Source organism: Paenibacillus sp. NPDC056933 (assembly GCF_042674385.1).
GTDB lineage: Bacteria > Bacillota > Bacilli > Paenibacillales > Paenibacillaceae > Paenibacillus.
In genome coordinates this window covers 730,720-788,390 of the sequence record NZ_JBHUQN010000002.1, presented here as the reverse complement: position 1 = coordinate 788,390, position 57,671 = coordinate 730,720, and the positions used below count along the sequence as shown (strand labels likewise).

Below are 57,671 nucleotides of genomic sequence, written 5' to 3'. Positions count from 1 at the left end.
ACCGGGTACTGGACGTCCCTCACCCACCATTTACTTGTACTTTTCCTAATAGTGGTTCGATCTTCGGGTGCTCACAAGCCTCCTCAAAAGCCGGATCGCTTATCCCTTTTCGATGTAGAAATTCTAGGGATACAAGAAGCGGCGCTGGATATCCTTGAAACCGAATAGGAATTTACAAAGTATATATAAAGGAGGATATAATTAGTTGGTTATAAATTTGAATGAACGGAGAAGTAACATTTAAACAGATGTAGATGGGGCCACAGCATTTTGCAAAGTAGAATTGGGCCACGAGGGTTTAGCATGGGATGCGATTAAGCGTAGATGAAATTAAATTAACTATGCGGATTCCTTCGTGCAGATGAGGTGTGTGCTTGGTTACATCCATAGAGGGGAGGACGAATATGCCATTTATTGGGGGAATCATTTTAATCTTGATCCTAGCATTTATTCTATGGGCATTAATGATCCCGCTATTCAATAAAATAGGTAGTAGAATTCTGAAGAAATACAATAAATTCAAACAAGAGGAGAATGGTGATGAAAAATTCAAAGACGTTTAGAGTAGGGGCGATTACGGTTGCCTTGGTTATTATCGTGGGAGTATTACTGGTGACCTTCTTTGTCACTCGAATTCCTAATGGATATGTTGGGGTCGTATATTCACCCAATGGAGGGGTAAAAGATAGTACATTGAGTCAAGGGTGGAAACTGGTTGGAGCGTTTGATAAAGTAACCAAATATCCGATCCGAATTCAAACGGTTGAATACAAGGATATTCAGATTGCGACTTCTGACGGGAAAAACATCACAATTGATTTTGCTTATAACTACCAAGTGGAGCCAAGTAAAGTATCTTCTATTTTCAATACATTTGGGCCAATTAGCATTCAAGAAATTGAGGATACATATCTCAAAACACGTTTCCGTGACGCAGCTCGTAAAGGTATTTCCAAGTTTACAGTTATTGATGTGTATGGTGAAAAGTCATCCGATGCAGGAGTGGACGTGCAACAACGTTTTTCTGATGACGTTAAAGAGTTAGGCTTTATTGTATCCAACGTTACCGTGGGTGTTCCTCAACCTGATGCCAAGACTCAGGAAGCAATCGATAAGCGTGTTGAAGCTTCTCAAGAACTGGAACGTAAAACGACTGAACTTGAGATCGCGAAGAAAGAAGCAGAACGCAAGCACGTGGAAGCGCAAGGTAATGCAGACAAACTATTGATCGAAGCAGAAGGTCAAGCTAAAGCCAACAAAGAGCTTCAACAATCCTTATCGAGTCAACTCGTTGAATATGAAACCATCAAGAAATGGGATGGAGCCCTTCCATATGTAAGTGGGTCCAACACGCCAATGATTCAATTGCCGACTACCAAAACAGAGCAAAATAGCGGCACGGGGAGCGTAACTCCCTAATTAGCGCTTGAAAATGCACTTCATACTTTCTCATGCAATTGAATTTATTGAATCTAATGAACAAGCCAGTCCAATTGTGGGCTGACTTGTTCATTTTTGAGTCTTTTTAAAGATACCGCAGGAGAAACCGTGAGCTCCACCATTGGATTCACTTAGCCAATCCTGTACAATGGATAACGACAATAACAACGGTAGATTAAGGATGGATTAGCACGATGAGAATTATCATATCACCCGCTAAAAAGATGAAGATCGATACCGATCTTATGGCTATCGCGGAGATGCCGCAATTTATAAATGAGTCAGAACAGCTATTGAGTTTGCTTCAAAAGTTATCCTATGACGAGCTCAAAGCGATGTGGAAGTGTAACGATGCAATCGCCGAACAGAACGTGGAGCGGATTCGGAATATGAATATAAAAGCAAATCTTACGCCAGCCATCTATGCCTATGAGGGCATTCAGTATCAATATATGGCTCCGGGTGTTTTTCAAGATGAGGAACTGGCGTATCTTCAGCAGCATTTACGTATTTTATCCGGCTTTTATGGCATGTTAAGGCCTTTGGATGGGGTTACCCCTTATCGGTTGGAGATGCAGGGCAAGCTGCAAGGTCCAGGTTTTAAGTCACTCTATCAATTCTGGGGCAGCAAGCTGGCAGATCAGCTTCAAGCGGACAGCAACTGTATTCTGAATCTGGCTTCCAAAGAGTATAGCAAAAATATCACTCCTTTTCTGAGTGAGGAAACCCGGTTCATTACTTGTGTATTCGGACAAATGGTCAATGGGAAGCTTGTTGAAAAGGCAACCTGGGCTAAAATGGCCAGAGGTGAGATGGTACGTTATATGGCAGAGCATAAGATTACAGATGTGAAGGACGTAAGAAACTTTGATCGGTTGAATTTCGCTTTTTCAGAAGAACGATCCGACGAGAGAACGTTTGTTTTCATACAAGCAGAGGGAAAGTAGCCAGGTGTCCGCTGATCATGTACTAGAAAGATACCTATTTGATTCACTTAAAGTCGCCAACTGGCGGCTTTTTTATTTTTCATATAATAACTCTAAGTCCTAATCTAGTTAGGAAAGATTAACTCAATTGAAAAAGCATTTGAACTGCATCGAACCTTTATTCTGTTTCGTGTTAGGACAATTACAGGTTATATTTTAAATTGTTATCTGAAATATAAAAGGAAAAAAGTCCCTTAATTTAGGGACTAATTTACTATGTCCTAAAATAAGGAAAATGACGATAATGATTTATTAGGCTCCATTTATACATCTGTTGAGGGAGGAAATGGAGAAAAAACATAAAGGAGGAATATAAATTCCATGAGTTTAAGAAAAGGTTTTATTGTTTTTCTGATGGCTTTGTTGTTGATTGGAACCATCTATCCGACTAGCGGTTATGCGCTTTCGAATCAATCGGATGCCATAATAACAACTGAAAGTAGCACGGAGAAAGTTGATGTTCCTATGGAGGAATCAGCTTTAACAGACAACGAATATCTGGAAGATATTGATTCGGATTTCTATGAAGAACCGGAAGGTGTAGACGAATTTATCGAAGAACCGGAAGATGAACCGACGGTTACTGATGATACATACGGTGAGAACTCTTTCTCTGCTCAAGCAATGGCCATGGCAGACGGAACTTTGACCATGAGTCCTGGAGATTCCTATATGTTCACGAATAACGGAAGTGCGACAAGATCGTTAAGTACGAATGCGGCGACCTCAAGAAGTAGTGCGTACGATTACGTTATTTATAGACCAGATGGCAGCATCATGGGCGAGAACATGGACTCTACTAGTGGTTTATCAGTAGGTTCAGGTTATACAGCAGTGATCACCTCGACGGGTCAGAATCCGTTTACAGTGACAATTCGTTCAGAATTTTCCTACAGTGTATCAGCTAACCCTGCCATGCTTAGGGTTACGTTATCCAAAGGAGAGAGCTATCGATACTTTAATGAAGGGACACAGTCAAGAGTTTTAAGTGCCGATACTTCCACGGCTCAGGACAGGAAAATAGACTACGCTTCTTACAAAGAAGATGGTAGTCTAGTAGCTTCCAATTTTGAAACGACGGGGAAACCTTCACTTGCAGGAGGGAACGAAATTATTATTACTGGAGCGGGCTCGCAGCCTGTTAGTGTTGGTTTTCCCTATGAAGTTTATACCGGTGAATGGAGCGATGAGCCAGCCTATACGCGTACAACGCTATATCAGGGGGATAGCTACCAGTTCACTAATATCAGTTCCAAATCCGATGCACTCCAAACGGATGGAACGACCAAAGATAAGCATGATTACGTTGTTTATCTTCCGGATGGAACGGAAAGTTCTACAGGGACGAATACGACCACTAAACCTACTGTAGCAGCAGGAAGAACCGCTGTTGTAACTTTGGTTACAGCAACGCCTGTAACATATGGTGTGCCCTATCGGACATTTGATGTCCAAAAAGCCGGTGGTGATGCGATTACTCGAATCACTGTATATCCTGGAGAATCTATGATTTTCAGTAATAATGGTTCGTTGGCCAATCCGATAAAAAACAATGCAAGCAGTACCAATGGAGCCGTTTTTGACTATGTTCTTTATACAGCAGAAAACGTCGTTCATTCGGATGGATTCAACAAAAATACTAATCCGATCATTCGCTCACAGGGTTACGCAGTCGTAACCGTAGTTGGGCAAGTCCCAATTGAGTTTAGTTATACGGATGATTTCTCGGTTGAAGAAAGTATGGAGCCGGCATACCATCGCGTAACACTCAAACAGGGAGAAAGCGTGACATTTTGGAATAACAGTACCGCTCGGGAATATCTCGACAGTGATGCGTCCACCAGTCAAGGGCGGATATTTGATTACGTCACCTATTATCCGGATGGCACAGAACGGAGTACAAGAAAAGCAACAGCAGTTGAACCAGTTGTTTACTATGGAAATAAAGCAGTAATCACAGGCGTATCTGCGGAGCCTGTAACCATAGGTGCGATTTACACCATTTTTGATGTAGAGGATCGACCAAATGAAGCACTAACTAAGATTACGGTATCACCGGGGCAATCGGTAAAATTCCATAATGGAGGCTCACTCAGCAACCCAATACGGAGTAACGCCAAAAAATTAGGTGCACTGTTTGATATTGTGGTGTATAAGGCAGACGGCAGAGCACATAGTGACAAATTCAATAGCAATGTAAGTCTCGCTACCATTCCTTCTGGTGGTGAAGCCGTCGTTACCGTAGGGGGAAGTACACCTGTAACATTTGAATACACGGATGATTTCTCTGTAGTGGATAGCCAGGAACCAGCTTATCTGCGCGTAACGTTGAACAAAGGCGAGAGCTATGCCTTTACCAACATAAGCTCAGATGCGAAAAGGGTCCGAAATGATGCTTCCAGCAGTGAGGGGCGGGTGTATGATTACACGATTTACAACGTAGATGGAACAGTGTCAAGCAGTAGAACAGCAACAGCGATTGAGGCGTATGTCTTGGGTGGTAAAAAAGTTGTTGTTACCAACATCTCAGATCAACCCATAACGTATGGTGGGATTTACCGCGTTTTCCGTGGACAAGATGATCAAGTCCCTTCACCAGAATCGGAAATCACTGTTAACCAAGGGCAGAGCGCAGTATTTACAAATCCGGGTTCGGAACCTGCTCAAATTGAACGAATCGCAGGAGTAGCATCCGTTGTGGATTATACAGTCTACGATAAATCTAATAAAGCATTGTATTTCGTGGAAGGTATGAGTCATGCAACATGGGATATTCCAGCAGGTGCAACGCTTGTTGTTACCGTAGTATCTACGGAACCTGTAACGATTCAATATCATTCTCCTGTGACAGCCAGCTCAAGTCAGGAGCCTGCACTTATCAAGCGGAATTTGACGCCAAATAACACGCTCTTGTTCTCGAATACCTCACCTTATGAGGCTATACTCGTTGGTTCTCCTTCTGAAGGAGGAACCTATGATTACGTTATTCGGAATCAGAATCAAGTGGTTATTAAGGAAGGAAAGAACGCTACAGGAGGACAATTTGTACCTGGAAAGTCTGACATTCAGGTACATAACGTGTCAGCTCAAACGCTGAAATTTGTAGGTGCTTATCGGCACTTTACGGTCAAGGAAGTGGAAGTGGAGTTTCTGACTTTGTATGAAAACACAGAGACGGCGCTTCCGACAGTTCAGCAAGGGAATGTGTACTACCGTTTTAGTCCGTATAGCTCTGACAAGTATCGGATTGCCATAAAGGAATCAGGTGATTTTTCCATTGAACCTCGGATCGAATTGTATTCAGATAAGGAATTGAGCATTCCGGTAGCTGCTTCAATAGAGCAAGAACAGGTATATGGTGAGCTATATACCGTTCTTGAATGGGAGCTTGAAGGTGGACAGAATTATTATCTCAAGCTAAGTGAAAAAGAAGGAAAACCGATTCAGGGAGCCATAAAAGCAGCATGGATGAACATTCGTAATGACAATAGCTATGAGTACGGCTATGGCAATCAATTGCTTAAAGTCGTTCTATTTACAGGAGATCAAATTGTGTTTGAGTATGATCGCAACGGTAATTTAACGAAACGAACGAAAAAGATTTTCCCATTTAATTAATGATTGTCTAAATTGAGGTTGAGGTGATGGAGTGTTTAAGAAAATAACGATTATTTGGTTATGCGTCATATTGGTTCTTAGTGGGTTCGGTTCTTTTGGATATGGAGGACAAACAGCAGCGGCGGCAGAAGGTAGGGATTCCCTCCCTTCCGCTACTTACATTACTGTCCATAGTTTAAAAGAGCAATTTGGTATCAAGGAAGATTGGATTGAGAAAAAACTAGATCAAGGTTACTCGCTGTACCAATTGTATAAAGCTTTACAGACAGATCGCACAGGCGGCGAGGCTGCTGAAAAATGGCTAGAAGCACAAGAAATAAGCGAACCGATTCAAATGGAGGGGCTACGCCCTTCCGGTTCATCACAGCAAAACAACTTTTCGATTAATGCTCTTGGAGAGGATACTCCAGGTACGGGAACGACCGTGGATGAAACTGGACTTAACCATGTCGATATCCGAGATGACCCATCGCTTTATATGACGTCTTATGGAGCGGAATCCATCTCTACTGCTACAGGGGAAATGATGATTCAGAGTACTGACCTTTCTCTACCTGGACTCATTCCGTTTGATCTGACACGCGTCTATGACAGCGCTAGAGCCACTGGGCAACTTGGCGTTGAATATGACAAAACGACACAAACGTATTCCAATATGGTTACGCCACGCAAGGAAGAACTCTCTGCTGGATTGGGGCAAGGCTGGCGTTGGGACATTCCTTTCATGGAAAAGCGTGACGATCATCAGTATATTCTGATTCCAGGCGTGGGCAATTACCGCTTAAACGCGAACCTGGAACTGGAAGGTTACATATGGAATGACTTAACCGTTAAGCGAGATGCGACCGTGACTGTTAATGGCGTATCTAGCAGTTATCGTCTATCCATCCGAAACGGCTACGATTATCTATTTAATGAAGCCGGAGAACTGTTGCAAATTACAGATGGCTACCAGAATAACGTGAATTTTCACTATACAACATTAAATGGAAACCAAGCCATTGCAAGAATTGAAAACAGCGAAGGTCAGGCGCTGACATTTGCTTATGACAACCTGAAGGTTACTGTACAGCTTGCCGGAACGGATCGGAAAGCAACATACACGCAACGCGAGGACGAAGGCATTCGTATTTTGCGAGAATACACGGATGCTCTCGATCGGACAACGACGTATACGTATTATTATCCGGAATCCAAATTCAACTTTTTACCTGAGTTGCAAAGCAACCAAAATGCTCAAGGTGTGATGCATACAGCGTTGCTATCGCGTATTACAAGCCCTTCATCAGCTATAACGGATTATGCATATATTCCGGAGTTAAAACAGATTGGCGAAGCTTCCTCCCATTTCGTATTCAAAGTAAGAGAGCGCAAGAGCCAGTTTAGTACAACGGAAGGCGAAGGCGTTCTGGACAAGATTAACTTTGAATATTCTGGAGAAGACCTGGAAGCATACGGTCAACCCGCATCATGGACAACAAAAGTGAAAGCAGAGAACACTGTAGATACTTGGACGTTCTCCAAAACGTTTAGCGCTGCAGCGCATCCAGATTTGGTTCGCGCAGATAAGCACACGTTAACTGGAGATGACGTGACTTATTCCACGGAGTTGCAGTACGATAACCAGACGAAGCGAAACCTTCCGACTCAAATGACGGAGTGGGTAAGCGAGAATGGCCGTTCGGGCGAGAAGCTAACCACGACCATGACCTACGATGCCAACGGCATGGTGACGTCCGAAAAACAAAGTACAGGACAGGAATCTACCTATGCGTACGAAACTGGCAAAGCTCCGTATAACTGGATTAAGCCAGTGCGGTCTACCACGAAAATTAACAGCTCGTTAGAGCGATATACCGAGACGACATACAACAATCAAGGTGACGCATTACGTACTACCACCAAAAATGGATACGGTGGTCAGTTGCTCACTGAATCGGAAGTGAAGCTGGATGATAAAGGAAGAGTCATCAGCACTACGGATAAAGGCGGCTATTTAGCTAAAGACAGCGTAGCTACGTTGAGTTATCAGGCTAATGCAGGGCATTTGGTGAAATCCAAGTCCATGACCGTGAATGATGCTGCCGGTAAAGCAGAAGCCCTCGTGGAATCGTATGAATATACGAATGCTGGTGAATTGGAAAAGACAACCGATGCATCCGGGGAACAGGAATCGTATCAGTATGATAAGGAAGGGCGACTTCTGCAAATCGTGCATGCTGATGGTACGAAATCAACTACGGCGTACGATGATGTTAAGAACATCATTACAAATACATCACCAGATGGCATTGTCACGACCGAGCGGTATAATCCGCTAGGCCTTTTGGTAGAAGAGCAGACGGCTGAGGCTACGTACAAATACGCCTATGACCGCGAAGGTAATGTAACGGCTGTTGAGGATGCCGAAGGCAATGTGACGAGAGCTGTAGTCGACGCGTTTGGACAAACGATAGAGACAAAGTATCCAGACGGGACCATTGGAACAACCAATATTGATGCTGTGGGTCAAACAGTGACCTATAAGGACGCTGCTGACAATCAAACACGGGAGAAGAAGGATTTACTTGGTCGAGTGACGGCGGTGGAAGAATATCGGAATGGTGCATATGTTCCGTTACAACAAACCGAGTATGATATCGATGGTAACGTAATTGCATCTATCGATGGTAACGGTCAACAAACGACCTATACGTATGATGCGCTTGGACAAATCGCGACGGTAACCACACCGAAGCAAGAGACAAGTCGGTACTTCTATAGCTATCAGGGCCAAGTGACACAGATCGTATCACCGAATACGCAAACAGTCACAAAACAGTATGATGAATTGGGAAGACTCATTAAACAGACGCATCCGAGTCCAGCCGGGTATGCGACAACGTTATATTACGATAAGAAAAGTAATCTGATTAAAAAACAGGATCGACTTGGGAAAGTAACAGAGTATACGTATAACAGTGACAACATGCTCACAGGTATGAAAGCACCGGATACGAATGTATCCTATACGTACGACGAGATTGGCCGCAGAACATCGATGACCGATGATCATGGAAAGACCACGTACAGTTATCAAGCAGCAGATGGGATGTTGAACGGACTGGCGTTCCCGGATGGGACACGACTTGATTTTGAAAACAATACCCAGCAACGTCTAGGGTATACCTTAACGGATGCCAAAGGACAATCCTTGCGCATTCACGGCGAAGTAGATGCCATGAATCGGGTAACCTCCATGGATATTACCTCGGGTTCAGGAGGGGCCTCTGCACTCGCAGCATCGGGAACGACGCCTGTGGATCGTATGACATTCAGTTATGCGTCCAATAGCTTGCTGGAGAAATTGTCGTTTGGCAAGGGCCTCAGCACAAGCTACCAGTTCAGCGGCTATGACCTGTCGGGAATCACGATCTCTCAAGGGACATCTGCGGTGCAACAGTTCGCCTATGAATATGATGGTAATAAAAACATCACGTCCCGTACACAGAATGGGGAAACTGATCAATACACATACGATGAATTGAGCCGGATTCAGACCGAAACGGGTACGCAAAAAGAAACGTATACTTATGACCCGAATGGTAACCGGTACAGTACCGGAAGTGGTAAGGTATACGGCCTAAAGGATGCACAGTATACGTATGACAGCCAGAATCGTCTGATTAAAGCAACGGGTGAAGGCAAAACGGTAACCTACAGCTATAATGGAGATGGACTGTTGTATGAACGTACGGAAGGTGACCAAACGATTCGTTATTACTACGATGAAGAAGCCAAACTTATGGCTGAGGGCACTGTAACGTCTGGAAAAGCAGAGCTGACATATGCCTATATCTATGATCTGTATGGGCAATTATGGGCTCGCCAGGACAAGCAAACAGGTAAACTGGAATACTACCAGTTGAATGGTCATGGCGATGTCGTTGGCCTCGTGGACGATGCAGGCAAAGTGCTGAACAGTTACACTTATGATATCTGGGGTGGACCGTTAACAACAGAGGAAACCGTACCTAATATGCTTCGCTATGCCGGAGAATATTGGGATGATACGGTAGGACTGCAATATTTGCGAGCGCGTTGGTATGATCCAGGCATGGCACGTTTCATTGGTGAGGATACGTACGAAGGGGAACTAAATGATCCGCTCAGTTTGAATTTGTACTCCTATGTAAGTAATAATCCTCTAAAATATGTAGATCCGAGTGGGCATGCGCCAATCGTAGGTGATAGTCCATATAATACTGTTCCGCCAAATACTGCTAATGGATATACAGTATATGTAACAAAAAAACAGTTAACTCAACTGGGATTTCAAAATATAACAAATAACATGGTGAAAGACTTAAATGTTACGTTAGGGACTTTTGATATAACAACTAAAGAGAGGATTAGTCATTTCCTATCACAGGTTATGCAAGAATCCGAATTGGGAAGATGGACTACTGAACTGGGTGGCAAAAAATATTTTTCTAAATATGAGCCTGGAACCAAATTAGGTAAACAACTTGGTAATACTAAAAAGGGAGATGGTTATAAATTTAGAGGCGCAGGATATATACAAATGACAGGTAGATATAACTACCAACGTTTTGCGGACGCTATGGGGGACCAAAAAATAATGAAAATAGGTGCTGAATACGTTGCTGAAAATTATGCATGGCGAGCAGCAGGATTTTGGTGGGATGATAACAAGTTGAATAAACTAGTAGATTCAGGTGCTTCAGTTACCCAAGTGACTAAGCGAGTTAACGGTGGAACGAATCATCTTGCTAATAGAAAAAAATATTATACACTTGTTAAGAAAACTCTACGCTAGTGAGAGACTTATTACTTGAACTGGAGATGAAACGACATGAAACATTGGCTATTGGTTATAATATCAGTTTTACTATTAATCTCCTGTAATACGAAAGCTGAGGTGCACTCGGAACAAGCAAAAGGTAGTAATGAAATGAGTATAAAAAAAAGTTACAAAATTGAAAGTAGTAATTACTCTAAGAATAATATTAACATTATATATCCAAAGGTAGTTAATATTACAAATGATGACAAAATAAATGCGCTGATTAAAGAGGAAGCGACAAGAATAATTAATTCCTATTCACTGGAGAAAGATAGTCTTGATATAAATTATCAGATTATGCTTAAAAGTAACGATTTAATAAGTATTAAATACTTCGGGTCAGCATTTACTGAAGGAGCAGCCTATCCTTTAAATGTTTTTTACACATCGAATATTGATATTAATAAAGGATCGAGAGTTAAATTAATTGATTTAATTGAGGTTAATGAAGCATTCGTGGAAGAATTTAAACAAGGAGATTACAAAAGGTATAATGAGGATTTGAATTTGTTAGATAATGGAGTAATAACAGAAATCTTGAGTGGATATAATAGTATAGATTTAATAAGTTATTTTAAATACTCAGATGAAGTAGGACAAGTAAATGATTCAGGTACATTTAGTTATATCACTCAAGATGCCATTGGAGTAAGTATTTCAGTTCCGCATGCGCTAGGTGATCATTTAGAAATGGAAATTAGTTTTTCGAATTTAATAGATAACATTAATAAGGGAAATAAAGTTTTATTAGGGATCATGGCAGAAAAATAGAAAGTAAGAAATGAGTTTGTCTACTTGGGAGGAGGATGTTAGGGAAAAGTAAGCTTTCTTCTAAAGTCGATATTATGAACTTCCCTTTTTCCCAATAGATAACCTTAAATAGTAGACTTGAGAAACCTTAGGTCGGTACTCAACCGATCTGAGGTTTTTCTTATTGAGAAATGAGATTATCAGATATAATTGTGTTAGTATACACTATATATTACTTTTAAAAGACATTAATTTTATGATTTTAAATTAATTTCAGTATATGAATAAGTTGGGAAATTTTAATGGTCAAAACGAATATCAAGGCTGAATTTATCATTACAGTAGATCGTTTCGAACCGAAGTTAATTACAGAACAGATTGGAATCAAACGATCAGTAACCTATATAAAAGGAGAGAAAATTGATGAGAGAGATTTGTATCGAAAAGAAACCTGTTGGTTCTTGGAGATGGACTATCAGGAATCTTTCGATATCAATCAGCAATTGAACCAGATCCTCATTCTTCTGTGGCCACATTTTGAAAAGTTGAAAACCTTGAGAATAAAGCATGATTAGAATTTTCCGTTTAGCTTCTCGATCAGGATTATTAATAATGAGACCCCTGCGATTACTATCGAGCAAAAGGCAATTGGTATAGCCTATGACTTGAACGCAGAATTTGATTTTGATTTTGATTTGTAAATTTTATAACAATAGGTAAAAGTCTTCTTTTCAAATACATACGTATAAAAAAGGTGTCATATTATGTGAGTTGTATCCCTTGCAGAAAAGAGCAATGGGTACAACTTACTTCTGATTCATAATTCCCAGATAGATTGTTGTTGATCACTTTCTTGATAGGAATAACTGGGTACTCGACGTACCTCGCTCACCGTTTTTTAGCTACTTTTCCTAATAATAGTTCTATTTTCAGGTGCTGACAAGCTCCCTCAAAAGTCGAATCGCATATTCCTTCCCGATCTAGAAATTCTAGGGCTAAGAGATGAGACGCTAGAGATCTTTGACACCGAATACTAATTTACAAAGTATATATATAAGAGGATATAATTGGTTGGTTATAAATTTGGGTGAACGGAGATTAACATTTAAACAGATGTAGATGAAGCCACAGCATTTTGTGAAGTAGAATTTGGCCATGAGGGTTTAGCATGGGATATGATTAAGCGTAGATAAAACTAAATTAGCTATGCGGATTTATTCGTGCAGATGAGGTGTGTACTCGGTTACATCCAAAGAGGGGATGACGAATATGCCATTTATTGGGGGAATCATTCTAATCATTATCCTAGCTTTTATTCTATGGGCATTAATGATCCCGCTATTCAATAAAATAGGTAGTAGAATTCTGAAGAAATACAATAAATTCAAACAGGAGGAGAATGTTGATGAAAAATTCAAAGACGTTTAGAACAGGGGCGATCACGGTTGCATTGGTTATTATCGTGGGAGTATTACTGGTGACCTTCTTTGTCACACGAATTCCTAACGGATATGTTGGGGTCGTATATTCACCCAATGGAGGGGTAAAAGATAGCACACTGAGTCAAGGGTGGAAACTGGTTGGAGCGTTCGATAAAGTAACCAAATATCCGATCCGAATTCAAACGGTGGAATACAGAGATATTCAAATTGCTACATCTGACGGAAAAAACATCACAATCGATTTTGCCTACAACTACCAAGTAGAACCAAGTAAAGTATCTTCTATATTCAATACATTTGGGCCAATTAGCATTCAAGAAATTGAGGATACATATCTCAAAACACGTTTCCGTGACGCAGCTCGTAAAGGTATTTCCAAGTTTACAGTCATTGATGTGTATGGTGAAAAGTCATCTGAAGCAGGCGTGGACGTGCAACAACGTTTTTCGGATGACGTTAAAGAGTTAGGCTTTATCGTATCCAACGTTACCGTAGGTGTTCCTCAACCTGACGCCAAGACTCAGGAAGCAATCGATAAACGTGTCGAAGCTTCTCAGGAACTGGAACGTAAAACGACTGAACTTGAGATCGCTAAGAAAGAAGCAGAGCGCAAGCGCGTGGAAGCACAAGGTAATGCAGATAAACTATTGATCGAAGCAGAAGGTCAAGCTAAAGCCAATAAAGAGCTTCAACAATCCTTATCGAGCCAACTCGTTGAATATGAAACCATCAAGAAATGGGATGGAGCCCTTCCATATGTAAGTGGGTCAAATACGCCAATGATTCAATTGCCGGCTTCGACTACAAAAACAGAGCAAGAGAAATAGTGAACTTTCGAATGATAATGAACAAGCCAGTCCATTAGTGGGCTGACTTGTTTATTTTTGATTACTTTAGTCTAAAATTCGGATTCAAAGTAGTACAAGCGTGGCTAAGTTAACATGATAGAACCAAGATAGCCAATTCAGATTACATCCTTCCTGTTAACGAACATTAATCCAAGCGGTCCACTGTGTTGGAATGTTAATGGAATAGACCGTTCCTACAAATTGCCCGCCTGTTGTATTAGGGGATTCATAAACCCAAGAATGGGCAAAAGCATCTATGACACGATCACCGTCCAGATCAATAGCTTCAGACCAGTTGTTTGTCATAGTATTGCCGGCGAGTTTGCCGTAGTGACTGCTGTCATAACCGATCTGGAACGTAATACACTGAATCCAAGCCCCACCGTGATCATTGGTCGTGGAGAGCGGGTTGTTATTGAAGCCGTAAATTTCTTGACCACCATTAGGAGATACAACACCGTATACATTAATGTGAGATACCTTCGGAGCAGGCGCAAACAGAACTGGGCCACCCGCATTATCAGCCTTCTGCGATTCAAATTCAGCCTTAGCCGCTTTCACAGCTTCACGGAATTCTTTGGAATTAATAATTTCTTCCTTTGTCAACGGTTTGGCTTGAGTCACGTCACCATCTGCATAGGCAGCTACATTAAACGAAAGCACTAGAACAAGAATAAGAGCTAAACTAAACCATTTTCTCATAGCAATAAATTCCACCTTTCTTGTTATGGGTATTCTTTTACAAAACATGCGATTACGACAAATAGACCTGCTTGCAGATTAAAGCCTCTTGCCCTCCTCTCTTATGAAAATGGTTCTTCCCCTTGTTTCTTTACTGAAAAAGAAATAAAGGAGGTAGAACTCTACAGGCTAGAAGACTCTATGAAGTAGGAATGTATATGTAAAATGAATGCCTGCCAATGAATTAGGTGTTGCAGACAAAATGGAAAACTCGCTTGTACGTATTAATATCTTAGCTAGTAGTAGTTCCTAATACCGGTTGAAAATGAGATCTTAAAATAAATATTAAAATTTGTAATATATTCCATTTATATAAACATATAGTACTCCTGAATATCATCATAAGTCAAGTTGTTTTCATTAATGTCATGAATTGTTAAATTATGCCGATCGTCGCAGTAAAATGCCACAGTATCCTGCAGTCGTCAAATCGAAGGACAACCCTCAGGAACATGTATACCTACAAAGAGATCCTATGGGGCTGAAGGATGGATATAAATCATTCTGAGCGTGGATTCATGAAGTGAAATCAGGAGGTTAGGCGGATGTATTGTACTAGTACTTCTGCTAACATAGGTTAATCATATATCAGATGAGCGGTGAAAACGGATGAGTACAATTAAGGTGACTCCTGAGCAACTACATCATGTATCCAATCAGGTGGATCAGGCCAGACAACAGTTGGAGCATATTCGCAGTGAACTGACGAGACAGATCATGTTCGTTCAGATGATGTGGATGGGGGCGACACAGGAGCGATTCTACTATGAGTTTGAACAGTCGCGTCCTATATTGGATAAAGCACTGGAGAGTATGGTGGGCATCTCCAAGGAACTCAAGGAGATCGCTACGCGATTTGAGAATGTCGATGCTGAAAAGGTTAGTCTTGGAAGTGCTGTTGGCGCTGTGGGTGCGGGAGCAATGATGAAGACCTTGGGAAATGATGCGGGTACGGAGGATAAAGGCTACCGGATGGCGCAAGTCAATGTGTATGGGAAGCTGATGTGGATGCCTGTGAACGAGAATGGTGTTACGGATCAGGCTGCGCTCCAGGCATATAAGAAGGATCAGGGGCATTTGGATATTAATCGGATGCAAGCTACGGATGCTGAAGCGCCCGGGGAAGATATTTATGCGATGCAGATCAAAGCCTTTGAAAATGGAATTCATCCCTTCACAGGTGAGCCTGTATCCGATAAGTATGCTCAGATCATGTTGACTTCTCTAAAGTTCAGCCAGCTATTTATGGCATTTCAGATGGTTCGCGGGAGTATGCCGGGTGGCAAAGGGCCGTTTCGCGTACCTTCTTCTCATCCAGCTGTGGCGAAGATTAAAAAGAATTTGGAATCGGCTGAGGCAAGGAAAGCAAGTAATATTAAAGGGATGGGTAAAGATACATACACTGGAGGCAGGAATCACAAAGAGTTGGATGATTTGGCTCGAGATCCTTCTGGTGGTGGGAAAATAGAACCCAAAAATATAAATGAAAGAGATATTGGATTACAATTAGAAGCAAGAGGTGATTTAGGGAGAATAATACGTGATTCACAAGCAGATAAGGGCGCAGAGTTCATTGATACCACTACGGGCATAAAGTGGGACGTGAAGAGTTTTGAATCATATCCAAGTGGTAGGAACGGAATACCTATAACCAATCCTAAAAAGGGTGCTTTTACTATTCAAAATGGTATGCAAAAAATACATGAAGAATTTGCTAAGGGGCATGACGTAATTATTGATACGAAAAAAATGGTGCCAGAGCATATTGAACAACTGAAGAAAGCAATTGATAAAGAAGGAATAGCAGATAGAATATTATGGTTCCCCTAAAGGAGTGGAAAAATGGAAGAAAAAGATATTATTAATATGTTTGCTTTGCATAAAAAGTGGGTTGAGACAATTGGTGATGAAGGTGAGCAGTTAAAGTTAGATGAAGTTGATTTAAGAGTTTTTGACTTATCTGATGTATTACTTGAACAATCCTATTTAATAGATTGCACTTTTGATGATCTCAAACTGGAAAATATTGATTTTCATTCATCATTATTAGCCTCATCAACTTTTATCAATACATGTTTAGATAAATGTGATTTTTATAAATCAGATCTCAGGTATACGGATTTTTCCAACTGCATCATTAAAAATAGTAGATTTAGTAAAGGTGATTGTTGGGAAGCAGCATTTAATAACGCATGTTTAGTTGATTGTAATCTGATTAATGTATCTTTCCATTTAACTGATTTTAGAAATGCAAGACTAGAAAATATAGATATAAGTGTATCGACATTTAAAGATACGTTGTTAAACGGAGTAACACTAAAGGGTATTAAAGGGATAGAAGAGGCTTTTTTTCAGAGTATAAATATTGGCACACCGGAAAAACCATTGCTGTTAGAAAAAGAAGAAGCTAGGAGATGGTTTTTAGAAAAATGTGAATCTTAAATATTTATTTCATTACATTAAACAGGTTGATCTTAGTTAGGTACCACGATGATTGACCTGTTTGTCATATCTTCGTTTTCCGGCCATGTTGTAGATAACAAAGAAGGGGGATGCTGCAATACAACATTACAGTGAGAACAAATCTACTAACTTCTCTGAGAATACAATTGTATGGCGTGTGAACCTTGAGGATTTGCAAAAAAATTGAGGAAGGAGATTACAATCTCATGGGCACTTCAGCTGTTATTTTAACGCAGAAAGATAAATATTCTCCAGAACAACTCCTTGCTGATACGATTGTTGCAGCTTTTCATTCGGAATCTGCTCTTTATTTCTATAACAACAAAACGTATACAAATGAAGGAGAATTTTTATATACAACGCTTAATATTAACCGTAAGTCATTTTCAGATGACAATGAAGCCTCATTGATTTTCCATATTCACAGCATAAGTAGTCCGAGTAATGAATTTTATTATCACGAAGATTTAGGTTTAGATCCTATCGAACCCCTATGCCAGGTCGGGCATATTGAAGATATCTATGGTAACCAAGAGTTAATACTTCATTTTATTTATGAATATCTCAAACTGAAGCCTTATGATTATTTCTGGATAGCAGACAACGATTGGGTGTATAGCTTGGATGACATACAAAAACTTAAATCCGTACCATATGATCCGGATTGGTGTTATCGAAATCTTAGAGACTGACTCCCGTATGATAATATGTTATCCTATCATTTGCTAGAAATATAAGCGTCCATTGGTGAACAGGAAGTGTGTTTTATCAGGAGGCCTCTCGAGGGAAAGATTGAGTTTAATAAGAGTAAGGATGATGGCCTTGACTTTACAAAAAACAGTGGAAACACTGCATCAGTGGATTGACCAGAATTGGTCGACATTAGATCAGATAGAATTAAAAACAACGAGAGAGACGGTAGACTCTTTATACAATAAATTGATATCTGAAATAGATCATACGGACAACTCGGATCATTTATTGGAAGCAATCAATTACGAACTTACTCATTTCTTTCTGTCCATTCCTTGTGTAATGAAGATGTATCAAAGATTGATTTGGTTAAATCCATCCAACCGTTCCTACTATGAAAGGTTTACAGATTACCTTTTACAATATGGTCCCGATTGGGAGGAAGAGGCGAATGCTTTAATTGAACTTTATATGAAAGAAGATTTTCAAAATGCTTGCGATTTTTCACAAAAGATTGAGCAAGTTAAAGATTTTGAGAATAAGTAATCCATGTCCAGGTATCATCTCAAATGGTGGCCCTATAAAAGACTTTAACAATGGTTCGAATAGGAGATGGTGGCTATGAAATGATGAAACACCTTGTGTTATCTAAGAGAATGTTGGCGGTAAAAAACTATGGTTAGAAGATGTTGTTGGGGTTTTAGGAGGGCTTTTTCCGAAAGCTCCAATATGGATTAATGTATCTTTTATAAAAATTGAAGGAGATACCGCTATCTTCAAGCTGAAAACCAGTTTGCATTTTAGAAAACCGACTTTATTAAGAAATGCTGAAACAGGTCATGATCCCTTTAAAGCCATTGTATAGACGGAGATTCTTTCAAATAAGAAGATGATTTGATTGGTAATATCCGGGACGAAATAATGAAATCCTACTTATAGGAGATATGAACATGATTAAATATAGGTGCACTATTGAATATAAAGAGGATTTCAACGAAGTTATCCTGGACTTAGGCATTGATTCATCTTTAAAGAACGGTTATCTAATTACTAATTCTTTGGGATCAGATATTTTAGGAGATTTCGCCACGATTCAGGAAGAGGTTGGAAACCTAATTGAATTACTGAAAGGAAAAATAAAGCTATACGAAGGTGGAGGGAACGTCAATTTAATAAGATCAGACAAGTCTTTTACAACTTTTGAAGATATCTTTGCTGAAGAAGATGAAGAAAACAGAACATGTGAAATTGAGACGGTAGAATATGTAAAGATCTTATTGTTATGGGCAAAAGAGAATTTCAAATATAAAAGCCAGCGAGGTGTTATTATGAAAGAAGAAGCGGAAGGAGCATTAGACTGGATCAAAAAAATCCATATCGAGATATGTGAGATTGAGAGACAACAAGTTGAATGGTAGATCTAATTATGTAAAAAGAACATGAATCTTGAATGTGCAAAGACACTAAGGACATTAAATCAATGATAAAGCAGAATTTCACGGAACGAAATGGATATAACAGTCGTTCTATAGGAATGGAGTTTAATAAATGAATAATTCACTTTTAGATGCTGCGGAGCGATTGAAAATAGGTTTGCTTGCCAAAGCTACAGATGGAGAGTATCCCGATCCGGACTATAAAGAAGATTTAAGAATTCTATCAACTGATAATGAATTAAATATGATGTTACCAGCTTTTATTCGATTGAATCGCTCTAGCTCAGATTTTAGAAGAGCTATGCAAACTAAATTTAAAGGCTACGCGGAACGTAGAAACTTTATTGATCAAGAATTAGAACCAATCTTTAAATACTTAGAAAAATATCCGAGTGACAAATTTGAAATTAATATTGATGCTTATGAATTAGGTGAACAGCTTGGTAATGGAGGATTTGGAGTAGTATATAAATACCACCACAAATTGTTAGACGTTGATTTTGCTATTAAAATATTCGAACCCGTATTTGTTTCTAACGATGACCATATAGAAGGTGAAAGACGTTTTTTTAGAGAAGCAAAGATGTTATTTCAATTAAACAGTGATTATATTGTTCGAGTGTACGACATAGGTCGCATAGATGGAAAACCATTTATTCGAATGGAGCTAGTGGAAGGGGATACATTACTTGATTTCATATCGCAGAATGGTTCAGTTTCTTTTACACGATCTATAAAACCTATTACTGCAATATTAAAGGGGTTGAATTATGCTCACAAAATGGGCGTAATTCACCGAGACTTAAAGCCCAGCAATATTATGGTCACAAAGGATGGCAAGTTCAAAATTATAGATTTTGGTATCAGTGCCTTCTTAGAGAATGACAATCATACAAAACTAACAAAAACTGGAGAACGTGTAGCCGGTGGAGCTTATACCGATCCTGCGTTGATAAATGATCCTAAATTACGTGATATAAGAAGCGATTTATATTCTTTAGGTGCAATTTGGTATTATCTATTAGTGGGAAGATCTCCTGTTGGAGGAGATGCACGGAGAGTTTTATTACAGTCTGGTAACGCCACAGAACTTCAAAGTGATATCATCTTTAAATGTTTGACTAGTGATCCTATTGATCGTTATCAATCATGTGAAGATATATTAGCCATGTTATATCCGAAGGAAATCGTATCCAGTTTACCTTCTGCTATTACAATGCCTAACAGAATTACAGAGATAACAAGAGAAGCGGTTTTTGATTACTTAACTGAACGTTATTATGATGATTGCAATACTTACATATTTTCACAATCAGGTGTATATCAGGAGCCAGAACGTGTTTTTCACTATTATGGTAAAAGAAATTGTGTTACATTTCTCAATCGGTTATATGACTTGGAGAATATGCCAAGTAGAGATTCTCGTTTAAAAACATTCAAAGAGGAAATACAACGACACACTGTGGCAAATGAAGACTATCAGTATGATTGGGTTTTTCACGATGAGAGCTTGGGATTAGTAGCTGGTAACGATGTAGTATTGCTTAAGTTTCTATGTGAAATGTTTCATCCATTAGTACGTTCAGAGAAAAGTGATTGGCAAAGTGTCAAAGAGAGTATCAATGAGCTAATAAAAATAGATGGATACGAAATATACGAAAGCGAAAAAATATCTGGTCGCTCTGTTTTCTCTTATCAATATTGTATTTGAAGAGAATGTTTCTCTCGGAAATGGAGGTAAGGTCAAATATGGGAATCTCACAATCTTCACCTCGGAGTTTGATTTTTTTTCCAGTATATTATCTACAAAACAAAAGCCGTGATTCGGTTCAGTATGGCCACCAAGCTGGTAAATTCTCAGTCAGTTCTTAGGTAGAAGTAAATTATATTTTCATTTGAGAGTACCACCTAAAGTGATGCCCCATGATAACTAAAAAGTACCCAATAAATTAGCCAAGAAAAAGTCACCATACTTGTGCAGCACGCACGTAATTCAGTGAACTGATTCCCTAGGTCGAAAAAAAATTTTCACAGATTTAATATGATAATAAACTTATTTTCTATTTTAGCTAGTTGTTGATTCACAAGTGCCTCTACTAATGGGGGAGCGTGAAAATGAAATTCAAAGAAGCTTCTGTTGATTTTTTGACAGGAGTTTTTTTTGTTATAAGTATAAGTCAACATAAGTCAACATAAGTCGTCATATTCTTCCATTTTATAGTATAATATGACTGTATTAAAAGCCCTACTGCAAACAAATGAATTATAATACCAAATGGATTGGCAGGTGGACACGTGAACATTTTTGACACAATTCCTGAAAAATTTTTCTCTGTGCTGTCATCGGGGAACAAAGAAATATATGTTGATGCGCTTATGCTGCTACATCAGATGTTCAAGTATGAACTTAATATACGGGTAGACGATTATATCTCGTCTTTGATAGCCCAAATTGAGGATAAGTCCTTTATGCTCGAAGAAGATGACGAAGTAACCGAAGTAAACTTGACATCTAATGTTAAGGCGCGTTTGATATTGAACCGTCTGGTTAAAACGGGATGGGTAGATAAGGAGTTTCTGGATGGATCATTTATTGAAATTATTACTCCACGTGATTACGCCATTAAAGTAATGAAGCTCTTGAGTGAACTAAGTGATCAGACCCTGCACGATTATAACTCCCTCGTATTCGCGACTTATTCTGGTCTCAAGCAAGCTAAAAATGAACATCAAGGGCAAATGTATGAGGCAGTCTTGTCCGCAAAGACAAACACCGAGCAACTTACTTACGAGCTAAAAAGGCTTTATCATGGAATTCGCAGTTATTTGCGGAGAATACAGGAGCAGAGCGAAGTGAATGTGCTGCTGAAAAACCATTTTGAAGAATACAAAAGGATGTCCGACAGTATTTATCATCCGATTAAAACAATGGATTCTATTCATCGTTACATGGCACCAATTCAGGAGATACTGTCAGATATTCTTGCGGATGAAGAACTCATGGATGGAATGCGATCAAGAGCCATGACGATCCGAAAATATGAGAATGATGATGAGGCGGGGCAGGAGATCATATCTTCAATTGATTATGTTTTGGATGTATACCAGTCAATTGGAGGAATTGTGAATGAAATTGATAGAAAGCACAACGCATACACAAAAAGCTCTATTGAAAAAATCCAATACCTGATGACTGCAGACCAAAGTATCAAGGGAAAACTGGTTGAGCTGTTGAAAGAATACTCAAAATCCTCAGATACCAAGCGCACGGTAATCGTTGAAATGCTTGAAAAGAATATAAGAGTCAATCGACAAGAATTTATTGATGGAAAATCTCTCTATCATAAAAATGTACGTAGTAGGCGTGTCAATTCTGAACAAGCTGGAAATCACAGAGGATAATACGTTTTCTAATGCGGCTATGACTGGAATGCTGCAACAAATTAAAAATGGATACCCCGTGGAAAGAATTAGAAAATATGTAAACAGTCTTTTCAAAGAAAATGAATCGTCTATCAATAGTGAGACAATATCGATTAATAACGATGAGGACTTTGTACTTCTGATACTGGCTATGGTTCGTGCTAATGAACGAGGCATGAATTACAAGGTGCAAATGAACAATGGTCGATTTGATAGAAATGGTTACATAATTCCTAATATGACGTTCAGCAAAAGAGTGGTGGGCCACCATGTGGAATGAGAAGTACATAGGACTTACTACTTATGAGAAAGGCGAGTTCAAACGTTTGGCGAATTACCTATTATCTCATACATATATGGTGCGATATGAATATCAGTCTTCACAGCAGATGACCTTGCCAAACTACGACTATCAGATAGCTTCACGTCTATTTGGAATTTTGCAAGATTATTTTGCGGTCACTGGCTGGAGGCTTGAAAAAGATGATAATTATGGAATCATGTCCTTAATAAATATATTTGACCATAATCGCCTGAGGATTGATCGATTCACTACATTGTTTTTATATACATGCCGTCTCATATACGAAGAAGAGCGAGAACAAGTAAATAGCTTCCATACGGTTAAAACAGATACTCAAGCAGTTGTTGAAAAAATGCGAATACTTGGTCTTCTTGATAAGGGGAAAACAACACAAAAAGAACGTATTGAGGCTCAAAGAACGCTTGCGCATCATAATATTATTCAAAAAATGGAATCTTCTGCATGGAACAATGAAGGCAATCAAATTCTCATTCTTCCATCCATCTTATCTATTATTTCCAATCAAGGCATCAACGATATGATAACAGAATTAGATGAGCTTCGAGTAGATGACGACACTAGCACAACTGGAGAACAGGAGGAATAGAAATGAAACGGATGACAAAACTCTTACTGATTCATTGGCACTACTTTGTCCATGAAGTTATTGAGTTAGATAAAGTGAATTTTCTGACCGGAAAAAATGCCTCCGGGAAGTCGACGGTTATGGATGCTTTGCAGTTGTTACTGCTTGCCGATACTAGTGGTAGTTTCTTCAACAAGGCTGCCAGTGGACGTGGTAATCGAAACTTAAGTGGATATTTACGCGGTGAATTAGGTGACGATGAGGATTCTGGTTTTAAATATCTACGTAATGGACGTTTTACAAGCTATATCGCTTTAGAGTTCTTTGATGAGGAAAAGAAAAAATATTTTACCGCAGGGTGTTGCTTTGATACTTATTCGGAAAACGATATGCAAAAACTATTTTTTCGATTTGACGGAGTCATGCCGTCAAATGAGTTTGTCATTAATAGGAAGCCGATGGATATTACAACTTTGAGGGCACATATCAAGGAACACTATTCGATAGGACGTAGTTATACTACCGATGTAAATCGGGATTTTAGGCAGGATTTATATGGGAAACTTGGAGGCTTGCGTGATCGCTTCGGCCAGTTGCTGAGGAAAGCTGTTTCGTTTAATCCCGATGTTGACATACAAAAATTTATCTCAGAATTCGTCTGCGATACGCAACAAACAGTTGATGTCAGCCGTATGCAGGAAAATATTAGAAGCTATAAAAGCCTGGAGCAAGAGGCTGAGGTGCTTAAGGATCGAATCACGTTGCTTGAACACATTGTTACGGATCATCAAACCTTTGAAACCCACAGACAAAATGAAATTCTATATTCCTATCTGATTGACCGCGCGCAAGTAGATATCAAATTGACTACTAGTGCAGGCGAGAAAGAAAAAGTAACCGCTTATTCCGCCCAGCTAACTGTATTGAAGGATACGTTAGCTAAGGAAACTGAGCGACAGAGCAAACTGCAGGGCGACCGTAATATCATGCAAGCCAACCTGCTCAGTAACAAGGAAGCGCAAGTTTTAGCGAATCTTCAATCTCAAATCTCAGAGAAAGAGCAACTAATAGCCACGCTTCATGGGGATTTCGGTAGGACTTCTGCATTACTTTCAAAAAGCATTGCTTCATGGAGGATGAACATTAATGGGTTCATTAAGAAAATTCAAGGGACAGATACTAGCTCCCTCGATCCGATATTGACGACTCGTGTTCATGACCTTGTTGACGAAGGACAACAGTTTTATGCCAAGCTTGAAATACTCGGAAATAGTGATGCAGCAGCCATTTTAACAGTTGGGGAGAAAGGGCTCATTCACTATGCAGCCAGAGCGGATGCTATACGTATGCAGTGCAACGGCCTCGTTTCACGATTCTCCGAAGAAATACAGAAGGTTGCAGATAATCGTAAAGGATTACAGACGGAGCAGCAGTCCCTTGAAAAGGGTATCTACCGCTTTCCACAGGATGTACTTGATCTCAAGGAAGCCGTTATAGGGCGTTTGCATACCCAAACTGGTTCATCAGTTAAGGTAGTAGTAGTGGCGGAAGCAGCTGAACTTAGGAATAAACGCTGGCGTAATGTTATTGAAGGATATCTTAATACACAAAAATTCTATCTGATTGTTCCCCCGGAGCACTTTGACACTGCACTTCGTGTTTATGATGATATTAAGAGACAACGAAACATCTATAACACTGGTATTGTGGATATTGAAAAGCTGCAGAGAATAAATCCCATAGCAGAACCTGGAAGCCTTGCTGAAGAACTTGAAACGGATGATCCCAATGTGCGCTTATTTTTAGATTTTACACTTGGTCGTGTGAAAAAATGTGACCGCGTCAGTGATTTACGCCGGCATCGAACAGCGATTACAGACGATGGAATGTTATACCAGAATTTTGTTGTGAGAGCGATGAATCCAGATAGATGGGCTAAACCTGCCATTGGCCAAGGTGCGATTCAGCAACGCTTGGAAGATGTGAAAAGAGAGATTAAAGAGTTAACTGATAAAATAGCTGTTTGTGCATCTGTAAAGATTGCCTTTCAATCGGGAAATGCTCTAATGATTTTAAGCGAATCGGACGCCAAACAAACTGTTACGGCAGCGGTAAATGTTGGACAGATTCCAGAGATAGAACAAGAAGTCATTTTGCTGAATAAAAGTATGGATTCTATTGATAAAAGTGCTGTTGAAGCAATGCAGGAACGCATCGAGTCATTGGATCAACAACTGGGGGCCCTTTATAAACAGATTGACGTATATAAGCACGAATCCAGCACCATCGAAGAACGCTTGCGTGTATGCATAGAGGAAACAATTCCAAGACTTTCTAAAGAGTTGGAAACGATGCAGTTAGAACTTTCTAGAAAATACGAAGCAGAATGGCTCCAGAGCACAGGAAATACAAGATATCAACGAGAGCTCTTAAGTAGAGGTAATGCAGTTGATATTGAACGGGCATTTCCGAGAGAACTTAGTCGCTCCGTAAACGCTAAAAACGCTTTGTGGGACGGGTTGCGAACTTTGCGCCGCCAATATAATGATAACTATAAAATGGGGTATGATATTGACGTCGTGAGTAATGACGCTTACGATAATGCGTGGATTGAGCTCAGCGATATTAAACTTCCGGAATATTTGACTCGTATCGCCGATGCCCGAAATAAAGCTTTTGAGCAGTTTCAGGAGGATTTTTTAAGCCGTCTACAATATAACATTAAGGATGCAAGGCGGCAGATTGATGGACTAAACAGTGCATTAAGCGGAAGTTCCTTTGGCGAGGATACATATCGTTTTCTGATTATTCCAAAACAGGAATATAAACGATATTATGATATGATTGTAGATCCAATGCTGCTGGAAGGCGGGTATAATCTTTTGTCTGATCAGTTTAATGCAAAATACAAGGATGAGATTGCAGAACTGTTTGCAATTATTACGAATGAAGGAACCGGATCGAAAGCGCAGGAACGCGATGATTATGAAAAACGAGTACAAGCTTTTACGGATTATCGTACTTACCTTTCTTTCGATTTAGAGGTCATTAACCGCGAGGGTGAATCACAAAGACTCTCTAAAACACTTGGGAAAAAATCTGGTGGAGAAACTCAGACGCCATTTTATATTGCAGTGTTAGCATCGTTTGCGCAATTGTATCGCATTGGCCGGGACAAGACAGCTAATACATCTCGTATTATTCTGTTTGATGAAGCATTTTCCAAGATGGATGGCGAGCGAATTGTGCGTAGTGTTGAATTGTTACGTGAGTTTAACTTTCAAGTGATACTTTCAGCACCACCTGATAAAATTGGGGATATTGCCACTCTTGTAGATAGGAATTTATGCGTTTTACGTGTAGGAAAGCAGGCATGCGTGCGTAGTTTCGACCCTAGGAAGTTGGAGGAGCTTGAATATGAGTGAAGGATTTAAGCGCCAATTAGTTTCAGCTTTACTTGATAAATATGAGCGTAGTAGTTTTTTTTACGCGGAAAAACGTCCGACACGTCGAATTATGCTGAAATTATATGATGGAGGACAAACAGAGTTCCCACAGTATGATATAGAGCAATATGAAAAGCGCAGTATGATAAATTTTGCAGTACAGGCCTTGTATGAGGCGCAGCTCTTATCATATCGATGGATGAAGGGTGAAGAAAGTCACATCATAGCAGAGGTATGGCTGAATTTTGAGAATATCTCATCTGCGTACTCCTTGATTGGGCGGCAACCAAAGGGCGATGTGGTGGATGAGGTTTGTTTAGAACTGTTGAATTCAATAGATAAAGTTCGTAGCGGATGGGCAAAACAGTTTCTGAGCGATGCATATGACATCATTTCTAGAAAACGCTCTATTGGAAATAGATTACCAGTAGATAGAAGCGAGCGTAGTGATCTCCTTCGTGCAATATGTTTTATTGATCAAATGGGTGAGTTAGAAATGCTTGAACGTGTATTTTCGCTTCAATGTTTCGGAGATTCAAAGAGATTCGAGAAGGCGATAAGAGCACGGCTGCTTGGCATATTGTACAAATATCTAGATTATCAAGATGATAATACTGATGAGGAAATTCTTAGACAAGTAGGTATTACTAAGTATCCAGAACAATTGGAGTTTTGTGGGCAAGTAACCATGTCATTTGATAGCGGAACCATTGACTTTTCACATTTGATTTTTGGGGGCGTTGTGAACTCGAAAGATTTCCAACGAGGTCAGTTAAGATTATCTCCAACAATAGAACGTGTGATCTCAATAGAAAATAGGGCAAACTATATTGAGTATATCTATAAGCAAAAAAAGGACCATGAATTAGTTGTGTTCCACGGAGGGCAATTTAGCCCTGCTAAGCGGAAATTTTTAATGGCTGTTGCTGCATCCATACCTACGAATAGCCATTGGTATCATTGGGGAGATATCGACTTTGGTGGATTTTCTATGCTGGCAAGACTAAGACGGGAAATTAAGAACGATGTTATTCCGTACCGCATGGAAAAATCGGAATTGATAAGATATTCTTTGTTAACAGCATCACTACAGCCGAAATATATTGAAAAGCTATGTAGCTTGAAGCGGCATAGCGAGCTTGTCGATTGTTTACCCTGCATTGACCATATGATAGAAAATCGTGTCAAACTGGAACAGGAAGCTATGTTGACCGATCTTATTTAATAATTCAATTACCCGGTTTTTAAAGTTAATCTCTACTGGTCTGAATAATCAGCCAGCTTTATAAATAAAGCCGTTGGAATAATCATTTTGCCACGTTCGTAGCTTCATAAACACGTTTACCACAGCAAGATAAGCGGACGTTTGGTGTTTGAGGCATGGTTTAACTTTAATTTCGACTCAATTTCACCAAAAACGAAAAAATACTAGCGCATTTCCCGCTAAATCCTCATCCTACCTCATCCCTTGAGTTACAATCTTTCTGAGGTGACCTTATCATGAGGGATAATATGTCAAACTTGATCGAAGATTTGTTTCACGGAAACCTAAGATTGGACGAGTCGATTCATCCTGATCAAGCTGAGTATCGAGAGATTAATAGTCAAATATCGGACCTCATACAAGGCTACAAAACAAAGCTTACCAAGAGCGAATACGATGATTTGGAACAACTTGTAGACCTGATCGGACAGTCCACGTCCATGTATGTGGAAGCAGCGTTTGAGCAAGGTTTTCGTACAGGCGGTAAACTCATCATTGAGGTTTTATGCAAACCGTAATTATCTATTTAATCTATCCATCCATAAGTTAGCAGGGTATGCCCAGCAACTCAAAAATCCCCTTCACCAACACCAGCAATCCAGCTGGCATGGAGAAGGGGATTTTACGTTTATCCGTTTCTTTTATTTCACATGTGCACTCAACACACATGTTTAACTCTAACTCCAAACTACGCTACATCCTACCGCGTACCAATATTCGTACCCGATGGCGTACCTGACCCAACCAAATCACTGCCGTTCGCAAGCTTGAGGAAATTACCCAAGACAGGCGTTCCGTCCGCGCTGCGTGTTACCGAAGGCACGAGGGAGACAAAGTCGGCTGCGCTGGCGAGCAGGCCTTTTGCGTTCTCGCTTTTTTTGTTCTTCCACCAGACGTTGGTGCTGCTGACATCGGTTCCGCTTGTTTTGTCGCTGGCGCCGCCTTGGAAGGACAGGTTGTTGGTGAAGATGTGGGTGCCTACATCAAAGGCAAAGTTGCTTTGTCCATTGTTCCAGGAGGTGTTGTTTTTCATCTGGATCGAACCGGGATTGCTGTTATAGGTGAAGCCGTGCTTTTTGTTATTAAATGCAATGTTGTTCTCCACAATGTGATTCACCGCAATCTTCTCACCGCCGAGCTTGAAGCCGTTACCATCACTGTTGGAGGTAGAAGTACCGTCTGATGTTGCTCCGTTACCGTAGGCGATACTATTGCGGATCGTGACCGCGCCGATGGCGCCTGTGTCCGTTTTGCTATAGAGATCCCAGCCATCGTCCACGTTATAGGCGGAAATACAACCATCAAAGACATTGCCCGGGCCTACCGTCAATTTCGCGGCAAAACCGTCTGCATCCTCGCCGTCATCCGGGTCATAGTTGTTGTGGGAGTAGGAACGAATCACTTCATTATACGCAGGCCATTCACTCTTGGCGGCTGTGGAGGCATAACGTCCCATTTGAATGCCCGTATCCCGGTTGTGATGGGCTTCGATCTGCTCCAGTCGGTTATAACTGCCTCCGATGAAGATGCCGTTATCGCCGGCACCCTTCACCTCAAGCCCTTTGACGAACCAGTAGTCTCCGAACATTTGCAGTCCACGATTGGTAGAAGCGAAGGTTTGAGCCGAGAAGTCAAAGACCGGCTTTTCCGATCCATATGCCACCAGGTTTTTACGTTGTCCGGATGTGCCGCTGTTGCCTCGTTCAATGGTAATCGTTTGCGAGAAACTGTAGGTGCCGCCGCGTAGATAGATCGTTTTGCCCGGTGCGATCTGGGTCAAAGCGTTAGTCAGTGACGTTGGATTGTTGATGGTTCCTGGATTGCTGGCAGAGCCATTAGGAGATACATACAGATCACCGGCAGCAAGTGCGATATTCGAAGTCGCCACCGATTCAGAGGGATTTTGCAAGCTGCTCTCAATCAGTTCCGCAGCACCAACCGACCCACCACCAATCAATAATAGAGGGAACGCGGCGCTCAGACAGATCTGGGCCATTTTCGATTTCAGTGAACGTTCGGATCGTACAGAAGCATAAGTGGATGTGGATGGGAATAATTTCATTACGCAAACCTCCTTAGTTAATTGGGAATAGAATGAAGAGCATGTGGTAGCCGTGTACCCGACCGTGATCTATGAGATAAGTCAGGCCGGCTGGTTGGATACAATCTCTAGGACACAGGTTTATGGTAAATGTTGTAAGCGTTATCATCAATAATCATCTGATCAGGTGGAGTTACATGCAGGCAGGTCGGGCCTGGAAGCTTCCCGGGCCTGTAATATCAATGGATTTAGGTAATCTTTCTATTGGGTGATAGCTCTCATTTAACGAAGAATCATCTGAAATGAACGTAAAGAAACACGCTTTTCCATCCTCGAAGCACCCGTCTTACTTCTAATCCACTCCTATGAACTTCATATAATTTAAAATAAATAGCAGCATACATCCGAAGTGAAGATTACACCCAAGTTAATTATGAAAAAGCCCTGATCGCAGCTGCAACTGGCAACTTGACGATCAGGACGATGTTTAATCCAGAACGTAATTTGTTTACTAAAAATACTTACTCCAAATATTTACACACATGCATTAACAGTATCCGACCTATCAGTCTAAACGCTGTCCAGCTACCTTAATAACCATCCGTCTCACGACTGCGTTTCTCCGCTTGCTCCACGCTTGGTTCATGTTTCGGTTGAACTGTCGCACTATCATCGGTTGGTACAGAAGCCAGTCCTTCGGAGACACGCCGCCCGTAATCCGCATCCGCTTGGGTAAAATGAGAGATCATACGCTCCCGGATATCCGGTTTGCATTGGGCCAACGCGCTGACCATGTTGCTGATCAGCTCATCCCGCTCCCAATCCTCGAATGCCCGGTACGTGTCACCCGCTTGTCCAAAGTCATTGGTACGCTCAATCTTCTCACGAACGAGTCGCCCTTCAATCAGAGGTTCATGTTCCGGACCGAGCGGTGTAGCTTCTTTTAACCCACCAAGGGAGGAGGGTTCGTAGTTCACATGCGGGTTCTGCCCCGGTGCACGATCCACCTGATACTGCATCTGTCCGCCGCTTTGATTGGTCGCAACACGGTTCTTTGGCGCATTCACAGGCAACTGCAGATAGTTCGCACCGACCCGGTGACGTTGGGTATCCGAATAGGAGAAGGTGCGTCCTTGCAGCAGCTTGTCATCTGAGAAATCGAGCCCATCCACCAATACACCTGTGCCAAATGCCGCTTGCTCGACTTCAGTGAAATAATCCTCGGGATTGCGATTCAACGTCATTTTGCCTACAGGCAGAAACGGAAACTGATCCTGTGGCCACAGCTTGGTAGGGTCCAGTGGGTCAAAGTCCAACTCCGGATGATCGCCATCCTCCATCACCTGAACGCACAGCTCCCATTCGGGATAGTCGCCTTGTTCAATGGCATGATACAGATCCAGCGTGGCATGGTTAAAATTCTGCCCTTGAATCTCGTTTGCGTCTTTTTGTAGCAGGTTACGAATGCCTTGATTGAGCGGTTCCCAGTGGTATTTGATGAGTACGCCTGTGCCTTCCTGATTGACCCATTTGTATGTATTGACACCTGATCCTTGCATCTGGCGATAATTGGCCGGAATACCCCAAGGAGAGAAAAGGAACGTCACCATATGGGTAGCTTCAGGACTTAGCGAGACAAAATCGAAAAACCGCTCCATATCCTGTGCATTGGTCAACGGGTCTGGCTTGAAGGCATGTACCATGTCCGGGAATTTGAGCGGGTCGCGAATGAAAAAGATTTTCAGGTTGTTACCAACGAGATCCCAGTTGCCATCTTCGGTATAGAATTTGACCGCAAAGCCGCGCGGGTCACGCAGCGTCTCGGGAGAATGACCACCATGAATAACCGTTGAGAATCGAACGAATACGGGGGTTTCTTTTCCTTTTTCCTGAAACAGACGTGCACGTGTATACTTCGATACCGGCTCATCCCCAGCCGTTCCATACGCTTCAAATACGCCATGAGCACCAGCGCCGCGGGCATGAACCACCCGTTCTGGAATACGTTCACGGTCGAAGTGAGTGATCTTTTCAAGAAAATGATAGTTCTCCAGCGTGGTCGGTCCACGGCTGCCTACAGTTCGTACGTTCTGATTGTCTGTGATGGGGTGACCCTGTCGGTCTGTTAATGTGTCTGCCGCTGTGTCTGAGGAATACTCAGGTTGTGAAGACTGATTATCCATGGAGCACCGCCTTTCCTTAAAGTGGATTCTTGTATATATTTTCCCTGCAAATTGGTTCTATACATTAAACCTTACAAATAACCTAGCAAAAAAAGCTTGTCACCCGCCTCACCGCGTGCGATAATTAACTTTTGCCCTGCGGCCTTTTTTGAACGGAAATGAAAGAGGACCGCGTCTAAGAATGGAGGCTGACCTAGGATTGTCTACACAACGTTATCCTTTTGCATATGATCCGGCTGAACCTTTTGTATCCCGTCTGGGAGAATGGGTTGCCGATGTTTTTTACGATATTTTGCCTGAGTCCGGCTTCGAGGTACGGGATGAACAGATTTTTATGGCGTACCAGCTCGAACGGGCCTATGGAGATAAAAAGACCATTATGGCTGAGGCCGGAGTAGGAACAGGTAAGACGTTAGTCTACTTGCTCTACGCGGTCTGTTATGCACGTTATACGGGCAAACCGGCAGTGATCGCCTGTGCCGATGAGTCCTTGATTGAACAGCTTGTGAAGCCAGGCGGAGATATTGCGAAGCTGGCTGCACATCTGGATCTGGAAGTGGACGCACGTCTCGGAAAATCACCGGACCAATACGTCTGTCTGAACAAATTAAGTGCGGTGCGATTCGCGGATGAGGATGCGCCTGTTATTGAAGAAGTGCATGAGAGCCTGCCGGATTTTGTGAACACGCCGGGTACGCTTCAGGCTTTCCATCCGTATGGTGACCGCAAACAGTATCCGCATCTGAATGATCGTCAGTGGAACAAAATCAACTGGGACCCGTTCCAGGATTGTTTTGTATGTCCCAAAAGACAACGTTGCGGCCTGACGCTTTCGCGTGACCATTACCGCCGTTCCAAGGACATCATCATCTGTTCCCATGATTATTACATGGAGCATGTGTGGACCTATGATGCGCGCAAACGCGAGGGACAACTGCCACTGCTGCCTGATCACAGCTCGGTTGTATTTGATGAAGGACATTTGCTGGAAGAAGCAGCCCTGAACGCATTGAGCTACAAGCTGAAACACCGCATCTTCGAGGAACTCGTGACTCGTCTGCTTGAAGGTGAGATTCGTGAATCCCTCGCGGAGCGTGTGGATGAAGCGATTGAGAGCAGTGAGCGACTGTTTGCGTTGCTGGATACGTACACGGTGGCGATTCCGGGATCGGAACGGAAAGAAGTTCGAGTAGAAGCTCCGCTGCTGCGTGAGATTGAACGTCTGACCAACGTATTGGATGCCATTGGCGAAGAATTGGTATTTGAGAGCGGATTGTTCTCGCTGGATGGGTATCAGATGCGTGTCGTGGAAGAACATCTGGACATGATTCAGTCTGCACTTGCTTTGTTCCGTAAGGAGGATGGTTACATCTGTTGGGCGGAAGAGAGCGAGGACGAGACGACTTTATCGATCATGCCGCGTACGGTGAAGGAAATGCTGAACGAGCGTGTGTTCAACACAGGCATTCCAATCGTGTTCTCCTCCGCAACATTATCTGTGGATAGTTCATTCCGTTATGTGGCGGACAGCCTGGGCATTGATGATTTTGTATCGTTCTCGGTGGCTTCACCGTATGATTATGCGGACAAAATGAAGATGAAAATTACAGATGAAGCTGTACCGGGTCACCCGGAGAACGAAAATCGCATGCGTGATGCGGTGTCGTTACTTCAGGAGAGCGGAGGACGTGCGCTGATTCTGTTCCGTACGATGGAAGAACTACGCGCGTTCAAGCAGGACATCGTTCATGTGCCTGAAGCAGAAGGTTTGCGCTTTATGTATGAGGGCGACCGGGAGATCAGTGATCTGATTGCGGCATTCCAGCAGGATGAGGAAAGTGTGCTGTGTTCCGTTAATCTGTGGGAAGGACTAGACGTTCCAGGCCCGTCATTATCCAATGTCATGATCTGGTCGCTTCCGTATCCACCACAGGACCCTGTTTTCAATGCAAAACGCAGTGCGTCGGCAGCACCATACGAGGAGATCGATCTTCCGTATATGCTCTTGCGTGTGAAGCAAGGTCTCGGACGTCTGATTCGGACAAGCACGGATTCCGGTTCTGCGGTCATTCTCGATGAATCGCTGTATACCAAAAAGGAAGCCAAAGACCGCATTGCGGCCCTGCTTCCTGAAGGTGTGGAATGGACAACCCTGACACACTAATTAACTTACGTTAAATATTCTTGCTTTGTTTTTGATGATAAGGTTTCTTACCAAAATAAGTTCTTGTTCTCTGCGGATTCACCATCCGTATGTGAGCAAGAGCTTATTTTTTTATTTTGATGGTTCTTCCAATGGACTACTCTTCCCTTTTTCGAGGAATTTCCCCTCGCTCCCAATCGCTGCAAAATTCTAACGAACCCACCGCACCTTATTAGAGTGATAATTAAGTGATGTAAATTCTAACGAATCTCAGTAACGTTATCCCGTCCGAAAATAGCTTTTCAACCTTGAAATCGACCGAATTTGGAGAAATAACGTCGCTGTGATTCGTTAGGCTTCAGACCTGCGCAAATAGGAGCGAATAACGTGTGTCAGGTTCATTAGAACCAATGACCAATGAGCGCTAATAAGGGAGGGCCTCTGTCATGCTCATGACTTATGGGACATGGAAGCCCCTTTTTGATGTGTATAGATTTATGCTGTGTTAAAAAATATCCATGCTCAAATACCGTTCCCCGGTATCCGGCGCAATGCAGAGCACCCGGTGTCCCGGCCCCAGTTCCCGCGCGATGCGCAGGGAGGCCCACACCGAAGCACCAGAGGAAGGGCCGAGCAGCAGCCCTTCCCGGGCAGCAAGCTGCCGCATCGTATCCAGTGCGTCCTCATCGGACACCTGGATAATGGCATCCCACACGTCGGTATTCAGAATGTCCGGGATGAACCCCGGACTTGTACCGACGAGCTTATGAGGTCCGGGCTCGCCACCGGACAGCACAGGTGAACCTTTCGGTTCTACCGCATAGATGCGAATGTCCGGCAGCTGCTTGCGCAGTTCTTCTCCTGTTCCGGTAATGGTACCGCCAGTTCCCGCCGTAGCAATGAAGGCATCCAGCTTGCCTTCCATCTGCTGCATTATTTCGGGAGCTGTGGTGATCCGGTGGATGTCCGGGTTCGCCTGATTCTCAAATTGCTGGGGAATGAAACTTCCCGGAATGTCGCCCTGCAGTTCTTTGGCTTTGCGGATCGCACCCGGCATCCGTTCCGCAGCAGGGGTGAGCACCACATCTGCGCCATAGGCTTTCAGAATGTTGATGCGCTCCTTGGACATGTTGTCCGGCATGATCAGAATGGCCTTATATCCTTTGGCAGCGGCGTTCATCGCAAGACCGATGCCCGTATTGCCGCTGGTTGGTTCGATAATAGTGGCTCCGGGGAGCAGGAGTCCAGCGCGTTCAGCCTGAACAATCAGGTTGTAGGCGGCACGGTCCTTGACGCTGCCGCTTGGGTTGAAATATTCCAGTTTAACATATACGTCAGCAGATTCGCTGCCTGTGAGCCGGTTCAGCCGTACAGCAGGTGTCTGGCCGATCAGTTCGGTGACATCTGCGGCAACGCCTGTATGTCTGGCTGTTTGTTTAGTCGAATTCAAATCCAAATCCATGAAGTACAACTCCTTGATTGATAAGACGTTGAAAGCTATCCCGCTGGACAAGTCTGTCCGCCATTAATGTCTGGCAGGCTTGTTTGGTTATGGGCATTGATTTTCATTGCAGGTCTGAACGAAATGTCCAGACAAGTCTATTCCATCTTAATGAACGCAGCCTTCCCGGGTCAACCTGTTTCCATTAGGCAGGGGCGGGGAGTCTGAGGAGTAAAAGGACTACGAAATATGAATTCAAACGATGACGGGTACATCAAGTAGATAAATCAGCTACAATGGCTGGGCCAAATCCATATCCAGATGCCGACTGAGCTCCTTTTTGACTTCATTCCGCGCGAACGTCCACAGCATATAGAACCGCTGCAAATATCCTCTGCACAGATACTGGGTTTCGATCCCATCAACTTGCCGTTTCTCCTCCAGAACCTTGACGCCACGGGTTCTCATCTGTTTGCGAAGTTCCAGCATTTCCTTAAGTACATGATTCTGAATACGGGTTAGAGACAGGATGTAGACCTCTGGCATTTTGAGCTGCAACGTATCCAGTGTTCGAATATCCCGTTCAAGCACATCCAGCAGGAGGGTGCGTACAACCATGCTTTTAATCAAACGATGATCCTCATCCGCAGGGGATGGGGCGGAAGGGGAGGATGACATACTTTCACTTCCTTAGCTTGAATATAAATCGATCGAATTAAGAACAAATGTTCCTGTTCTGTATTATAGTCAGCATAAGCTTGACTCATACAGGTTTCAACCTGAAATTTTTTACAGTCCTATGTATAATTCCAGGTTTGAATGCCCGAAATGCTTACCTTTTGCCGGTTACAGATACATTAGGAGCATGTTTTAGGAGAAACAGTCCAGTTTAGCCTGATGTTCAGAATCGGTTCAGAATGAATCGTTATAGTGTCTATATATGTTGTTATTGCACAGAAAGGAGATAAAAAAATCAGAGATACATACCAGAAGAGTATAAGTAGCTAATTTGTCTACTAGCAAAGTAACTAGCTTTTTTAGTAGATTTCGTAGGATGTGGATGTAGATAGAGTGCGGGTTGGGGAGTAACAAGCGGATGTTATATAGCAAGGGAGAGGATGAGGATGAGGATGAGGATGATGAATAGGAAGGTACTGAAGGTTAGAAAAGTGATTGCGATGCTATTGGTGTGTCTGCTCATTTTCGGAGGTGTTCCCGGATTTCAGACGTTGGGCGTGGATCGTGCCTATGCCGCAAGTGGGACATGGACAGATGTAGGTGGAGCCGGCTTCACAACAGGACAGGTAGAAAATATTACGTTAGTTTTTGATCGGGAAGGTACACCTTATACTGTTTTTAGGGATTTAGGCAACGACAATAAAGCAACGGTTATGAAATACATCTCTGGCGGATGGCAATCTGTCGGACCACTCGGCTTTTCTGCTGGTGAGGTTTGGACTACGTCACTCGCATTTGACTCTCAGAACGTTCCATACGTCGCTTACCAGGATATGGACAATGACAGCAAAGCTACAGTTATGAAATTTAACGGAAATCAATGGGAGGTTGTGGGCAGTGCTGGTTTTACGGCTGGAGCTGCGGTGTACGTTACGCTTGCATTTAGTCCTGATGATACGCTCTACATTGGTTACCGGGATCATGCTGCAGATTCTAAAGTGACGGTTAAAAGATGGAGTGGAAATCAGTGGGAGACGGTTGGCTCTGCCGGTTTTACGACAGGTATTGCACTGGAGATGTCCAAACTGATTATTGATGCTAATGGAATTCCCTATTTTGCTTTTAAAGATTCAACGAATAATAAATTGACTGTAATGAAGTTTGCAGGCAATCAGTGGAAAAATGTAGGAGCAGCGGCATTTACAGCAGGCACAGCATCATATCTGTCCCTGGCGTTTGGTCCGAATGGTGTACTTTATGTTGCATTTCAGGACGGTTCCAACAGCTATAAAGCAACGGTAATGAAACTGAATGGCAGCCAGTGGGAAGTGGTTGGGAACGCAGGATTCTCATCCGGAAGTGTGTATAATCTGTCTTTGGCTTTTGATCCGCAAGGTGTACCTTACACCGCTTTTAGAAATTCAGTTAATTTTAGTATGGAGCCTCAGGGTGTAATGATGAAACTTGATGGGAATCAGTGGACTATAGTCGGAGGGAAGCCGTTCTCTGCAGGTCAAATAAACGAATCCTCGCTTGCTTTTGGTCCGAATGGAATGCCTTATGTTGCTTATATAGATAATACCAAGAGTAATAAGATGACAGTCATGACGCTTTCTACGGGACATTCGGTGACTTACAATGCCAACGGTGCGACCACGGGAAGTGTTCCGGTTGACAATCAGAAATACGAAAAAGATGCAATGGTGACAGTGCTGGATAACGCAGGAGCACTGGAGAAGGAAGATTATCAGTTTACAGGATGGAATACTTCCGAAGACGGTAGTGGAATAGGTTACAGTGCAGCGGATACATTTTCCATGGATGATGGTGACGTTACGCTATACGCACAGTGGCAACCGCTTTATGTCCATATTGGTTTTGAATCGAACGGTGGAACCGAGGTTATTAGTCAAAAGGTGAATTACAATAGCTCGGCAACCATTCCTGACGCGCCAGAAAAATCGGGATACACGTTCTTTGGCTGGTATCAGGATAGCCAGTTGCAGCAGGCTTTTGATTTTACTACAAATTTGACGAAAGATATAACACTTTATGCCAAATGGAAGTCATCTACAGCAACACTCTCCAGTCTGACGGTAAGTTCAGGGCAGCTCACACCTGATTTCTCTGCGGATGAGCTTGATTATCACGTAGATGTCGAATCCGATCTAACGAGTATGGGCTTTTCTCTGAGTAAAGCAAATGAAGGACAAGACGTAACTGTAACGGGTGCCACAGATGAAACGTTGACGGAGGGTATTTACACCTATACTGTTACGGATTTGGTATATGGTTCGAACCCTGTAAATATTAACGTTCAAGCGGAGGATGGTAGCAGTAATAACTACACACTTAACATCAACCGCATCGACAGCAGTAACGCCAAACTAAGTGAAATCAATCTACCTCATATTACATTGTCTCCAGCGTTCAGTCCGGATGTAGAGATGTACGAAGCGACGGTCAGCAGTTCTGTTAGCACGACTGAAATTAGCGTTGAACCGGATAAAACGGGAGTTGCTGTGAAAATTAATGGTGTTAGCGGCAACAGTACAGTCGTGCAATTAGTTAGTGGTATGAATACAATTATTATTGAAGTGACTGCATTAGATGGAGTAAGCAAGAAAACATATACGCTGAACATCAAGCGCGATAGTGATCATTCAGGTGGATCGGGTGGCAATGGGAACTCCGGTGGGGGATCTGGCAGTTCTGGTGGCTCCAGTTCTGGGGGAAGCAGTGCAAGTACACCAGGGACTAACACCGTCGTAACTCCGCCAACCACAGGTGCTCAGGTGCTCGTGAACGGTAAAGCAGAGAACGCAGGCAGCTTAACCACTAGTGAAGTGAACGGACGAAAAGTTGTAACCCTTGCAGTGGACGCACGACTTATTGCACAAAAACTCCAAACTGAGGGGAACAACGCCATCGTCACGATTCCAGTGACAGGCAACAGCCAAGGAGATCAGATTGTCGGTGAGCTGACGGGTCAGACGGTCAAACTGATGGCTGACAAACAAGCAGTGCTGGTGCTTCAAACCGATTTTGCCTCCTACACGTTACCTGCACAGCAGGTTAATATTGAGCAACTCGCCCAGCAACTTGGTGTGAATTCTGACAATTCTTTGGAGAACATCAAATTGAGAATCGAAATCTCACAGCCAGCAGGAGCGGTCATACAGACAGCAAAGTCAGCAGCTCAGCAAAATGGATATGCTCTTCTGGGTTCGCCGGTTGATTTTAAAGTAACAGCCACCTTCGATGGCAAATCCGTGAGCGTGGATAAGTTCAATAACTACGTATCACGTACGATTGCATTACCGGCTAACGTTGATCCAAACCAGATTACCACAGGTGTTGTGGTGGATGCAGATAGCTCTGTACGCCATGTACCAACGAAAATTACACAGGTCAATGGGGTATACCATGCACAGATTAACAGCTTGACCAACAGTGTATATGCCGTCATCTGGCATCCGCATACCTTCACCGATGTTGCCAGACACTGGGCCGAGATCGAAGTGAATGATATGGGTTCACGTATGGTCATCCAAGGCATCACAGACACCACTTTTGACCCGAACCGTGGAGTTACACGTGCGGAATTTGCTGCCATCCTGGTACGCGGATTGGGATTGAAGCCTGGAGAGCAGGTGAACTCTTTCAAAGACGTGAATGGAAGCGAATGGTACGCGGATGCAGTGAACATGGCATCCAGCTACGGTCTGATCGATGGATATGAGGATGGGACATTCCGTCCGCAGACACAAATTACTCGTCAGGAAGCCATGGCACTCATTACAAGAGCTATGACAGTGACTGGAATGGACAAGACTGTACCTGCCGTGGACGTTCAGCAATGGTCTGACTATGCAGATGCTGAGCAAGTAGCAAGCTGGGCGAAGGAAGCAGTAGCGGCCAGCATTCACTCTGAACTGGTGTCTGGACGTGGAAATGGAATCATTGCTCCCAATCAACTGATTACCCGTGCAGAGACAGCGGTGATCATCCGTAGATTGCTTCAGCGGTCCGGTCTAATATAGATTCATAACAGAACATTTTTCTGAACTGTATTTGATATTGTTATTGGAACAGGCAACGCGAGATCTGCGTTGCCTGTTTGCTTTGCATAGGGTATTGGATTAGATGACATGCAGACGACTAAACTATCTCTTAGAAACTCATCTAAAAGCTATAATTTGTTATTTACAGAACATGTGTTCCTGTATTATAATCTATATGGGAATGTTGATACACATTACAACCGGGGAATATTGGAAATGGCCCATATCCTGTTTATGCTGAAGTGTAAGGTGTTCAAATAAGGACAGGCCTTCTCCAAAATAAGGTATAATTTTTGGCTTTTGCAGGAAACCTAAGGGCATGAAGAAACGGTCTTATGGATTGCAAGCTATTACGGAAGTGGTTATGGGAATATATTCGAAGAAATGTATCACAAAAGAAATTACAAGAATATGAATGGGAATGGCAGCTCTTTTTTGAAAAACAGCAACAAAAAAGCCCCTACCTTGGGCGGCGGGGGCAGATCATCTGCCGAACCAGACGGCAGAGTTGTATATGAGTCTAAAGCGGTTAAGCCAGATACTGAGGCTTCTCGTATAGAGCCTCTTTTTCCAGAATCACTTTGTAAGGTCTTTCCTTACCCTTCAGGGAAGGGCCAATCGTGGTCAAGGGTACGGCCGGTTTGTGGAAACGATCTTCTTCCTTGGGTTCCGGAACCGGTCGTGATGATTCGGGCGCAGAACTGAGGCGTACCTTTTTCTCGCTGCCCCAGCGCTTGCTTATTTTTTTCGTTTCCGGTTTCATTCCGGTTCGCCTCCTAACAAATCGTTGATGGCGTTGAACAGATGACGATTCTCCAAATCCATCTGCTGAAATATCGCCTCATCCGCATCAATATGCCCAATAATGTGGACTGTAATTACATACCTCTTGGCTACAGGATAGCATAGCAGATATTCTTTCTCAAGGTAGTCGTCGTAGAGATTGATCTTGATTTTGTTCTCCCGGTAAGAATCAATAACCAAAATTCGCTTCGGATCATCAGGCTGCTTATCGTCGTTGGCGGACAAGTTATATTTTCTCCCCGGTTCCCCCACATTACCACATAATTGTTCAATATGACCACTGTCATCTGTACGGTATATGGCAGTCCCGCGTACGGCAAATGGGGGATGAGAGACAAAGGCAGTACGAAGGGCATCACTCATTCGCTCGAGCATCTTGGCATCTGCTTTGCGGGTGCGCAGCAATTCCCTAAAGAACCGCAGCAACTTGAGCAGTTGCAACCGCGCTTCTCCTTCAGTTCGTTTATGCTTCTCAATGATCTGCTCTACTTCAGGATCGCTCCAGCGCCCCTGTTCTTCGATGCTGTCTGCGATTTTGGAACAAGCCACCGATACGGCTGGTGCCCATTTCCCGTCTGAACGAATTTCATAAACCAGTGGATTTAAGCCTAACAGGTCTGTGGGCATGCGCAAACCTTCGATCTTGGATGCGTCTTTGATGTCCGTAATATCCTCAGGGAGAATGAAAAAAATGCGTTTTCTTCCTAACCGCCCCATAAACAAACCCATTTCCAGCATTGTATTATCACGGACAGAGGCATAGTACTTCCCGCGAATTTTCGATATATCATCCGGATGAAAAATAAAAATGGCAAAATCAGTCGTACGCACTTCTGTTTCCAGATCGTCCATCGTATAACTGCTTGGATTAAAAACTCCGGAGTACCAAGGGGTAACTTCGGCCGAGAAACGCAAGTTTTCGTGTACTGCGGCTGCAATCGGCTTCGCTTCCAGCGAGCAGCCAATAAAGACTCTTGGCTTTAACGTTTTCATCAATCCGCCTCGCTTAAACGGTAGTGGGAATCAATTGTTATATTATACCATAAACAGCAGAGTAAGTCTGGAAACGTTTAGCTGGACTCAAAAACCGATTACGTTTGCTATAGTGTATGTGCAAAAGGGAGATGTTTCCTTTAAAATTCGCGGAAAAATAAAAAATGGACCCAAATTGTCACAGTTGGGTGACTGGACAGTTATATTTGGAAGCTTCAGTCATAGAATGAAGGAGCAGGTTGCACCATTAGTTAGAGAAGCTTGTCCTGGTGTGGCTGTTTGGCGGCTCAGGCAGGCCAGAGTGTGCTTTTTGCGCATATTTGAAGGGTCTGCTGTTTCGACCCAATCACATCGGTGTTATATAATAGAAGAACAAGCAAGTTAGCTTTGGTGTTAAATTGAATTAAATTGCAACTGCTACATTTTGGACTTACATTTTACACAAGAACGAAGAGTGCAGAACCCATCTGTAGAAGCGAAGCGTTCGCCTTTATCACAGGATTTTTCCCTCCGGGAAAATGGAATTCAAAAAAATCCAGGGATAACAGCGATCGAAAGAGGGTACTGCAATTGAAGTGATAAGTGTAAAGTGATATGTTCAAGCTTCTGCATTGTTGTTATTTTCAGTTTAATCGAGATAGCTAACCACCAACAGACAGAAAGGATCAGGATACCATGAGTTCCCGAAGGATAATCTCCCCAAGGACGATCTGGAAACGTTACGATCTCTCTTACACTTAGCGCCCCTTGTAGAGTAAACCACCGTAAAGAAAAAAACGGCTGACTCTGCGAAAGAGGGGATTGGAATGAATAATATTCGAAGGACAAATACGATGATTTCTTCCAGGCTTGCCTTTTGCAGTGTACGGTCGGTGCAAACCAACCTTTACAAACTGCGAGGGAACCTGAATGAAGAGAACATCGTTAACCTTACAACAAGTTAAGACAGAGGCGATCAAATTCGCCATTATGCTGCTCGGAACATTTATTTTGGCATTTGCCTACTATCACATTAATTTTCAGAATCATTTATCGGAGGGCGGATTTGTCGGTCTGGCCCTGCTTGGAAAATACGCGACAGGCTTATCACCTGCCATCGGCATGCTGCTGCTGGATATTCCAGTCATGATTCTGGCCTGGTTCATCAAAGGCTGGAAGTTCATGATTCAGGCGCTGCTGGGTGTGGCCGCATTCTCATTGTTTTATGACGGGTTTGAGCGGTACTCCACCCTGGTCATTCCGTTTCACGGCAATCTGTGGATTCCGGCAGTCCTGTCCGGTCTTATAACTGGCGTGGGAGCTGGCATGGTGCTTCGTTTCGGAGGAGCGACAGGCGGAGATGACATTCTGGCGGTGCTCATTAGCCGTTGGAAGGGCTGGAAGCTGGGAACGGTTTTCTTTGTCAGCGATGCGTTTGTACTCGGATTGTCGCTTTTCTTTCTACCGGTAAAAGAAACTTTATATACCATTCTGGCCGTATGGATTGCCAGCAAAGTAATTACGTACATGGTCAGTTTCCCGGCTCGCCGCACGGTTACGACCTCAGCTGTGAAGCTGCCCGTATCCACTGCAGCCAAAGTAGTCAGCGGTGCTTCCCAACGAGCTCCGGTGGCTAGAGGCGTATCGCATTAAATTACCGAACCACCTTACCCCTGAATGAACGATCTCAGGTAAGGTGGTGTTGTCTTATAAAAAGCCCTTTTGCATGCTTGATGGGATGAGATCCCATTAACAGCAAAAGGGCTTTTGACATATCAGCAGGCGACCGACAAACATGGTAAGTTCCCAACCAATCAATCCTTATCACAAATTCATTCAAGGTTTGATGGAAGAGGCAATTTGACCATCTTCATTATGGATGATCGCCCGGATGTTCTGCTTTTCACTCTTTTCCTTGGCAGCATCTACGGCCTCAGCTTTGGTTTGAAACGTGGAGACAGGTTTGGATTGCCCTTCTTCCTTGATGGCCCAGCCGGAGTCCGTAGGGACGACATGAATATTGTCATGGCTTTTGGAAGAAGAGACTGGCTCGGAATGACGGTGCTCAGATGAGGATTTTCCATGCTCTGATCCACTGTCTGATGAAGAATGTTTCGTACCCTGCTTCGAATTCTTCGATGTGGGATGATTCTCATCCCATTCTTCTGCTTTTGCCGTAGCAATGGCAATGGCACGTCCTTCCTCATATCCGTCATCCAGCAGTGCGTTGGCAATATCAATGGCTTTATGTCTGACACGAGGCTCCAGATTTTTCATGGAAACCGGATAATCCTGTTTATTCCACGGCATATAGATTCCCTCCCGTAAATTAATGAGTTAAATAAGTTAGTTGTATATTACCCTGTACGAGGATGGATAAACGTTTGTTTGGATGAGTCCTGATGGATATGTCTTGGTGTTTGCACTTTTTCTGTCGGGATTCCTACCCTTCCTTTATATACTTTTATATGGGCGAGGAGTATAATGCTCCCATATCCAAAAAGTACAATAAAAACGATTAGAGGAAGATAAGGAGATCTACATATGTTTAGTTTGAGTCTGGCCATTCCCATGTTATTTACGATGCTTATCCATGCCGCTGACAGTCTGTCCTATGCGCTGCGTCTTGGGGGATTGCGTACTCGCAGAATAGCGCTGGCCTTGTCCCTGTCCGGGATTTTGCTGCTGGTTTCCCGCACCTCCAATATGGCGCAAGGACCGATGGTGGGCAATCTGGTGGATACCGCGACAAATGGAGAAAATCCGCACTTTGCAGCGCAGCTGCACTGGCTGATGGGTGCAGCTACGGTAGGGACGGCACTGGCCATAATATGCTTCCCAACCATGGTTAAACTTGCTTCCCGCATGGTTGTTCATTTCGAGGCGGCAGGGTCCATTCCGTCGATGGTACGAGGCATGCTAAAGCGTAGCAAGATCAAAAACGCGACGTATTACATTACTCCTCCATCATGGAAAATGGCAAAATTGTTAGTCCACAACGGAATGCCCAGACGTCTAATGACGCTGAATATAGCGGTGACCGCCATCTATACGACAGGAGTTCTGTCCAGTCTATATGCTGCGTACCTTTATCCGGGGCAGGCCGTAGCGGCGTCACAATCTACAGGGCTGATTAACGGGATCGCGACGATCCTGCTGACCATTCTGATCGATCCTCGGATCTCTCTTCTCAGCGACAAATCACTGCGTGGTGAGATCCGTTTGGATCGAATGAATCAAATCTATGGGTGCATGCTTGTATCCCGTCTGTTCGGAACACTTCTGGCACAGCTGTTATTGATTCCGTTTGCGTATTGGATTGGCTGGATTGTTAGTTTGATGTGATTTTACTCCCAAGTTCTGTATTTTCTTACCTGAATCCATTCGATAAGAGGCAGGGTGATCATGGAGACTCCCAGCAGTGAGAGCAACAAAAGGCTGGGTTCTTCATGGATCCATTGGTCTATGCCAACAGCGACGAGAATAAAGAAGGTTAGCAGAAAATAACCAAGCCTCGAACTCTGTTCTGTAATCCGTCTGCCCAATTCCTCGTCTTCACGAATGCCATCTTTATCCTCTTTGGTTCCCCATGTCATAGCAGACATGAACAGCATCATGACAGCGCCAAGGGTCACGATTTCGTTAAATCCGATGGACTTCCCTGTAGCAGTCCGAAATATTACTGTGGCAAGAATAATGAATGCACCCAAACCTGTAATTGCAATTTTCCAGCTTCTGGTCTTCATTAAGGCTTCTTCCTCTCATATATAAATAATTGTTCAATCGTGACTTCCAATACTTCCGAGATGGCAAAAGCCAATGGAAGACTGGGGTCATACTTGTCATTCTCAATGGCATTGATCGTCTGTCTGCTGACGTCGCACTGCTCTGCAAGTTTTCCTTGGGAAATGTTTTTCTGTTCACGCAAGGCCTTAATCCGATTACGCATAATTAACCTCTCTTCACGTAGTACAGTAGAAACGAAAATAGGAAATACGAATATGGAAATGTTGGCTGGGATATTAAGGGGATTTCATGTTCGGACTATTGGGGTGTAAAGAATTCTTTACACCTGGATTATATAGGAAGCTTCTTCCGCATGTCAAGAACTCTTGACACACAAAGAAGAGCAACGGGATAGTACCCGCTGCTCTTTGCTCTAATTTACAGCTTCAGCTTATGTTCATAATCTGATCAATTACACAGCCTGGAACACTCGTTTAGTTAAACAGAACAGCGTACTCGCCATAGCCTTCTTTTTGCAGATCTTCTTTGGGTACAAAACGAAGGGCCGCGGAGTTGATGCAATAACGCATGCCTCCAGCTTCGGCAGGACCGTCATTGAACAAGTGCCCCAGATGGGAATCGCCTTCCCGGCTTCTCACTTCGGTACGAATCATGAAGTGGCTGAGATCGGTTTTTTCCTTGACGTTGTAGTCACGCAATGGACGGGTGAAGCTTGGCCAGCCGCAGCCGGAATCGTATTTGTCCGTGGAACTGAACAGCGGCTCACCAGACACGATATCCACATAGATTCCATCACCATGGTGATCCCAGAATTCATTATGAAACGCCGGTTCAGTCGCACTATTCTGTGTCACTTCGTATTGCAGCGGTGTAAGGCGTTCTTTTAGATCGCTTTTATCTACTTTGCCTGACCAGTTACGCTCGATAAAGTCCTGACGACCAGAACCTTTGCTATACCGTTTGTAGTGGGCAGGGTTCTTGCGATGGTAATTTTGATGATGTTCCTCTGCCTCGTAGAACGGTTTCGCTGGCAAAATCGGTGTGAAGATCGGCTTGTCAAAACGTCCGCTTTGCTCCAAAGCAGCCTTGGAAGCTTCCGCAATTTGGCGTTGTTCTTCACTGTGGTAGAAGATGGCCGTCTGGTAAGATGCTCCGCGGTCATGGAATTGACCACCCGTATCGGTTGGATCGATCTGTTGCCAGAACAGCTCAACGAGCTTTTCATAAGGGAAGATGGCCGGGTCAAACGTAATTTGAACCGCCTCTACATGTCCTGTCGTTTCCGAGCAAACTTCCTCATAGGTTGGGTTCTCGGTGTGTCCGCCAGTATAACCCGATACAATCTTATGAATGCCGGGCAATTCCTCAAAAGGGGATACCATACACCAGAAGCATCCTCCTGCAAAAGTTGCTTTTTCAATTGAATGTTGTTCCATTTATATTCACTCCATTTCTGATGAAGATCCAGCGCTCGTGTTCGAGCTGTCGCTCCGCTTGTTTTGGACATTCGTCCAAAGCCGAAAGTCGCTCCAATTCGATCACTCACTCTTCTATTATATCCTGAATTGGCAAGCCAACCAAGCCGGATCGTATGAGGTGGAACAGAATGGCCTCTGAACCACCGATTCAGATTTTTTTACGCGTACGCAAACGAAACAAGAGCAATATAACTGCCATGAGCAACAGATATCCGGCAAGGATCAGCAAGCTTTGCCATATGGATGTTTCTGCTTGTGCGCCTGCATAGGCAAAAACAAAAATCGCTGGCAATTTGCCAATCGCGGTAGCCACCATGAAGACCCAGAATGGCGTGTAGGTCATGCCCGCATAGATGTTGACTGCCATTTGGGGGACAATCGGCAACAGACGCATCGACATGACACCCATGAAGGGATGAGCCTCCATCCAGGTCGTGAATCGATTCAGACCTCGGATGTTTTCGAGATAGGATCTGGCCTGAGTTCTGAATATCGTTCTTGCTCCCGTGTATACCAGCATTGCTGCAAGTGTGGTCCCAAGCCAGCAGATCCAGGCTGCTGTTGCGGTACCGTAACTATAGCCAAAGGCAATAATAACGATCTTGTACGGAATTACGGGTACAAGAGCAAACAATGTCGCCATGGCGAGTAAAAGCGGGATGGACTGATGCAACTCCGTCCAGGCCAGCAGTTCATATCTGTAAATAAACGTGACTCCGGCAAGTAAAACATATAAGAGGAGCCATAACCATTTTCGCAAAATTCCAAACGCTCCTTTCAGATCAAAAGGCTCTGACCGCTTCCAATCTGTTTTGCTGTTCCTCTAAAGTTTACCACGATCCACCAAAGGATGAACAATTCGTTCCACCTCACCTGCAATCACTGGCAAGTTGCTGGCTGAAGGGTTACACTATAGGACGTGGAAATATTGAATTCATCCTGAAGGTGGAATGACATCATGGAAACGAAAAAGCGCACCCGTGCCGGTATCATTGGACTCGGGGATATTGCACGTAAAGTATATTTGCCGTTGTTAAGTGCTCATTCTGGTGTGGAGATTGCGGGTATCATGAACCGATCCCCAGAGCCAGTAAAGGAGATTCAGCATACGTACAGATTAAGTCATGGAACAACAGACTTGAAAGAACTGTTGTCATGGGATCTGGACGCAGTGTTCGTACATACTGCAACGGAAGCTCACTTTGACATTGTCATGCAATGTTTGGAGCGGGGACTGGCTGTATACGTAGACAAACCTCTATCGTATACATTACGCGAATCGGAAGAGATGACGGCGTTTGCCGAGGCGCAGGGTTTATTGCTGGCTGTAGGTTTTAACCGAAGATTTGCACCGATGTACCAAAAAGCAAAAGAATGGATGCAGGCTGGACAAGGCTTCGAATCCTTGACCGTAACAAAGCACAGAACAGGCATTCAGGAGCGTTCTGCTGCTGAAACCATTTATGATGACCTGATCCATATGCTGGACCTGATGCTGTGGTATTCGGATCACCATGTAGAACTGCTGCATCAGTGGATACGCAAAAATGATCTGGAGCAGTTGTTGCACGCGGCGGGAACAGCCAAGCTAGGCAAAACAGCTTATGGCCGTTTTGATATGGTACGCCAGGCGGGGGCTGATCTGGAGAAAGTAGAACTTCACGGCGGCGGAAGATCGGTCGAAGTCCTGAACATGGAAACAACCAGTTATATGGAACAAGGAGGGCTTGTACAGAACAAAACGTTTGGTAGCTGGGATTCCGTATGGACGCGCAGAGGGTTTACCGGAGCTGTTGACGATTTTCTGACCTGTTTGGAGGCACCTGACGACTGTCTGATCAGTGCAAGTCATGTGATGGACAGTCATGAGCTTGCTGAACAACTGACTCGCAAATAGTTTGGGTGTAGAATACACATTTTGGAGGAATAATACGATGGATGAATATGAAAAGGAACGCAGTAAACAGATCGAGGAAGCTGTGATTGAGACCTATAAACAGGAAGAGGAAATGATGATTCTGGTATTCGCCCAGTGGTGTGTCAATCACGGACTGGACCCGGAAGAGATGTACCGGCAAGCCTACCCGGATCAACTGAGCAACGAGCGTTTGCAGCAGGTGCTGAAGCTGGTAGTGTCCAAGGAGGAAGCCGGTGACATTCCGGATGATACAGTACTGGGTATCTTGTCGATGTTCGGCAATGAAGATCTCGCCATGGTGGTATCCGAGGCGGTTGCCGCGCGCAAATAAGTTTCGGTTACGTATAATACAGTATGAATGAAGCGAATTACATCTGTTCCCGGTGAATGACCCTGAATTCCTTGGGCGACATGCCAAACCGGGAGCGGAATACCCGGTGAAAATACGTATAGTTGTTAAAGCCGGAAGATTCGGCTACATGTTCAAGTGTCATCGGACTGAAAATGATCCGTTCCCTGGCCATGTTCAGCCGTACATCAAGGGTATATTGCATGATACTTTTGCCAAACGCTTCTTTGAAAAGATGTACTCCGCGTGAAACGCTGATTCCAATATGCGTAGCTATATCTTCAAGCTTGAATAGAGAAGAAGCGTTCTCCTCAATATAACTTTTAATCTCATACGCCACATAGTTGGTATTCGTAATCGCCGGATGCTCCGAGAGCAAACGATCCACTTCAAGACAGAGAATGCGCATATAATAACTGGCGATCTCCGGGTAAGGATTGGAAATACGGCGCTGCTCCAGTACGAGCTGTCGAAACAGGGTGAGCAGACTTTCGGTCAGCTGCACCTTGATCCGGTTCGGCCTCTTGTGATGGTTCCACCACTCATCGACCCAGTCCCCGTTGAAGAAAATATGGTAATCACCACTCTCCACAAGTCTTTCACCCATGGGATTTTGTTCTTTGTCTACTCTTAGTTCATACGGCTCATCGGGACTAAACAGAAGCAGATCACCCGCATCCACGAGCGACATGACACCGTCTACACGGGCTCGGCAACGTCCATCCGTCTGGAGCCTCAATAGGTAATTCTTTACTCCCTCAGGATGCAAGCCTATATAGGGTTTGCGGTGAAACGAAAAGCCTGCTGTAAGAACCTGGCAGGAAGGATCAGTCGGCATTGGCATACTCCTTGCAATTTGAAAATTATGACCAGATAGTTCATGTTTTAATCATATTATTCATTTTAATCGAAGCCGAAACGGAATACCATAGTATTAAATTCAAGCTCATAACATCCAGCACAGCCTTTTAACCGCAAACCATCCATTACCAGTATGCAAGTACAGGTTCTCACCATTCATAAGGAGATGAACATCACTGTGGAGAAAATGAAAGCAGGAATTATTGGTTGCGGTAACATCAGCGCCATTTATTTGGAAAATTTAAAAGATAATCCCCTCATTGAAATTGTGGCTGTTGCGGATTTGATCCGTGAACGGGCACAGGAACGGGCAGATGAATTTAATATCGCAAACGTTTACAATGTAGATGAGTTGCTGCAAAATAAAGAAATTGAACTTGTGCTGAACCTTACGGTTCCTGGCAGTCACGCCATGACTGATCTGGCTGTACTTGAAGCCGGCAAACATGTGTATGCCGAGAAGCCGCTGGCGATTTCTCTCGAGGATGGCCGCAAGGTTGTTGAACTGGCCGAGGAAAAGGGATTGTACATTGGCTCAGCACCGGATACCTTCCTTGGATCAGGCATTCAGACTGCCCGCAAGGCGATTGAAGAAGGGCTGATCGGCAAGCCGATCGCGGCTACTTCATTCTTCATGGGTGGAGGGCCAGAGGCTTGGCATCCAAATCCGGAGTTCTTTTATGTCGCTGGAGGCGGACCAATGTTCGATATGGGGCCTTACTATCTGACAGCTCTGATCACGCTTCTTGGACCGATTCGCAGAATCAGTTCCTCCGCAGGTGTACAGATCCCGGATCGCGTCATTGGTTCTGGACCGAAGGAAGGTACACCTTTACAAGTGCAAACGCCTACACATTTGGCAGGAACCATTGACTTCGAGGAAGGTGCCATTGCAACGATGATTACAAGCTTTGACATCCGGGGCGCTTCGGATCTGCCAAGAATTGAAATTTACGGTACGGAAGGAACGCTGAGTGTACCGGACCCTAACTATTTCAATGGGGAAGTGAAGCTGCGCAGATTCGGTCAGGATACATGGGAAACAGTGGAGCCTGCTTTTGAAAGCAGACAGAACGAGCGCGGTATCGGCGTTACGGAGATGGTCGAATCCATTCGTGCTGGTCGTGAACACAAGGCTAGTGGCAAGCTTGCTTATCATGTGCTTGAAGCCATGCATGCGTTCCAGCGTTCCTCCCTCGAGGGAAAACACATCCAGTTAGAGAGCACGTATGAAGCCGTAGCAGCAACCAACACAGATGAAATTCAGTCAGAGGCTGTACAATCACACTAATTGATTTCGGGAGAGGTGGATCTGGGTGCATTCCCCTGCAGCCTCAGACCAGACAGGTGACGAGTGGTTGGTTGTGGAACAGGATGAGTGCTAGAATCCGCCACTACAAGGCACCGAGAGCAGTATGAACTGGATTGGAGAATATGCAACTGATGGAGGACTTATTCATGTCTAAAGTACTTAATATCGCCATTGTGGGTTGTGGCGGGATCGCCAAAGGAAAACATATGCCTAGCCTGTCCAAACAGTCACAAGGCCGAATGATTGCATTCTGTGACATTGTCAAAGAACGCGCAGAAGAGGCCGCAGCCGAATTTGGGGCTGAGGCAGCCAAAGTATATACGGATTATCACGAGATGCTGAAGGATGAAAGCATTGATGTGGTACACGTATGTACACCCAACGACTCCCATTCCGTTATCACGGTTGCTTCCCTTGAGGCAGGCAAACATGTGATGTGTGAAAAGCCGATGGCGAAAACTTCTGCACAAGCACAAGCTATGCTGGAGGCAGCACAACGTACAGGCAAAAAGCTGTCCATTGCCTATCAGAATCGCTTCCGCAATGACAGCCAATACCTGAAACAAATGTGTGAAGAAGGCGAGCTTGGTGATATCTATTTCGGCAAGGCGATTGCACTTCGCCGCCGCGCAGTACCAACCTGGGGTGTATTTCTTGACGAGGAAAAGCAGGGCGGTGGGCCGTTGATTGATATCGGTACACATGCACTTGACCTTACCCTCTGGCTGATGGATAACTATAAACCGAAGAGTGTTATGGGATCAACATTCCACAAGCTGGGCCAACGTGAAAATGCAGCCAACGCTTTTGGACCGTGGGACCCTGAACAATTTAAGGTGGAGGATTCTGCATTCGGCTTTGTGACAATGGAAAATGGAGCCACGATCATTATTGAATCCAGCTGGGCATTGAATGTGGCTGAATTTGGCGAAGCCAAATCGCTGCTATGCGGTACAGAAGGCGGAGCGGATATGCAGGATGGTCTGCGGATCAATGGCGAGAAACGCAGCCGTCTGTATGAGACGAAGGTGGATTTAAACGCAGGAGGGGTAGCTTTTTATTCCGGCAGTGCTGAAAATGAAGCGGATCGTGAAGCCAGAATGTGGCTGGAAGCGATTGTGGAAGACAAGGAGCCGGTTGTAAAACCTGAGCAAGCCATTGTTGTTACTCAAATCCTTGAAGCCATCTATGAGTCTGCACAGACAGGTAAAGCAGTATATTTCGAATAGACCAGGATGTCATTTCCAGTGAAATAACCAGTATTCCTGTGTTTAATTTCAGGATAGAAAAGCTCTTGATTTTCCACAATAATGATACAATCATGTGATCCTGAACGGTATTTTATGCAGTTCATTGTTCATAAAACCAGCAATTATATGATATCTAATCTAGGGAGGAATCGCACTTGAAACTCGGCGTATTTTTGGTATTATTCGGAGGACGTAAATTGGAGGATGCACTTGACTATGTAGCATCCAAAGGCTTGAAAGCAGTAGAAATCGGAACTGGAGGACATCCAGGGAATGCACATTGTAAACCGGATGAGCTTCTGAGCAACCCGACAGCATTGAAAAACTTCAAAAATGCAGTAGAATCCCGTGGTCTGACCATCAGCGCATTGAGCTGTCACGGTAACCCGCTTCATCCACAAAAGGATATTGCAAAGGGATTCCACGATGATTTCGTTAAAACGGTAGAATTGGCTGAGAAGCTGGAAGTACCTGTCGTAAATACATTCTCCGGTTGTCCGGGAGACCATGAGGATGCCAAATATCCGAATTGGCCTGTTGCACCATGGCCGAATGACTTTCAGGAAATTCTGAAGTGGCAGTGGGAGAACAAAGTAATCCCTTATTGGACAGAGTGGGGCAAGTTCGCTGCAGATCACAATGTGAAAGTAGGACTGGAGCTGCACGGCGGATTCTCGGTGCATACACCAGCTACCTTGCTGAGATTGCGTGAAGCAGCAGGCGAAGTGATTGGCGCCAACCTGGACCCAAGCCACATGTGGTGGCAAGGTATCGATCCGGTTCAAGCGATCCACATTCTGGGTCGTGAAGGGGCTATCCATCACTTCCATGCCAAGGATACAACCATTGATCCAATTAACGTGAACAAACACGGTGTAACGGATATGCAGGATTATACAAACATGCTTGATCGTGCTTGGCAATTCCGCTCGGTCGGTTATGGTCACGATAACAAAACTTGGGCTGATATCATTAGCGCCCTGCGTCTGGTTGGATATGATTATGTCGTAAGTATTGAGCATGAAGACGGTCTGATGTCGGTAGAAGAAGGATTCTCTAAAGCAGTGCAAAATCTCCAACAAGTATTGATTGAGGAACCACTGGGAGATATGTGGTGGGTTTAGAGTTACACTAGGGGGAAATTGAATATGATTAACGTCACCATTTGGAATGAATTTGTCCATGAGAAGATTCATGATGAAGTAAGAGAAGTTTACCCGGACGGTCTGCACCGTGCGTTGGCAGACGGACTGGGAGGCGAAGGTTTTGCCATCCGTACTGCAACACTGGATCAGCCTGAGCATGGATTAAGTGATGAGGTGCTGAATTCCGCGGATGTGCTCATATGGTGGGGACATATGGCACATGATCGGGTAAGCGACGAGATCTCACAAAAGGTTGCACAGCGCGTTCTGAATGGCATGGGATTGATCGTGCTTCATTCCGGTCACTTCTCCAAACCGTTCAAGGCACTGATGGGCACCAGCTGTGATCTGAAATGGCGTGTAGCCGATGAGCAGGAAATTGTCTGGTGTGTGAATCCGTCCCATCCGATTGCCGAGGGAATCGAGGGCAAGATCATACTGGAAAAAGAAGAAATGTACGGGGAATTCTTCGACATTCCCGTACCGGATGAGCTGGTGTTTGTCAGCAACTTCCAAGGTGGAGAGGTATTCCGCAGCGGATGCACATTCCGTCGTGGGGAAGGCAAAATCTTTTATTTCCGTCCAGGTCATGAGACGTATCCGACATATTACAATCCGGACATATTAAAAGTGATCAGCAATGCAGTGAAGTGGGCTTATCCAGCCCGCAGCTACAAGCCGGAATTTGGCAGAAGCGAACCTGTAAGACCATTTGGTGGCGTGCTGGTCTAAGCCGCAAATTACTTCTTGAATGGACAAAAAATGGTAACCAAGAACCTAACTCCAAGTCGAGTGTGACTGTGGCAGTTGGGTTCTTTTTGGGTAAGATAGATAGTAACAGGGGAGTTATACGATATTTCCCATGGTTCCTGGGTCCTGTGTGATGTATACTTGGTTGTATCATCGAAGTTAGTTTACGCCTATAAAATTTTAACTTTTTTACGGCAGACGTTTTCTTTGAGACCTAAATATGTTATTATGAAATATACTAACTAAACGTAAGTTGAGTGATCTCTAAAGAGGTGATTAATGTGGAAGGCCAAGATCTGCGGATGTGTCCGCGTTTTGAGACGGCGTTTTCTTTTCTGGGCAAGCGCTGGAACGGTCTGATTATTCAAACGTTGATGAGTGGTTCGAAGCGATTCAAGGATATCTCCAATCTGATTCCATCGATGAGTGACAAGATGCTGTCGGAACGGATGAAGGATCTGGAAAGTGAAGGAATTCTGATCCGCCATGTGTATCCCGAGACGCCAGTTCGTATCGAATATGAGCTGACCGAGAAGGGCAAGGCGCTACAGCCAGTCATGAACCAGATTCAAGACTGGGCAGAGCAGTGGGTTGATTAATTCATAGATACCCTGGCTCAATAATTAGAAATGGATGGGACAAAGGCTCTTGATTTCCGATGGAAATCAGGAGTTTTTGTCTTAAGGGTTCTGCACATGTTGTCATGAGTTGTAGTATAATTGTAAATAAAATGGCCGCAGGCGGCCGGAGCGAGGAGGCCACTTGTCATGAGAGAAGAAAGCTTATCCCGTGAAGTACGCTACGGCAAGCAAGATATTGCAGAACTTGAGAGCGCATCCATACAGGTACATCTAATCTACAAAAAAGCTGCGGAGCTATTTAAACGAACTGCATATCCCCATTCAGTTAAGGGTGATCTTGCAGAAGAAAAGACCCATTCGTCGAATCGCAATGGTCAGGGACCGACTCCGGCAGTACTGCAAAAGTGGATTCAAACAGCAAGAGGCTGGAAATGTATCGGTTGTGAAATGAGACAACCCGATTCCATTGGCATTCAGGGTGAGGCCGTCTTTCATGAAGAGCGTCTGTTTCTGAATGTAGGCGAAGGCCGCTTTGTTCAGACAGAAATGCTGATTCAGGCCATTGTATGGTCACAGTATGAGAAAATTCGCATGCTCGCGCCGTGGCTTGGTGATGACACCTTCTACACGGTTCAGGAGCTGGACGTAATTGCCCGTTACATCGTACCTACCTATTTCTCTGAACGTCCGCTGCACGAGCAAGGAAAGGTATCCAAGGTACACCATCAATCCGGTCAGATTCCACTGTATCAGGAGTATGTAGATGCACCTTCATTCTGCGTACAGGTGGACGGAGCATTGCTTGAGGGCCGCTTGTTAACAGGTGTATATGTGTCAGAGGAACAGTTTTTCGGGCTTAATCCCTATCTAAAGGATGGAGACGGAGGACGTACCTACATGCAGGCTTACGTTCAGTAACATTGTAACAACAGACTCTAAATACGATAGACTTAAAGGAGCCTGCTTGCAGGCTCCTTTTGTTTGTATGATCCAGTTGTGGACCCCGCTGGAAGAAAAGTAACGGCATTGACACTTTTTTTGCCTGAATTTTGTGTCATAATAGAGGTTATGGACAACAGGGTGAATGATTTTACGCAGGGTGGTGTTACCTACATGAAGAAGAGAATCCCCGGTTACATAGGTATATGTCTGATTATTCTGGTTATATTAGCCGGGTGTAGTGAGACACAGCCTTCCGAACAGCCAATCGTCAAAGAGACCGAATCACCGAATACCATAACAGTGGCTGTGGATGGCAGCACTTTTCTGCCTGATGCAACGAAGTCCATTAAGAGAGATTTTAGTGAAGGTCTGACGCTCAAGAAAGCACTATTGAACAGTGGACTTGTCGATTTTACAGCAGATGGCAAGCGGATCCAATCCGTGGGGGAAGTTTCTCTGGACTCCTCACTTAGCTGGGCTGTTAAACTGAATGGCAAGGATATTGACCCGGAAAAATGGGACATGGAGCTTCATGCCAAAGATGAAGTAATCATATATGTAAAAGCCGCTGACAGTGGAGGCGATGATGTTGTTTACCAAACAACATTGCTCAAGGTGAGCGGCGGCAATATTATGCCGAATCTCAATCGTCAATATGCCGGGGTGTATGTTCAGGAATGTACTGTGCGTGACGTATTGAAGTCCAGTGGAATTGTGAGAATGTCG

At 43.5% G+C, this 57,671-nt stretch carries 45 protein-coding genes and 1 pseudogene (1 of these 46 running past the window's edge); 33 read left to right on the top strand and 13 right to left on the bottom strand.

Annotated elements, in window-relative coordinates; translation table 11 throughout:
• The first annotated feature begins 540 nt into the window (after positions 1-540).
• From ACFTRD_RS18495 to ACFTRD_RS18465, 7 genes are all read left to right on the top strand, one after another.
• Positions 541-1,419, top strand: coding sequence for a prohibitin family protein (locus ACFTRD_RS18495; RefSeq protein WP_379382535.1), 879 nt, complete (start codon positions 541-543; stop codon positions 1,417-1,419).
• A gap of 215 nt (positions 1,420-1,634) precedes the next feature.
• Positions 1,635-2,387 carry a peroxide stress protein YaaA gene (gene yaaA / locus ACFTRD_RS18490; RefSeq protein ID WP_379382533.1) on the top strand — a complete coding sequence of 251 codons (753 nt, stop codon included), beginning with the start codon at positions 1,635-1,637 and terminating at the stop codon, positions 2,385-2,387.
• 360 nt (positions 2,388-2,747) lie between these two features.
• Entirely contained in the window at positions 2,748-6,044 is a 3,297-nt protein-coding gene (locus tag ACFTRD_RS18485; protein WP_379382531.1) for an RHS repeat domain-containing protein, read from the top strand.
• A gap of 31 nt (positions 6,045-6,075) precedes the next feature.
• The gene (locus tag ACFTRD_RS18480) at positions 6,076-10,863 is read left to right on the top strand and encodes an RHS repeat-associated core domain-containing protein (protein ID WP_379382529.1); all 4,788 of its coding nucleotides are present in this window, start codon (positions 6,076-6,078) and stop codon (positions 10,861-10,863) included.
• Positions 10,864-10,899: 36 nt separating this feature from the next.
• Positions 10,900-11,661, top strand: coding sequence for a hypothetical protein (locus ACFTRD_RS18475; RefSeq protein WP_379382527.1), 762 nt, complete (start codon positions 10,900-10,902; stop codon positions 11,659-11,661).
• Between the two features lie 281 nt (positions 11,662-11,942).
• Positions 11,943-12,215, top strand: coding sequence for a DUF4279 domain-containing protein (locus ACFTRD_RS18470; protein ID WP_379382525.1), 273 nt, complete (start codon positions 11,943-11,945; stop codon positions 12,213-12,215).
• A gap of 830 nt (positions 12,216-13,045) precedes the next feature.
• The gene (locus ACFTRD_RS18465) at positions 13,046-13,909 is read left to right on the top strand and encodes a prohibitin family protein (protein WP_379382523.1); all 864 of its coding nucleotides are present in this window, start codon (positions 13,046-13,048) and stop codon (positions 13,907-13,909) included.
• Positions 13,910-14,065: 156 nt separating this feature from the next.
• Here ACFTRD_RS18465 and ACFTRD_RS18460 read toward each other — a convergent pair whose 3' ends face one another.
• Positions 14,066-14,632, bottom strand: a complete 567-nt coding sequence (locus ACFTRD_RS18460) for a DUF4879 domain-containing protein (RefSeq protein ID WP_379382521.1) — start codon at positions 14,630-14,632, stop codon at positions 14,066-14,068.
• A gap of 648 nt (positions 14,633-15,280) precedes the next feature.
• Here ACFTRD_RS18460 and ACFTRD_RS18455 point away from each other — a divergent pair.
• The 13 genes and pseudogenes from ACFTRD_RS18455 (at position 15,281) to ACFTRD_RS18395 (ending at position 28,804) form a co-directional block, all read left to right on the top strand.
• The gene (locus tag ACFTRD_RS18455; protein ID WP_379382519.1) at positions 15,281-16,501 is read left to right on the top strand and encodes a WXG100 family type VII secretion target; all 1,221 of its coding nucleotides are present in this window, start codon (positions 15,281-15,283) and stop codon (positions 16,499-16,501) included.
• Positions 16,502-16,513: 12 nt separating this feature from the next.
• Positions 16,514-17,113 carry a pentapeptide repeat-containing protein gene (locus ACFTRD_RS18450; protein WP_379382517.1) on the top strand — a complete coding sequence of 200 codons (600 nt, stop codon included), beginning with the start codon at positions 16,514-16,516 and terminating at the stop codon, positions 17,111-17,113.
• A gap of 227 nt (positions 17,114-17,340) precedes the next feature.
• Positions 17,341-17,826, top strand: coding sequence for a hypothetical protein (locus ACFTRD_RS18445; RefSeq protein WP_379382515.1), 486 nt, complete (start codon positions 17,341-17,343; stop codon positions 17,824-17,826).
• Positions 17,827-17,956: 130 nt separating this feature from the next.
• Entirely contained in the window at positions 17,957-18,373 is a 417-nt protein-coding gene (locus tag ACFTRD_RS18440; protein ID WP_379382513.1) for a hypothetical protein, read from the top strand.
• A gap of 65 nt (positions 18,374-18,438) precedes the next feature.
• Positions 18,439-18,692 (top strand): annotated as a pseudogene (locus ACFTRD_RS18435) (hypothetical protein); the annotation flags it as partial.
• Positions 18,693-18,777: 85 nt separating this feature from the next.
• The gene (locus ACFTRD_RS18430; RefSeq protein ID WP_379382511.1) at positions 18,778-19,245 is read left to right on the top strand and encodes a hypothetical protein; all 468 of its coding nucleotides are present in this window, start codon (positions 18,778-18,780) and stop codon (positions 19,243-19,245) included.
• Between the two features lie 130 nt (positions 19,246-19,375).
• A complete protein-coding gene (locus ACFTRD_RS18425) occupies positions 19,376-20,974 on the top strand; it encodes a protein kinase domain-containing protein (RefSeq protein ID WP_379382509.1) in 1,599 nt (532 codons plus the stop codon).
• A gap of 584 nt (positions 20,975-21,558) precedes the next feature.
• Positions 21,559-22,665 (top strand): Wadjet anti-phage system protein JetA family protein, encoded by a 1,107-nt coding sequence (locus ACFTRD_RS18420; RefSeq protein ID WP_379382507.1) that lies wholly within the window; start codon positions 21,559-21,561, stop codon positions 22,663-22,665.
• Entirely contained in the window at positions 22,589-22,966 is a 378-nt protein-coding gene (locus tag ACFTRD_RS18415; protein WP_379382505.1) for a Wadjet anti-phage system protein JetA family protein, read from the top strand. The genes ACFTRD_RS18420 and ACFTRD_RS18415 overlap by 77 nt, the downstream gene beginning before the upstream one ends.
• Positions 22,956-23,597, top strand: coding sequence for a DUF4194 domain-containing protein (locus ACFTRD_RS18410; RefSeq protein ID WP_379382503.1), 642 nt, complete (start codon positions 22,956-22,958; stop codon positions 23,595-23,597). The genes ACFTRD_RS18415 and ACFTRD_RS18410 overlap by 11 nt, the downstream gene beginning before the upstream one ends.
• A 2-nt stretch (positions 23,598-23,599) precedes the next feature.
• Positions 23,600-27,001 (top strand): ATP-binding protein, encoded by a 3,402-nt coding sequence (locus ACFTRD_RS18405; protein ID WP_379382501.1) that lies wholly within the window; start codon positions 23,600-23,602, stop codon positions 26,999-27,001.
• Entirely contained in the window at positions 26,994-28,247 is a 1,254-nt protein-coding gene (locus ACFTRD_RS18400; protein ID WP_379382499.1) for a Wadjet anti-phage system protein JetD domain-containing protein, read from the top strand. The genes ACFTRD_RS18405 and ACFTRD_RS18400 overlap by 8 nt, the downstream gene beginning before the upstream one ends.
• A gap of 287 nt (positions 28,248-28,534) precedes the next feature.
• On the top strand, positions 28,535-28,804 hold the full coding sequence (locus ACFTRD_RS18395) for a DUF6809 family protein (RefSeq protein WP_379382497.1): 270 nt from the start codon (positions 28,535-28,537) through the stop codon (positions 28,802-28,804).
• A 182-nt stretch (positions 28,805-28,986) separates the two neighbouring features.
• On the opposite strand, the gene ACFTRD_RS18390 is transcribed toward ACFTRD_RS18395, so the two are convergent.
• Complete coding sequence (locus ACFTRD_RS18390; protein WP_379382495.1) at positions 28,987-30,348, bottom strand: right-handed parallel beta-helix repeat-containing protein; 1,362 nt, start codon at positions 30,346-30,348, stop codon at positions 28,987-28,989.
• Positions 30,349-30,917: 569 nt separating this feature from the next.
• On the bottom strand, positions 30,918-32,510 hold the full coding sequence (locus ACFTRD_RS18385) for a catalase (protein WP_379382493.1): 1,593 nt from the start codon (positions 32,508-32,510) through the stop codon (positions 30,918-30,920).
• A 199-nt stretch (positions 32,511-32,709) separates the two neighbouring features.
• Between ACFTRD_RS18385 and ACFTRD_RS18380 the strand changes: the two genes are divergently transcribed.
• Positions 32,710-34,674 (top strand): ATP-dependent DNA helicase, encoded by a 1,965-nt coding sequence (locus ACFTRD_RS18380; RefSeq protein ID WP_379382491.1) that lies wholly within the window; start codon positions 32,710-32,712, stop codon positions 34,672-34,674.
• 484 nt (positions 34,675-35,158) lie between these two features.
• On the opposite strand, the gene cysK is transcribed toward ACFTRD_RS18380, so the two are convergent.
• Complete coding sequence (gene cysK, locus ACFTRD_RS18375; protein ID WP_379382489.1) at positions 35,159-36,115, bottom strand: cysteine synthase A; 957 nt, start codon at positions 36,113-36,115, stop codon at positions 35,159-35,161.
• Positions 36,116-36,385: 270 nt separating this feature from the next.
• The gene (locus ACFTRD_RS18370; RefSeq protein ID WP_379382487.1) at positions 36,386-36,772 is read right to left on the bottom strand and encodes a YhjD family protein; all 387 of its coding nucleotides are present in this window, start codon (positions 36,770-36,772) and stop codon (positions 36,386-36,388) included.
• A 458-nt stretch (positions 36,773-37,230) separates the two neighbouring features.
• On the opposite strand from ACFTRD_RS18370, the gene ACFTRD_RS18365 reads away from it, so the two are divergent.
• Positions 37,231-40,815: an S-layer homology domain-containing protein gene (locus ACFTRD_RS18365; protein WP_379382485.1), complete on the top strand. Its 3,585-nt coding sequence runs from the start codon at positions 37,231-37,233 to the stop codon at positions 40,813-40,815.
• A gap of 550 nt (positions 40,816-41,365) precedes the next feature.
• Here ACFTRD_RS18365 and ACFTRD_RS18360 read toward each other — a convergent pair.
• Together ACFTRD_RS18360 and ACFTRD_RS18355 are read right to left on the bottom strand one after the other, a co-directional pair.
• The gene (locus tag ACFTRD_RS18360; RefSeq protein WP_064636670.1) at positions 41,366-41,599 is read right to left on the bottom strand and encodes a hypothetical protein; all 234 of its coding nucleotides are present in this window, start codon (positions 41,597-41,599) and stop codon (positions 41,366-41,368) included.
• A complete protein-coding gene (locus ACFTRD_RS18355) occupies positions 41,596-42,633 on the bottom strand; it encodes a nucleotide-binding protein (protein WP_192268619.1) in 1,038 nt (345 codons plus the stop codon). Before ACFTRD_RS18355 ends, ACFTRD_RS18360 begins: the two co-directional genes overlap by 4 nt.
• 909 nt (positions 42,634-43,542) lie before the next feature.
• Here ACFTRD_RS18355 and ACFTRD_RS18350 point away from each other — a divergent pair.
• Positions 43,543-44,265: a YitT family protein gene (locus ACFTRD_RS18350; RefSeq protein ID WP_379382482.1), complete on the top strand. Its 723-nt coding sequence runs from the start codon at positions 43,543-43,545 to the stop codon at positions 44,263-44,265.
• A gap of 183 nt (positions 44,266-44,448) precedes the next feature.
• Here ACFTRD_RS18350 and ACFTRD_RS18345 read toward each other — a convergent pair whose 3' ends face one another.
• Positions 44,449-44,922, bottom strand: coding sequence for a DUF2188 domain-containing protein (locus ACFTRD_RS18345; RefSeq protein ID WP_379382480.1), 474 nt, complete (start codon positions 44,920-44,922; stop codon positions 44,449-44,451).
• A gap of 234 nt (positions 44,923-45,156) precedes the next feature.
• On the opposite strand from ACFTRD_RS18345, the gene ACFTRD_RS18340 reads away from it, so the two are divergent.
• On the top strand, positions 45,157-45,957 hold the full coding sequence (locus ACFTRD_RS18340; RefSeq protein WP_379382478.1) for a lipid II flippase Amj family protein: 801 nt from the start codon (positions 45,157-45,159) through the stop codon (positions 45,955-45,957).
• Between the two features lie 2 nt (positions 45,958-45,959).
• Here ACFTRD_RS18340 and ACFTRD_RS18335 read toward each other — a convergent pair whose 3' ends face one another.
• The 4 genes from ACFTRD_RS18335 to ACFTRD_RS18320 form a co-directional block, all read right to left on the bottom strand.
• Positions 45,960-46,358, bottom strand: a complete 399-nt coding sequence (locus ACFTRD_RS18335; RefSeq protein WP_379382476.1) for a hypothetical protein — start codon at positions 46,356-46,358, stop codon at positions 45,960-45,962.
• Positions 46,358-46,561: a helix-turn-helix transcriptional regulator gene (locus ACFTRD_RS18330; protein ID WP_379382474.1), complete on the bottom strand. Its 204-nt coding sequence runs from the start codon at positions 46,559-46,561 to the stop codon at positions 46,358-46,360. The genes ACFTRD_RS18335 and ACFTRD_RS18330 overlap by 1 nt, the downstream gene beginning before the upstream one ends.
• A 271-nt stretch (positions 46,562-46,832) precedes the next feature.
• Positions 46,833-47,795: a peptide-methionine (S)-S-oxide reductase MsrA gene (msrA, locus tag ACFTRD_RS18325; protein WP_379382472.1), complete on the bottom strand. Its 963-nt coding sequence runs from the start codon at positions 47,793-47,795 to the stop codon at positions 46,833-46,835.
• Positions 47,796-47,985: 190 nt separating this feature from the next.
• Positions 47,986-48,597, bottom strand: coding sequence for a TVP38/TMEM64 family protein (locus ACFTRD_RS18320; protein WP_379382470.1), 612 nt, complete (start codon positions 48,595-48,597; stop codon positions 47,986-47,988).
• Between the two features lie 198 nt (positions 48,598-48,795).
• On the opposite strand from ACFTRD_RS18320, the gene ACFTRD_RS18315 reads away from it, so the two are divergent.
• Together ACFTRD_RS18315 and ACFTRD_RS18310 are read left to right on the top strand one after the other, a co-directional pair.
• Positions 48,796-49,734, top strand: a complete 939-nt coding sequence (locus tag ACFTRD_RS18315; RefSeq protein WP_379382468.1) for a Gfo/Idh/MocA family protein — start codon at positions 48,796-48,798, stop codon at positions 49,732-49,734.
• 37 nt (positions 49,735-49,771) lie between these two features.
• Positions 49,772-50,086, top strand: a complete 315-nt coding sequence (locus tag ACFTRD_RS18310) for a hypothetical protein (protein WP_379382466.1) — start codon at positions 49,772-49,774, stop codon at positions 50,084-50,086.
• Positions 50,087-50,123: 37 nt separating this feature from the next.
• Here the strand turns inward: ACFTRD_RS18310 and ACFTRD_RS18305 are convergent, their stop codons facing one another.
• A complete protein-coding gene (locus ACFTRD_RS18305) occupies positions 50,124-50,942 on the bottom strand; it encodes an AraC family transcriptional regulator (RefSeq protein WP_379382464.1) in 819 nt (272 codons plus the stop codon).
• A gap of 201 nt (positions 50,943-51,143) precedes the next feature.
• On the opposite strand from ACFTRD_RS18305, the gene ACFTRD_RS18300 reads away from it, so the two are divergent.
• The 7 genes from ACFTRD_RS18300 to ACFTRD_RS18270 form a co-directional block, all read left to right on the top strand.
• Positions 51,144-52,256: a Gfo/Idh/MocA family protein gene (locus tag ACFTRD_RS18300; RefSeq protein ID WP_379382462.1), complete on the top strand. Its 1,113-nt coding sequence runs from the start codon at positions 51,144-51,146 to the stop codon at positions 52,254-52,256.
• 167 nt (positions 52,257-52,423) lie between these two features.
• Positions 52,424-53,506 (top strand): Gfo/Idh/MocA family protein, encoded by a 1,083-nt coding sequence (locus tag ACFTRD_RS18295; protein WP_379382460.1) that lies wholly within the window; start codon positions 52,424-52,426, stop codon positions 53,504-53,506.
• A 176-nt stretch (positions 53,507-53,682) separates the two neighbouring features.
• Positions 53,683-54,651, top strand: coding sequence for a sugar phosphate isomerase/epimerase family protein (locus ACFTRD_RS18290; protein ID WP_192268598.1), 969 nt, complete (start codon positions 53,683-53,685; stop codon positions 54,649-54,651).
• 24 nt (positions 54,652-54,675) lie between these two features.
• Positions 54,676-55,404, top strand: a complete 729-nt coding sequence (locus ACFTRD_RS18285) for a ThuA domain-containing protein (RefSeq protein ID WP_379382458.1) — start codon at positions 54,676-54,678, stop codon at positions 55,402-55,404.
• Between the two features lie 320 nt (positions 55,405-55,724).
• Entirely contained in the window at positions 55,725-56,021 is a 297-nt protein-coding gene (locus ACFTRD_RS18280; RefSeq protein WP_148565210.1) for a winged helix-turn-helix transcriptional regulator, read from the top strand.
• Between the two features lie 168 nt (positions 56,022-56,189).
• Positions 56,190-56,921 (top strand): hypothetical protein, encoded by a 732-nt coding sequence (locus tag ACFTRD_RS18275; RefSeq protein ID WP_379382456.1) that lies wholly within the window; start codon positions 56,190-56,192, stop codon positions 56,919-56,921.
• A gap of 195 nt (positions 56,922-57,116) precedes the next feature.
• Positions 57,117-57,671: the 5' portion of a hypothetical protein gene (locus tag ACFTRD_RS18270; protein WP_379382454.1), read on the top strand. It continues 159 nt past the right edge of the window; 555 of the gene's 714 nt are visible here — the first part of the coding sequence; it begins with the start codon at positions 57,117-57,119; the stop codon falls past the right edge of the window.

Bases quoted from the DNA above. Each gene is read 5' to 3' on its own strand.
- ACFTRD_RS18495 (WP_379382535.1), top strand. From the start codon at position 541: ATGAAAAATTCAAAGACGTTTAGAGTAGGGGCGATTACGGTTGCCTTG.
- yaaA (WP_379382533.1), top strand. From the start codon at position 1,635: ATGAGAATTATCATATCACCCGCTAAAAAGATGAAGATCGATACCGAT.
- ACFTRD_RS18485 (WP_379382531.1), top strand. From the start codon at position 2,748: ATGAGTTTAAGAAAAGGTTTTATTGTTTTTCTGATGGCTTTGTTGTTG.
- ACFTRD_RS18475 (WP_379382527.1), top strand. From the start codon at position 10,900: ATGAAACATTGGCTATTGGTTATAATATCAGTTTTACTATTAATCTCC.
- ACFTRD_RS18470 (WP_379382525.1), top strand. From the start codon at position 11,943: ATGGTCAAAACGAATATCAAGGCTGAATTTATCATTACAGTAGATCGT.
- ACFTRD_RS18465 (WP_379382523.1), top strand. From the start codon at position 13,046: ATGAAAAATTCAAAGACGTTTAGAACAGGGGCGATCACGGTTGCATTG.
- ACFTRD_RS18460 (WP_379382521.1), bottom strand. From the start codon at position 14,632: ATGAGAAAATGGTTTAGTTTAGCTCTTATTCTTGTTCTAGTGCTTTCG.
- ACFTRD_RS18455 (WP_379382519.1), top strand. From the start codon at position 15,281: ATGAGTACAATTAAGGTGACTCCTGAGCAACTACATCATGTATCCAAT.
- ACFTRD_RS18450 (WP_379382517.1), top strand. From the start codon at position 16,514: ATGGAAGAAAAAGATATTATTAATATGTTTGCTTTGCATAAAAAGTGG.
- ACFTRD_RS18445 (WP_379382515.1), top strand. From the start codon at position 17,341: ATGGGCACTTCAGCTGTTATTTTAACGCAGAAAGATAAATATTCTCCA.
- ACFTRD_RS18430 (WP_379382511.1), top strand. From the start codon at position 18,778: ATGATTAAATATAGGTGCACTATTGAATATAAAGAGGATTTCAACGAA.
- ACFTRD_RS18425 (WP_379382509.1), top strand. From the start codon at position 19,376: ATGAATAATTCACTTTTAGATGCTGCGGAGCGATTGAAAATAGGTTTG.
- ACFTRD_RS18415 (WP_379382505.1), top strand. From the start codon at position 22,589: ATGGAAAATCTCTCTATCATAAAAATGTACGTAGTAGGCGTGTCAATT.
- ACFTRD_RS18410 (WP_379382503.1), top strand. From the start codon at position 22,956: ATGTGGAATGAGAAGTACATAGGACTTACTACTTATGAGAAAGGCGAG.
- ACFTRD_RS18405 (WP_379382501.1), top strand. From the start codon at position 23,600: ATGAAACGGATGACAAAACTCTTACTGATTCATTGGCACTACTTTGTC.
- ACFTRD_RS18400 (WP_379382499.1), top strand. From the start codon at position 26,994: ATGAGTGAAGGATTTAAGCGCCAATTAGTTTCAGCTTTACTTGATAAA.
- ACFTRD_RS18395 (WP_379382497.1), top strand. From the start codon at position 28,535: ATGTCAAACTTGATCGAAGATTTGTTTCACGGAAACCTAAGATTGGAC.
- ACFTRD_RS18390 (WP_379382495.1), bottom strand. From the start codon at position 30,348: ATGAAATTATTCCCATCCACATCCACTTATGCTTCTGTACGATCCGAA.
- ACFTRD_RS18385 (WP_379382493.1), bottom strand. From the start codon at position 32,510: ATGGATAATCAGTCTTCACAACCTGAGTATTCCTCAGACACAGCGGCA.
- cysK (WP_379382489.1), bottom strand. From the start codon at position 36,115: ATGGATTTGGATTTGAATTCGACTAAACAAACAGCCAGACATACAGGC.
- ACFTRD_RS18370 (WP_379382487.1), bottom strand. From the start codon at position 36,772: ATGTCATCCTCCCCTTCCGCCCCATCCCCTGCGGATGAGGATCATCGT.
- ACFTRD_RS18365 (WP_379382485.1), top strand. From the start codon at position 37,231: ATGATGAATAGGAAGGTACTGAAGGTTAGAAAAGTGATTGCGATGCTA.
- ACFTRD_RS18360 (WP_064636670.1), bottom strand. From the start codon at position 41,599: ATGAAACCGGAAACGAAAAAAATAAGCAAGCGCTGGGGCAGCGAGAAA.
- ACFTRD_RS18355 (WP_192268619.1), bottom strand. From the start codon at position 42,633: ATGAAAACGTTAAAGCCAAGAGTCTTTATTGGCTGCTCGCTGGAAGCG.
- ACFTRD_RS18350 (WP_379382482.1), top strand. From the start codon at position 43,543: ATGAAGAGAACATCGTTAACCTTACAACAAGTTAAGACAGAGGCGATC.
- ACFTRD_RS18345 (WP_379382480.1), bottom strand. From the start codon at position 44,922: ATGCCGTGGAATAAACAGGATTATCCGGTTTCCATGAAAAATCTGGAG.
- ACFTRD_RS18340 (WP_379382478.1), top strand. From the start codon at position 45,157: ATGTTTAGTTTGAGTCTGGCCATTCCCATGTTATTTACGATGCTTATC.
- ACFTRD_RS18335 (WP_379382476.1), bottom strand. From the start codon at position 46,358: ATGAAGACCAGAAGCTGGAAAATTGCAATTACAGGTTTGGGTGCATTC.
- ACFTRD_RS18330 (WP_379382474.1), bottom strand. From the start codon at position 46,561: ATGCGTAATCGGATTAAGGCCTTGCGTGAACAGAAAAACATTTCCCAA.
- msrA (WP_379382472.1), bottom strand. From the start codon at position 47,795: ATGGAACAACATTCAATTGAAAAAGCAACTTTTGCAGGAGGATGCTTC.
- ACFTRD_RS18315 (WP_379382468.1), top strand. From the start codon at position 48,796: ATGGAAACGAAAAAGCGCACCCGTGCCGGTATCATTGGACTCGGGGAT.
- ACFTRD_RS18310 (WP_379382466.1), top strand. From the start codon at position 49,772: ATGGATGAATATGAAAAGGAACGCAGTAAACAGATCGAGGAAGCTGTG.
- ACFTRD_RS18305 (WP_379382464.1), bottom strand. From the start codon at position 50,942: ATGCCGACTGATCCTTCCTGCCAGGTTCTTACAGCAGGCTTTTCGTTT.
- ACFTRD_RS18295 (WP_379382460.1), top strand. From the start codon at position 52,424: ATGTCTAAAGTACTTAATATCGCCATTGTGGGTTGTGGCGGGATCGCC.
- ACFTRD_RS18285 (WP_379382458.1), top strand. From the start codon at position 54,676: ATGATTAACGTCACCATTTGGAATGAATTTGTCCATGAGAAGATTCAT.
- ACFTRD_RS18280 (WP_148565210.1), top strand. From the start codon at position 55,725: ATGTGTCCGCGTTTTGAGACGGCGTTTTCTTTTCTGGGCAAGCGCTGG.
- ACFTRD_RS18275 (WP_379382456.1), top strand. From the start codon at position 56,190: ATGAGAGAAGAAAGCTTATCCCGTGAAGTACGCTACGGCAAGCAAGAT.